This is a genomic window from Methylobacterium iners, assembly GCF_022179305.1.
GTDB lineage: Bacteria > Pseudomonadota > Alphaproteobacteria > Rhizobiales > Beijerinckiaceae > Methylobacterium > Methylobacterium iners.
Window position 1 is genome coordinate 1 of the sequence record NZ_BPQP01000041.1, and the last position, 55,173, is coordinate 55,173.

Genomic DNA, 55,173 nt, shown 5'->3' on the forward strand with positions numbered 1-55,173 from the left:
TCGCCTCCGTGTGGCGCGGTCCGAGGATCTATCATGGCGCGCGACCGGCATTCGCCAAGCGCCCTTCCCTCCTGAGCGCGATGGCGGGGAGCAATCCCGATCGGGCGGAGCCGATGACGCGTGCGGCGCTTCCCTCTTCCCGCGAGGGGGCGAGGAGTGCACGACCGCCTCGACCATCCGGAAAACCCCAGGGGAGGGCCCGCCGTGAGCCTGTCCATCCGCGACGCCGGCATCGACGACCTCGCCGCCATCGCCGAGATCTACCGCCCGCACGTGCTGCACGGCTCGGCGACCTTCGAGACGGTGCCGCCAAGCGCCGCCGAGATGGCGGCGCGGCGCGAGGCCATCCTCGCCGCGGGCCTGCCCTACCTCGTGGCCGAGCGCGACGGCAGGCTCCTCGGCTACGCCTATGCCGGCCCCTACCGGGCGCGGCCGGCCTACCGCCACACCGTCGAGAACTCGGTCTATGTCCGGGAGGGCTCGGGCCGCCAGGGCGCCGGCGGCGCGCTGCTCGCCGCCCTCGTCGCCCGCTGCGAGGCCGGCCCCTGGCGCCAGATGGTGGCGGTGATCGGCGACAGCGCCAACGCCGCCTCGATCGCCCTGCACGCCCGGCACGGCTTCCGGGTCGTCGGGACGCTGGAGGCGGTCGGCTTCAAGCACGGGCGCTGGGTCGACACCGTGCTGATGCAGCGGGCCTTAGGCGCGGGCGCCGGCGGGGATCCCCCGCCGCCCCGATCTTGAGCCGTCCGGTCCCAACGGCTACGTCTGAGCGCCGGGGGCCGTCGGCGGCCGGCGACGGCCGCGTGCCGCATCCGCGATCGAGAGTGCAACCGTGGCCTCACCCATCCCCACCGTCCCGGACCCGGAGCCCTCCGGCACGCGCCCGCGGGTCAGCACGCGCGGGCGCCTGCGGACCTACTTCCTCACCGGCATCATCGTGGCCGGCCCCCTCGCCATCACGATCTACATCACCTGGTGGTTCATCAGCCTGATCGACGGCTGGGTGAAGCCGCTGGTGCCGGCCTCCTACCTGCCGGACCATTACCTGCCCTTCTCGCTGCCGGGCCTAGGGCTCGTCATCGCCTTCCTGGCGGTGACGCTGCTCGGCTTCCTCACGGCGAACCTCGTCGGGCGCTCGGTCGTCGAGTTCGGGGAGGTGCTGCTCGCGCGCACCCCCGTGATCTCCGGGCTCTACCGGGGCCTGCGCCAGATCTTCGAGACGCTGTTCTCGGCCAACGGCACCTCGTTTCGCACGGTCGGCCTCGTCGAGTTCCCCGTGAAGGGCACCTGGTCGGTGGTCTTCGTCTCGGCCCCCGCGGGACCGGACGTGCAGGCGGCGCTCGGCGAGGGCGGCGACCATGTCGGCGTGTTCCTGCCCTGCGCGCCCAACCCCACCACGGGCTTCTTCTTCTACCTGCCGCGCACCGACATCATCGAGGTGCCGATCAGCATCGACGACGCGGCCAAGCTCGTGATGTCGGCCGGCGTGATCCAGCCCGAGGATCCGCAGGCGAGGCTTCAGGCGATGGCCGCGACGATGCGGGCGGCACAGGCGGGGGCGGAAGCGCCGGCCCCGTCGATCCCGCTTCCCCTCAAGCAGGATGCCTGAGGCGGGCTCCCGCCGGCTCAGGCCGAGAGCCGTTCCCCCTCGCCGTCGCTCGCGAGCAGGCGGCGGGCCTCGGCGACCGGAAGGGGATGGCTGAACAGGAAGCCCTGGACCTCGTCGCAGCCCTCGGCGCGCAGCCGCGCGAGCTGCGCCGGCGTCTTGACGCCCTCGGCCGTGGTGACGATGCCGAGGCTGGCGCCCAGGCCCGCCACCGCCCGGACGATGGCGGCGCAATGGGCGCTGGCGCCGAGTTCGCGCACGAAGGAGCGGTCGATCTTGATCTTGTCGAAGGGGAAGGAGCGCAGGTAGCTCAAGGACGAGTAGCCGGTCCCGAAATCGTCCATGGCGATGCGCACGCCGAGGCTCCGCAGCCGGTGGAGGATGGCGAGATGGGCCTCGTTCTCGGCGAGCAGCACCGTCTCGGTGATCTCGAGTGCGAGCCGGTCCGGCGCGAGTCCGGAATCGGCAAGCGCCCGGGCCACGGTCTCGACGAGCGCGCGGTTGCGGAACTGGGCGGGCGAGAGGTTGACGGCGATGCGGACCTGCGGCGCCCAGGTCGCGGCCTCGGCGCAGGCCGTGCGCAGCACCCATTCGCCGATCGGGCCGATCAGACCCGTCTCCTCGGCGAGCGGGACGAACTCGGCGGGCGGGACGAAGCCCCGCGCCGCGTGCTTCCAGCGCAGCAGCGCCTCGAAGCCGGTGATCCGGCCGGTGCCGGTGGCGATCAGCGGCTGGTAGAACACGGCGAGCCTGCCCGCGGCGAAGGCCTCGCGCAGGTCCTGTTCGAGCGCCCGGCGTGCCTGGATCTGGGCGTCCATCTCCGGCTCGAAGCAGCGATAGGTGCCCCGGCCCGCGCCCTTGGCGCGGTAGAGGGCGAGGTCGGCGTTGCGCAGGAGCAGGTCGGGGTCGTCGCCGTCCTGGGGCAGGCGGGCGAGCCCGAGGCTCGCCCCGACATGGACGTCCTGGCCGAGGATGCGGAAGGGCCGGCTGAGGTCGGCGATGATGCGGCGGGCGAGCACGCCCAGGGATCCGAGCGCTTCGGAGCCGCCGACCAGGATCGCGAACTCGTCGCCGCCGAGCCGGGCCACGACGTCCTCCTCGCGCAGGCAGGCGGCGAGGCGCACGGCGACGCCGCGCAGGAGCTCGTCCCCGGCCGGGTGGCCGAGCGTGTCGTTGACGGTCTTGAAGTGGTCGAGATCGAGGCAGAGCAGCAGCGCGCGCTCGCCCGTCCGCTTCTGCCGCGCGATCGCCTCGCCCAGCCGGTCGCGGAACAGCACGCGGTTCGGCAGGTCGGTCAGGGCGTCGTGGTGCGCCATATGCGCGATGCGGGCCTCGGCCCGGCGGCGCTCGGTGACGTCGATCACCGCACCGAGGATCGCGGGCCGCCCGTCGAACTCCATCGCGCGCTCGAACAGGTTGACCTCGATGTCGGCCCCATCGGCGCGACGGTGGCACCAGAGCGCCTCGGAGCCCATGCGGCAGGCCCGTGGTCCGGTATGGGCGGAGCCGTGCAGGTCGGGCAGGGCCATCGCCAGGAATTGGCCTCGCGAATAGCCGTAATGGCTCAGCGCCGCGTCGTTGACGGCGAGAAAGCGGGCATCCGCGGCATCGATGAGCCACATCGGCAGCGGGTTGTTCTCGAACAACAGGCGCACGGAAGCCTCGCGGGCCTTGAGGTCACCGATATCGGTCAGGGTGACGGCCACGAGGTCGCCGATGCAGCCGGCCTCGATCTTGACGTGAGCCTCGGACCCGTCCGAGCGCGAATAGCCGAGCTCGAACACGGTCCGGTCCGTCCTGCCCAGCACGCCGATCAGCCGCGAAAGGGCGTCGGTCTCCGCCAGGCGCGGCACCACCGCGGTCAGCCGCTGCCATTGCAGGAGCGGCATCGGGCGGCCGAACATCCGGGCCGCGCCCTCGTTGAGGGCGACGATCTTGAAGTCGACGGCCGCGCCGGTCCCGTCGCGGACGGTGCTGAGGGCGAGCATGCCCTGGTCGGTGGCGGAGAACATCGCCTTGACGAGGTCGTAGCGCGAGGGTTCGCCCTCGAGCCCGAGCAGGATCAGGGGTTCGCCGTGGCGGTTGGCCAGCGGCAGGCCGAGGAGCTCGGTGGTGACGACGATGCCCTCGATCACCCGGTCGCAGCGCGTCCGCGCCGGCTCTCCCGACAGGAGCGCCGCCGCGGCGACTTCGCGCAACGGCTGAAGGAGGTCGTCGGAGAGCTCCCTCACGTCGAGGGCGACGGCGTCGCGCTGCAGCCATTGCCCGAACTGCGCGCCGCACCAAAGGATGCGGGCGGGCAGCCCGCCCTCCGTCGCGATCAGGGCGACCCCGTCGGCGAAGCGTCCGAGATTGCCAAGCACCACGGCCTCGTAGGACGGCATGCCCTGACCGGAGCGCCGGGCAGTCAGCCATCGCTCCGCCAGCGTCGGCGAAGCCGACGCGGCTGGACCTGTCGTCATCAACGCATCCCCCGATGCCCGAACCCCAGGGGTTCCTAAGCCCCGACAGGTTGACGCCAAGTTCATGCGCCGGCTCACGAATTTCTGTAGGCTTGAGGAGCGCGAGGCTGGAACGATGCGTCAGCCCGCGCCGAGCAAGCGGATCGCGGCGTCCCGCTCGAACAGGTAGAGCAGGACGCGCAGGGCCCGCCCGCGCTCGCTGCGCAGGGCCGGATCGCGCTCCACGATCATCCGGGCGTCGTCCCGGGCGGCCTCCAGGAGGTCGCCGTCGCTGTCGAGCCTAGCGAGGCGGAAGGCGGCCAGCCCGGATTGGCGGGTGCCGAGCACCTCGCCCTCGCCGCGCAGGCGCAGGTCCTCCTCCGCGATGCGAAAGCCGTCCTCGGTCTCGCGCATCATCTCGAGCCTCGCGCGGGCGACCTGGCCGAGCGGCCCGCGATAGAGGAGCAGGCAGGAGGAGGCGCGGGAGCCTCGCCCGACCCGGCCACGCAGCTGGTGGAGCTGGGCGAGCCCGAAGCGCTCGGCGTGCTCGATCACCATGATGGTGGCCTCCGGCACGTCGACGCCGACCTCGACCACGGTGGTCGCCACGAGGATCCGGGTCTCGCCGGCGGCGAAGCGCTCCATGGCCGCGTCCTTGTCCGGCCCCGCCATGCGGCCGTGGACGAGACCGACCGCCTCGCCGAATTCCTGCCTGAGATCGGCGTAGCGGTCCTCCGCCGCGGCGAGGTCGACGAACTCGGATTCCGCCACCATCGGGCAGATCCAGTAGACCCGCTCGCCCGCCGCGATGGCCCGGCCGAGCGCCGCCACGACCTCGTCGAGGCGCTCGGTCGAGACGAGGCGGGTCGCGATCGGCCGGCGGCCGGCGGGCTTCTCGTCGAGGACCGAGACGTCCATGTCGCCGAAGAAGGTCAGCGCCAGGGTGCGCGGGATCGGGGTCGCGGTCATGACCAGGATGTCGACCGCCTCGCCCTTGGCGCCGAGCGCCAGGCGCTGGTGCACGCCGAAGCGGTGCTGCTCGTCGACCACCGCGAGGCCGAGGTCGCGGAAGGCGACGCTCTCCTGGAAGAGGGCGTGGGTGCCGACCACGATGTCGATCCCGCCCTCGGCGAGGTCGCCGAGCGTCGCCCGGCGCTCGGGCGCCCGGTCGCGCCCGGTCAGGAGGCGCAGGCGCAGGGGACCGGCCATCGCGCTGAGGCGCTCGTAGTGCTGTCTGGCGAGAATCTCGGTCGGCGCCATCAGGGCGGCCTGCCGGCCGGCCTCGACCGCCGAGGCCATGGCGAGGAGCGCGACGGCGGTCTTGCCCGAGCCGACATCGCCCTGGAGCAGCCGCAGCATGCGCCGGTCCGAGGCGAGGTCGTCGCGGATCTCCTCGACGGCGCGGGCCTGCGCGCCCGTCAGCGCGAAGGGCAGGGCGGCCTCGATCTGCGCCTTCAGCCTGCCGTCACCCGCATTGACGCGGCCCGGAGCCCGGCGGTTGCGGGCGCGCGTCAGGGCGAGCGCGAGCTGCGAGGCGAGGAGCTCGTCATAGGCGAGCCGGCGGCGGGCGGGGGTCTGCGGGGGCGGGCCTTCCGCTCCCTCCGGCCGGGGCGGGGGCGCATCCTCGGGCCGGTGCTCGGCGCCGAGCGCCTCGGCGAAGCTCGGCAGGGCGTTCTTCGCGAGCCAGGCCGGGTCCTGCCACTCGGGCAGGACGGGCAGGCGTTCGAGGGCCGCGTGGGCGAGCTTGCTGATCGCCCGGGAGGTCAGGCCTTCGGTCGCGCCGTAGATAGGCTCGACGGCCGGCAGCGCCGCGAGGCCGGCCTCGTCCACGATGCGCGAGGGATGCACCATCTGACGGTGCCCGTCCCAGAGCTCGATCCGGCCGGAGATGTAGCGATGGCTGCCGAGCGGCAGCATCTTCTCGACCCGGGCCGCCGGCATGCCGAAGAACACGAGGGTGATGTCGCCCGTCGAATCCTCGACGAGGACCCGGTGTGGACGCTTACCCATCCCGAACCCGGAGGGGCGGTGCGAGACCACGGTGACGCCGAGCGTCACGGGCTCGCCGGGCGGCGCCTCGCTGATCGAGCCGCGCAGCTGCCGGGCGACGCCGCCTTGCGGCAGGTGGAACAGCAGGTCGACGATCCGCGCCGGCCGCTCGGGGAGCCCCAGCAGCCGCTCGATCAGCGGCGCCATCTTCGGCCCAATCCCGGGCAGGGTGCGGGCAGGGGCGAAGAGGGGGTCGAGAAGGCTCGGGCGCAGGCCGGGACCCTGCTCGGCCGGGCGCCGGTCAGTTGCCGGCGCCACCTCCCTCTCGCCGTCCTGCCTTTGGTTTTCGGTCATCGCGCTCGGGCCAAGGGGCGGCGTTCGGCGGGATGATACCCGGCTTGGCCCTTCCGCTCTATCGGCGGACGAGGATCATCCGCATTCTCTTCCGCTCCGATCGCGCCGCCCTCACGCCGCCCGCACGGAGGCGAGGAACGCAGCGACCTCCTCGCTCATCCGCTCGGAATGGCGGGCGAGCTCGCGGGCCGCGTCGAGCACCCGGCCGGAGGCGGCCTCGGTCTCCTCGGCACCGTCCTTGACGGCGGCGATGCTCACCGTCACCGCCTGCGTGCCCTCGGCGGCCTGGCCGACGTTGCGGACGATCTCCTGGGTCGCCGCGCCCTGCTGGCTCATGGAGGCGGCGACGGTGTCGGCGATGGCGCTCATCTCGGCCACGGTCTGGCCGATCCCGCGGATGGCGGCCACCGCGCCCTGGGTCCCGTCCTGGATCAGGCCGATCTGCCGGGCGATGTCCTGGGTCGCCTGAGCCGTCTGCGAGGCGAGATCCTTGACCTCGGCGGCGACGACGGCGAAGCCCCGGCCGGCCGGCCCGGCGCGGGCCGCCTCGATGGTGGCGTTGAGCGCCAGCAGGTTGGTCTGCTCGGCGATGGCCGAGATCAGGGCGACCACGGTGCCGATCGACTCGGCTTCCGTGGCGAGCGCGCGGACCGCGCCGTCGGTCCGGTTCGCGTCCTCGACCGAGCGCGCCGCGATCCGCGACGAGCGCCCGACCTGCGCCTCGATCTCGGCGATCGAGGCGGACATCTCCTCGCTGGCGGCGGCGACCACCTGCACGTTGGTGGAGGTCGCCTCGGCGGCCGACGCGACCATGACCGATTGCTCGCTGGCGCGCCGCGCGGTCCGGCTCATGGAGCCCGCCGTCGTCTCCATCTGGACCGCTGCGGTGGAGAGGCCCCGCGTCAGCGCCGTGACGCTGGCCTCGAACCCGCGGGTCAGCCGGTCGAGGGCGTCGGCCCGGCGGGCCTTGGCGTCGGCCTCGACGAGGGCGGCGGCATCCGCCTCGCGCTTGGCGATGAGGGCTTCGCGGAAGACCTGGACCGATCTCGCCATGGCGCCGACCTCGTCCCGACGGTCCGCGCCCGCGACAGGGGCGTCGAGATCGCCGTTCGAGAGGCCCGCCATGCGGGTGGTGAGGACGCCGAGGGGGGCCGAGACCGTGCGCGCCAGAAGGAACGCGAGCGTTCCCAGGATCAGGGCGGCCACGCCGATCTTCCAGCCCAGCGTGATGAACTGCTCGCGCAGGATGGCGTCGACGTCGTCGACATAGATCCCCGCACCGACGAAGAACCGCCATTCCGGGATGTCCTGCACATAGGTGAGCTTGGGAAGCGGCTCGCTGCCCTCGGCCTTCGGCACTGCGTATTCGAGGAAGCCGGTCCCCGTCCGTGCGGCGGCGATGAGGTCGCGCACGATGAAGCGGCCGCTGAACTTGTCCTTCACCTCGATCCGGTTGGTGCCGATGTACGAGGTCTTCGCGTGGGTGACGACGACGCCGTCGTGATCGTAGGCAAAGACGTAGTTGGTGCCGTCGAAGCGCGCGGTCTGCATCGCCTGGACCGCGAGGCGCCGGGCCTCGGCCTCGCTCAGCTTTCCCGCCTTCGCCAGGGCTACGTAGCTCTTCACCTGCGAGGCGACGAGCTCCACGATGTGCTTCGTCTCGGCGCGCTTCTCGGCGAAGACCGTCTCGCGGGTGCTCGACAGCGACAGGAGCGCCGTGAGCACCGCCGTGCCGATGCCCAGCGCGGTGATGAGATAGAACCGCCTGGCAATCGTCAGAACGCGCAGACCTTGGAGAATCGAGAGCCGAGGCATGGGATGTCGGTCCGTCTTGGCTGCACGTCTAACCGCAGAGGTTGCAAATCGAGCAGCAGCGTGCACGCGAGACGTTAAAACGACGTTCAGGAGCCTGCGTCCCTCGATGGCCCGGCTGGTTGACGTCGATGGTCCGGACCCCAGATCGTCGCGAGGACCTTCTCGGCGGGGACGGGTTTCCGGGGGCGGCGCAAGCCTCGCGTGGGATCGTCCGGCCGACGAGAGCGCTCAGACCCCCGTTGTCCTTAGAATCCCGCGATCTCCGGATCACAGGAACCTTGTCTCACCGCATCACAGGACGAAGCCGATGTCCGGCACCACTCGCACCAGCGCCGATCTCGACCCGCGCCGTCGCCGCACGCTCTTTCGCGCCTGGCACCGGGGCATCCGCGAGATGGACCTGATCATGGGCCGCTTCGCCGATGCCGAGATCGGGAGCTTGAGCGAGGCGGAGCTGGCGCAGTTCGAGGCCCTGATCGAGGTGCCCGACCGCGACCTCTTCCGCTGGCTCACCGGCGAGGATGTCACGCCCGAGAATTACGACACGCCGGTGTACCAGCGGCTCAAGGCGTTCCATAAGCACGACGCGCCGATCCATAGCTGACCGGGCGACACGCCGAACTGCCATTCCTCTCGACGTCTGTCATTCCGGGGCGCCGCAGGCGAGCCCGGAACGCAGAACCGCCGACTGCGTCGACTGGACCACGACCTGAGGCTCTGGGTTCCGGGTTCCGCTTCGCGGCCCCGGAATGACAGACGTCGAGTGACCGGCCTGCGCCCACGACCTCGAGTGACCCCCGACCCGATGGCCAAGCCCCAGCCCAAACCGCCCGCACCCGCCCCGAAGCCGCAGGTCGCCCGCTTCGCGCTCCCCAAATCCGGGCCGCTCGCCCGCGCGCTCGAGGCCCTGAAGCGGGGCGCGAGCCCGATTCTCGCCAACGTGCCGGACGGGTTCGACGCGCTGGTCGTCGCCGACCTCGCCCGCGCCCTGAGCGCCGCCGCCGAGGGCCCGGCCGTGCTCGTGCACGTCGCCCGCGATTCCGGCCGCTCGAACGCCTTTCAGAACGCGCTGAGATTCGTGGCGCCGGAGATCGAGACGCTCAGCGTGCCGGCCTGGGATTGCCAGCCCTACGACCGCGTCTCGCCGAACTCGGCCATCGCCGCGCAGCGCATGACCGCGTTCTCGCGGCTCGTCCGCTCGCGCTCCTCGGAGGAGACCCCGCGCATCCTCTGCACGACCGTCAACGCCCTGGTGCAGCGGGTGCCGCCCCGGGGCAAGATCGCGGTCGAGACCTTCTCGGCGGCGATCGGCAACGTGGTGCCGATGGAGCGGGTCACCGATTGGGTCGAGGCCAACGGCTTCCAGCGCACCGGCACCGTGCGCGAGACCGGCGAGTACGCGCTGCGCGGCGGCATCCTCGACCTGTCGCCGCCCGGCCTGCCCAACCCGATCCGCCTCGACTTCTTCGGCGATACGCTGGAATCGATCCGCGCCTTCGATCCGGAGACCCAGCGCACGATCGGTCAGCTGCGCTCCCTCGACCTCGTTCCCATGAGCGAGGTCCAGCTCACCACCGAGACGATCCGGCGCTTCCGCCAGGGCTACGTCGCGAATTTTGGGGCGGCGACCCGGGACGACCGCCTCTACGAGACCGTGAGCGAGGGCCGCCGCTATGCCGGAATCGAGCATTGGCTGCCTCTGTTTCATGACGGCCTCGACACTCTGTTCGATTACGTCGCCGGCGTGCCGATGGTGTTCGAGCCCCGGGTCGAGGAGGCGGTGGCCGAGCGGCTCACCCTGATCCGCGACTATTACGAAGCCCGCGCCGAGGCGATGAAGGCGCCCCAACCCGGCGTCGCGCCCTACAAGCCGCTCAAGCCCGACGCCCTCTACCTGACTCCGAAGGAATGGTCGCAGCGGGTCGAGACGGCGGGCATCGTCCAGCTCCAGCCCTTCGACGTGCCCGAGGGCGGGGAGCGGATCGTGATCGATTGCGAGGCGAGGCCGGCGCGCAGCTTCGCATCCGAGCGGGCGGACGAATCCGCGAGCGTGTTCGACGCGGCGGTGGCGCATGTGCGCGAGCTCCAAGGCTCCGGTCATCACGTGATCCTTGGATCCTGGTCCGACGGCTCTCGCGACCGGCTCTGCGGCGTGCTCACCGACCACGGCCTCAAGAAGCCGATGGCCATCAACACGCTCGCGGCGGTGAACGCGCTCAAGCGCGGCAGCGACGTCGCGGTGGCGGTCTGGGGCCTGGAGGCCGGCTTCACGGTCGACCGCCTCGCCGTGATCTCGGAAGGCGACATCCTGGGCGACCGGCTCGTGCGCCAGAAGCGCAAGGTCAAGCGCCCGCAGGACGTCATCCTAGAGGTGCAGGCCCTGCAGCCAGGCGACCTCGTGGTCCATGCCGACCACGGCATCGGCCGCTTCGTGGGCCTGAAGACCATCGAGGCCGCGGGCGCGCCGCACGATTGCCTGGAGCTCCAATACACCGGCGGGCTGCTGCTCCTGCCGGTCGAGAACATCGAGCTCCTGACCCGTTACGGCTCCGAAGACGCCGAGGTGCCCCTCGATCGACTGGGCGGCGGGGCCTGGCAGGCCCGCAAGGCCCGGATGAAGAAACGCATCCTCGAGATGGCGGGCGCGCTGATCAAGGTCGCGGCCGAGCGCTTCGTGAAGCAGGCGCCCCGGCTCACCGCCCCGGAAGGGCTCTACGGCGAGTTCGCCGCCCGTTTCCCCTACGAGGAGACCGAGGACCAGGCCAACGCCATCGACGCGGTGCTCTCCGACCTCAACGAGGGCCGGCCAATGGACCGGCTCGTCTGCGGCGATGTCGGCTTCGGCAAGACCGAGGTGGCGCTCCGCGCCGCCTTCGCGACGGCGATCTCGGGCCGGCAGGTCGCGGTGGTGGTGCCGACGACGCTGCTCGCCCGCCAGCATTACCGGACCTTCGCTGAGCGCTTCAAAGGCCTGCCGGTCCAGGTGGCGCAGGCCTCGCGCTTCGTGCCGGCCGCCGAGATGAAGCGGGTGCGCGAGGGGCTCTCCGACGGCACCGTCGACATCGTGGTGGGCACCCACGCGCTCCTCGCCAAGGCGATCAGCTTCAAGGAGCTCGGCCTCATCATCGTCGACGAGGAGCAGCATTTCGGGGTCAGCCACAAGGAGCGGCTGAAGGCGCTCAAGAGCGAGGTCCACGTGCTGACCCTCTCGGCCACCCCAATCCCCCGCACCCTGCAGCTCGCTATGACCGGCGTGCGCGAGCTCTCGATCATCGCCACGCCCCCCGTGGACCGCCTGGCCGTGCGCACTTTCGTGACGCCCTTCGACCCGCTGCTGATCCGCGAGGCCCTGCTGCGCGAGCGCTACCGCGGCGGCCAGTCCTTCTACGTGGTGCCGCGGATCGAGGATCTGGCGGAGGTGAAGGCCTTCCTCGACCGGGAGATGCCCGAGACCAAGGTCACCGTCGCTCACGGCCAGATGGCGGCCGGTCAGCTCGAGGACGTGATGACCGCCTTCTACGAGGGCAAGTTCGACGTGCTGCTCTCGACGACCATCGTCGAATCGGGCCTCGACATCCCGACCGCCAACACGCTGATCGTGCACCGGGCCGACATGTTCGGTCTGGCTCAGCTCTACCAGCTCCGCGGCCGCGTCGGCCGCGCCAAGGCCCGGGCCTACGCGCTGTTCACGACGCCGGCCAACAAGCAGCTCACCGTGCAGGCCGAGAAGCGTCTCAAGGTGCTCCAGACCCTCGACACGCTCGGCGCCGGCTTCCAATTAGCTTCGCACGATCTCGATATCCGCGGCGCGGGCAACCTCCTCGGCGACGAGCAGTCCGGCCATATCAAGGAGGTCGGCTACGAGCTCTACCAGCAGATGCTGGAGGACGCCGTCACCGCGCTCAAGGCCGGCATCGAGGAGCCCGTCGAGGAGGCCTGGTCGCCGACCATCGCGCTCGGTGCCCCCGTGACGATTCCGGAGGATTACGTCGAGGACCTCACCGCCCGGCTCGGCCTCTACCGCCGCCTCTCGCAGCTCGAGAACGACGCCGAGATGGAGAGCTTCGGGGCCGAGTTAATCGACCGGTTCGGGCCGCTGCCTCCGGAGGTGGAGCAGCTCCTCAAGATCGTGACGATCAAGATCCTGTGCCGCGACACCAATGTCGAGAAGGTCGAAGCCGGGCCGAAGGGCGTCGTGGTCCACTTCCGCGACAAGGCCTTCGCCAACCCGACGGGTCTCGTGGCCTATGTCGCGGGACAGGCCTCCTTCGCGAAGGTGCGTCCCGACATGAGCGTCGTCTTCATCCGCGAGCTCGACTCGATCCCCGAGCGCCTGAGCGTGACGACGACGATCCTGCGTGAACTCGCCAGAATCGCCAGGGGCAAGAAGGCAGACCAGAACGAGAAAAGGCGAGCCTGACGGCTCGCCTCGCAGATCCTCGTTGCCTGAGAGCGCCTTAGCGGCGCAGCGTGAACCGGATTCTCAGAGATCCGGCTCGTTCAGAACGTAGGGTCCGATCCGGCTCTGGAGGTCGATCGCGGTCCCGGCTCGGCCGGCCATGACCTCGTCGATGACGATCACGGGAATACCCGCATCGCGCATCTGGCGGCGCAAGCGGGCGGCCTTGGCGGCGAAGGCCCGGTCGTTGCGGGAGGAGGCCTGGAGCACGATGGCGGCGGGCTTCGAGATCACCGCGAGAACGTCGTCGGCCGCCTCCCAGGAAGCGGTCACGCTTGCGTAGCCGAGCTCGGCCAAGTCGGCGGCGAGGGAATGGTCGATGGCCCGATGACCATCGTCGACGACCAGCACTTGTTGCAGCGCACCCATGAGAACCAGCGTTAGCCCATCCACCGTCCCCGCGAAAGGGACAACGTAGCAACAACCCGCACGGCCGCGGTTGGTTCGCCGGCCATGTTGTTGAAAACACCATGGGGTGGAACGGATGACCCTGCAATGAACCGCCGAGCTAGCACGTCGAGGCAGCTTCAAGCTGAGATTGAAAAATCGTCTTAAGCTATTGAAGTAACGAATAAAATGTAATGTCTTGATTGCAAGTCGAGGCGACTCGGTGCAATGCCTCTGAGGACTGCGCCGTTTTGATCTGAGCCGGCGCGGTAAACTTTTCGTGGCGCGGGCCTGCGGGGTTCAGGCGAGGGCAACGGCCGTCGCCAGGCCGTCGCGGACCTCGGTGCGGAAGCGGGTCAGGGTCCAGCCGTCGGCCGTGGTCTCGGCCTGCATGCCGCGGCGCAACGGGTGCGCCGCGCAAGCCTCGCCCCGAAGCGCCAGCCGTCCGTCCGGCTCGATGCGCATCGCCATCCGGATCGGCGGCAGCGCCGCCGAGTTCGGGTCGGCGAGGGTGCGGGCGACGTCGTCGGCCCCCCGGGCGCCGACGAGGATCGCGGTGGCATCGAGGTCGACGAGGTCGACGATGACCCGCTCGGCCGTGGGGTGCAGCAGGGCGGGGCCGAAGGCGGCCGGTGCCCGGTGCGCCAGGGTGACGGAGCGCAGCGTGCCGGGCAGGGCGATGCGGGCGAGGTTGGCCTCGAGCTGCGCCGGCAGGACGAGGTGGGTCGGAACCGGCCGGGCGAGGGCCACGGCGAAGGCGGCCGCCTCGAAGACCGGCAGGATCTCGAGACTGGCTCCCGCGAGGAGGGCAGTGCCGAGGCCCGCCACCAGGCTGCGCAGGTCGCCGCCGGGCAGGAGCATCAGGATGCGCTCGCCCGGGCCCACGCGGATGCGGGCCCGACAATGGGCGATGGCGGCCAGCAGAGAGGCGGCCGGCCGGTGCATCGGCCGGGCCGGATCGCCGGCCGCGAAGCTGACGAGGCCGCCGCCGGTCTGGGGCGCGAAGGGTCCGCCGCGCTCGTCGAGAACCATGCCGTCGAGGCTGATCACTCCGTCGGGCACGGCCGGCCCGAAGGCGGCGACGTAGCGCAGGCCGAAATAGCTGAGGGCGACCCGGCACAGGCGCTCGGCCGGCAGGCTCGCGCCGAAGCGCGCCTGGGTGAGGACGGCCGAGAGGCCGGCCGACTGGACGGCGGCGGCGAGGCGGGCCTCGTCCCAGGCGATGGGCAGGGGGCAGGGCACGTGGCCGGCCGCCTCGACGGCAAGATAGGCTATCAGGCCCTCGGCGCCGCCGTCGAGGCACAGGCCGATGCGGCTGCCGGGGGGCAGACGCCAGCCCCGGAGCCCGTTGGCAAGGCGGGCCACGATCTCGGCCGCCGCGGCGTAGGTCCAGGTGATCGCGCCCCGGCCCGTCCACTCGGCCTTGGCGGCGGGATCGACGAAGGCGATGCGGTGGGGATGGTGGTAGGCGATCTCGGCGAGGCGGGCGCAGAGGCCGGCGCGGCCCTCCGCAGGCTCGGCCGACATCTGAGGCTCGTGAGGGCCTTCGAGGGCCTGAGGGACGGGACGGGCCAGGGTCGCCAAGAGCTTCGATTCCCGCAGGATTTCCCATTCCCGGATGGTCGAGGATCGCGGCGCGTGACCCTGCGCCGGGCGGACGGACCGATGCGCCGCGCCCTGGCCGGGCGGCGGCCCGCGCCGCTGGGCCGCGACGGCGATCGCCGGGTCGCGCTCGGGCGGCAGGGCCAACTGCATTCCGGACGTGGTCCGCACCTGTCGCTCGACCCTTGCTTCCAGACCTCTTCATGCGTGCTTAAGGTTAAGCGGCCCTTAAAACTTTCCGGCTTTGGCCCGCGCCTCCCATTGCGGCCGGGCGCGAGCCGGGGCAGGAACGGCGCCGGTGTCATGTCTTCGCCGCATTCCCCGGGGAAGCAGGCCCTCCGTTCGGGTAGGGCCCGAGTGCGGCCAGGGTGTGCCGAGGGCGTCCATCCCGTGGGTCATTTCGGCGGATCGCCTTGGCGGAACGCTCGGCCCGAGGCCTCGCGCCAAACCCGCCCAACTCAAAAGTCCCGCCGTCCAACGAGCCGAATCCAAGGGGTCTGAGCTGATGTTCTTCGCCAACCGTCCCGCGCGTCCGCTGCGCGTCGCTGCCCTCCTCGTCTCGGCGGGCTTCTCCGCGGCGGCGCTGTCCGGTGCGGCCCTCGCCCAGGCTCAGCCTCAGCCCAAGCCGAAGCCCGGCGCGCCGGCGGCGCCCGCCCCGGCTCCGGCCCCCGCCCAGGCCCAGCCGACCCAACCCGCGCAGGGCGGCATGGCCCAGCAACAGCAGACCGGACCGCAGACCGTCAACGTCAAGTCGGAGCCCTCGCAGACCGAGTGGACCAAGGTCTGCGGCAAGGACCAGAACAGCGGCACCGACGTCTGCTACACGACCCGCGACTTCGTCTCGGAGAGCGGCCAGCCCGTCCTCGCGGTCGCCGTCTACGACATGAAGAACCCGCAGCAGGCTCAGCAGAGCGTGCGCGTGGTGCGCTACCTCCTGCCGCTCGGCCTCCTGCTCCAGCCCGGCATCCGCTTCACCGTTGACGGCCAGCAGGCGACGCCGGGCAAGTTCGCGGTCTGCTTCCCCAACGGCTGCTTCGCGGAAGCCGGCGGCGTCAGCAACGACCTCGTCAACGCGCTCAAGAAGGGCACGACGCTCAACGTCAGCGTCCAGAACCAGACCCAGCGCGAGGTCACTTTCGCCGTGCCGCTCGCCGGCTTCGGCAAGGCCTTCGACGGCCCGGCCATCGACCCGAAGGTGCTGGAAGAGCAGCAGAAGAAGCTCCAGTCGGAGCTCGAGAAGCGCTCGGACGACATGCGCAAGAAGCTCGAGCAGCAGAACGCTGGCGGCGCGCCGGCCACCCCCGGGGCGGCGCCGGCGGCCGCGCCCAAGCCCTGATCGTCGGACCATCCGCAAAAGAGAAAGGCCGGGCGCATCGCCCGGCCTTTCTTGTTGGTGCCAACCCCGGATTTCCGGCTCTCGCGAGCGACGTCAGTTCGCCACACGCTCCCGCATCCGGTAGCGGCCCTCCGCATCCTTCTGGAAAACCTCGGCGATGCCCGCGTGCCGCAGGGGCTCGCCGGAGGTGTCGGGAACGAGGTTCTGCTCCGACACGTAGGCGACGTACTCGCTCTCCGCGTTCTCGGCGAGCAGGTGGTAGAAGGGCTGGTCCTTGCGCGGCCGGACTTCTTCCGGAATCGCGAGCCACCATTCCTCGGTGTTGTCGAAGACCGGGTCGACGTCGAAGACGATGCCGCGAAACGGGTAGATGCGGTGGCGGACCACCGCGCCCAACCCGAACTTTGCGGTTCTCATCCTCGTCTCGGTCATGATCGTCTGGGTCATCGGTCTGAGATAGGCAGCCGTCCGGCCGCTGTCACCGGTCAGGACAGGCCATAGATCTTGGCGAGTTCCGGATCCTTGGCCGACACGAGGCGGGCGAGGTCGACGATCACCTTGGCCTGCTTCCAGGTGGCGTCGTCCTGCATCTTCCCGTCGAGCATGACGGCGCCGGTGCCGTCGGGCATCGCCTCGACGATGCGGACCGCGAAGGCGACCTCGGCCGGATCGGGCGCGAAGACGCGCTTGGCGATGGCGACCTGGTTCGGGTGCAGCGTCCAGGCGCCGGCGCAGCCCATCAGGAAGGCGTTGCGGAACTGGGCCTCGCAGGCCTCCCCGTCGGAGAAGTCGCCGAACGGCCCGTAGAAGGCCTTGAGGCCGTTGGCCATGCAGGCATCGACCATCTTGGCGATCGTGTAGTGCCAGAGGTCCTGCTGCGCGCTCGCCCGGGCGGCGCCGTCCGTGCTCGGATCGGCGATGACGCGATAATCCGGATGCCCACCGCCGACGCGGGTGGTCTTCATGCCCCGCGAGGCCGCGAGATCGGCGGGCCCGAGGCTCATCCCGTGCATGCGCGGCGAGGCGGAGGCGATGGCGTCGACGTTGGCGACGCCCTCCGCCGTCTCAAGGATGGCGTGGACGAGGATGGGCTTGCCGACCCCGTGGCGCGCCTCGAGCTGGGCGAGCAGCTGGTCGATGTAGTGGATGTCCCAAGGGCCCTCGACCTTGGGCACCATCACGACGTCGAGCTTGGTCCCCACCTCGCCGATGATCTCGAAGAGGTCGTCGAGAATCCAGGGGCTGTTCAGCGCGTTGATCCGGGTCCAGAGGCCGGTGCCGGTGGCGGCGAAGTCGGTCGCCCGCGCCATCGCCACGAAGCCCTTGCGGGCCGCCTCCTTCTGGTCGAGGGGCACCGCGTCCTCGAGGTTGCCGAGCACCACGTCGACGGTGGCCGCGAGCTCCGGCACCCGGGCGCGGACCTTCTCGTTGTGGGGGGGCACGAAGTGGATCATCCGCTCCAGCCGCACGGGCAGGTCGCGAAAGGGAGCCGGCGCGCCGGTGGCGAGGGGCTGGAAGAAGCGGCGCGGCAATTTCATGGGGCTGGCTCCGGCAGGTATCGCGGTCTTGCAGCGAGCGGTTAGTGCAAGGGCGGCCTCGCCGTAAAGTCGGCGCTCGCTCGACGCCCGTCATGTGCGGCGCGGCACCGCGCGGATCCCGGCAGGCGAAGCGCGGCTGGAACCCCTTCGCCCGCATCGTGTTCTTCCGCCGAGGCGGGCGCCGGGGAAGAGGACACGATCATGTCCGTACCGACCAAGTGGCAGACAATGCTGGGCACCAGCCTCGTCGTGGTCACCCTCGCCCTTCCGTCGCCAAGCCTCGCCGGACCTGTCGCCGAGCGTCAGAAATCCAGCGAACGGGTCCCGTTCACGGCCGGTGAGATGGCGGCCGCGAAGCCGGTGAGCCTTCGCCAGACCATGCGGATCGCGGGCGACGACCCGAAGGCCTTCCAGGCCCTCGTCGACGGCGCCTCGAAGGCCTCCGAGCCCTGGCTGGTGCTCTCGGGCGGCGGCGAGAACGGCGCCTTCGCCGCGGGCCTGCTCCAGGGCTGGACCGAGTCCGGCTCGCGCCCCGAATTCGGAATCGTCACCGGCGTCAGCACCGGCGCGATGATCGCCCCCTTCGCCTTCCTCGGGGCGAGCGGGGACGAGGCGATCGCCAAGGCCTATACCGAGGTCTCGGCGGCGGACGTGTTCGAGTTCGGCGCGACGAACGAGGCGCTGACCGACACCTGGCCGCTCAAGCGCCGCATCGAGCGCTCCGTGACGGCCAACCTCCTCAAGGCGGTGGCGGCCGAGCATGACAAGGGCCGTCGCCTCCTCGTCGCCACGACCGCGGTCGACGGCGAGCGTCCCGTCCTGTGGGACATGGGCGCCATCGCCAAGGCCGCGAACGACCCCAAGGATCGGCCCAAAGCCCTCGACCTGTTCCGATCGGTCGTCCTCGCCTCCTCGGCGGTGCCCGGCGTGTTCCCGCCGGTGATGATCGACGCGACCGGTCCCGACGGCAAGGCGTTCCAGGAGATGCACGCCGACGGCGGCACCATGGCGCCCTACTACCTTGCGCCCGAGGCCAGCCTGCTCGACGCGGATGGCGGAGGCCTGCGCCTGCCGACCCGGACGATCTACGTCGTCGTGAACAACAAGCTCACCCCCGATTTCCAAGTCGCCGCGCGCAGCACGCTGAGCATCCTCGGCCGCTCGATGTCGGCCGCCATCAAGGCGCAGACCCGGGCCGCGCTCGCCCTGTCGAAGAGCTTCGCGGAGCGCAGGGGCCTCGACCTTCGCGTGGCCCAGATCGACGGGCGCTTCACCAAGAGTTCCTCGGCGCCCTTCGACCAGGGCTACATGAAGGCCCTGTTCGCCCACGGTGCCAAGCTCGGCCGCGAGGGTACCGCCTTCGAGAGCGATGCCGTGGCGGGCGACGTCCCGACCGGCACGACGCGGAGCACCAAGGCGCCGCAGCGGCCCTACGACCTCGCCGGGCGCTAGCCCCCTCGCATCAGCTCCGGGGCGCCGAGCCGCGGCAGCACGCCCTCGCGCATCACGAGGCGGCGCAAGGGGCCGATCGTCGTCATGGCGAGGAGTCCGACGCCGCGCAGGGCGTCGACGGGCAGGAGGTCGCTCAGGAGGCTGCGGTTGAGCGTATCGACGGCCGCTGTCCGTAAGCGGGCGTCGAGGCGGCGCGAGCGGGCGAAACTGGAGAGCGCCTCGCGCGAGCCCAAATCGCGGCGATCGCGCGCAGCCATCAGGACCGCGTCGCGGAGCGCGGCGGCATCGCGCAGCCCCAGGTTCAGGCCCTGCGCTCCGATCGGCGGAAAGAGGTGGGCGGCCTCGCCGATGAGCGCGAGGCGCTCGGCGACCGGGCTCGCCACGGAGAGGCCGCGCATGGGGACGAGCCCGCGCGGGCCGTCGATCCGCATGGCTCCGAGCATCGCCCCGGCCTGATCCTTGACCGCCCGGGCCAGCGTCGCGTCGTCGAGGCCGGCGAGCCGGCGGGCCGTGCTCTCGCCCGTCACCCAGACCAGGCTGGAGCGATGGCCGCCGGGCAGCGGCACCAGGGTGAAGGGTCCCTGCCGGGTGTGGAACTCCGTCGAGACGTCGCGGTGCGGGCGAGTGTGGGCGAGGAGCGTCGTGATCGCTCCCTGCGGATAGGACCATTCCCGAACCCGAACGCCCGCGGCCGTGCGCACCTTCGAGCGGGCCCCGTCCGCGCCGACGACGAGGCGCGCGCAGACCTCGCCACCGCCCGCGAGGCTCACGACGGCCTCCGCTGCCCCGGCCGCGAACCCCTCTGCATCCTCCTCGACCAGGGTCAGGCCCGGCGTCGCCCGAGCCCGGGCACGCAGGGATTCGACGAGCCGCGCGCTCTCGACGTTCCAGCCGAAGGCCGGAAGTCCGATCTCTGCGGCGACGAAGCGGGCAGGGGGCGGACGGAACAGGCTGCCGGTGTCGTCGACGAGGTGCAACTCGGCGAGCGGCGCCGCAAAGGGCCCGATCTCCGCCCAGGCTCCCAGCGCCTCGAGGAAGCGCACCGATCCGTCGAGCAGCGCGACCGTGCGCCCGTCGGCGACGGGAGCGTGGCGGCCGACGAGCGCCGTTGCCGCGCCGTCGCGGGCGAGCGCCAGGGCGGCGGCGAGCCCAGCCGCGCCGGCGCCGACGACGGCCACGTCGAAGGTCGTGGAGGAGGGCGCCATCGGGCATCTCCTGAGGCTGCCGCGCTCGAAGCGGCCTGCGAAACGGGACGGGCAGGGCGCAAAGGACGCCCACCACGCCTAGAGAGGCCTAGGAACCCACCGGTCAAGACCGGACGCAACCTTGGCCGGCAGGGTTCGTTAGGCCTGCGACAAACCTATCCGCGGGAGCGCCGCTTGAGCCTCGCCATCGCGCTTCTCGCGCTCGGGTTCCTGATGCTGGTCGCCTATCGCGGCTTCAGCGTCATCCTGTTCGCGCCGCTGGCCGCCCTCGGGGCCGTGCTCCTCACCGATCCCTCCGCCGTGCTGCCGGTCTTCAGCGGGCTGTTCATGGAGAAGATGGTCGGTTTCGTGAAGCTCTACTTTCCCGTGTTCCTGCTCGGTGCGGTGTTCGGGAAGGTGATCGAGCTGTCCGGGTTCTCGCGGGCCATCGTCACGGCGGTGATCGGGCTCGTGGGCGCGCGCCGCGCCGTGCTCTCGATCGTGCTGGTCTGCAACCTGCTCACCTATGGCGGCGTGTCGCTCTTCGTCGTCGTCTTCGCGGTCTATCCCTTCGCGGCCGAGGCCTTCCGCCTCAGCGACATCCCCAAGCGGCTGATCCCGGGCACCATCGCGCTCGGCGCCTTCTCCTACACGATGGATGCCCTTCCCGGCACGCCGCAGATCCAGAACATCATCCCGACGACCTTCTTCGGCACCAACACCTGGGCGGCGCCCTGGCTCGGGCTGATCGGCGCCGCCTTCATCCTGATCCTCGGGGTCGCTTATCTCGACCGGCGCATCGCCGCGGCCAAGCGGGCGGGGGAGGGCTACGGCGAGGGCCATGCCAACGAGCCGGCCGAGGTGGCGGAGGAGAGGCTGGCCCATCCGCTCCTCGCGGTGCTGCCGCTCGTCGTCGTGGGCGTCGCCAACCTCGCCTTCACCGCGCTGATCCCGCGCCTCTACGGCGCCCGCGACGAGACGAGGCTCGCCGGCCTCGAGCAGCCGATCGTCACGCAGGTCTCGAGCCTCACGGCGATCTGGGCGGTGGAGCTGGCGCTGCTGGCCGGCATCCTCACGGTGTTCGCCTTCGCCTGGCGGCCGGTCTCTCAGGGCTTCGCCGAGGGCAGCAAGGCGGCGGTGGGCGGATCGCTGCTGGCTGCGATGAACACGGCCTCCGAATACGGGTTCGGCGCGGTGATCGCCGCCTTGCCCGGCTTCCTCGTCATCCGCGACGCGCTGTCGGCCATCCCGAACCCGCTGGTCAACGAAGCGGTGACGGTGACGGCGCTCGCCGGCATCACCGGTTCGGCCTCGGGCGGGCTGAGCATCGCGCTCGCGGCGATGTCGGGGCAGTTCATCGCGGCGGCGAACGCGGCGGGGATCCCGATGGAGGTGCTTCACCGCGTCGCCGCGATGGCGAGCGGGGGCATGGACACGCTGCCGCATAACGGTGCCGTCATCACCCTCCTCGCGGTCACCGGACTGACGCACCGGCAGGCCTATGCCGACATCTTCGCGATCACCGTCCTGAAGACCGCCGCGGTGTTCGTGGTGATCGGCGTGTACTACCTGACCGGCATCACCTGAGATCGGCCCTGCGTAGCCGTGCCGCGCGACGGGCGGGCGCCGCTGGGGCATCATCCGCGCCGAGAGGTGAGGGCGACATGACGACGGGCATCGCCGCAGATCCGGAACGCGGGGCCGCCGCGGGCAGGGCGGACATCCCGGACCCGCTGCGCATCGCCGCGATGGTCGCGATCCTCCTCGTCATGGTGGTGGGCGTCGACCCGTTCCACGACGGCACCGCGGCGGCGAACATCGAGTCGGGGGCGGGCGGCAACCGCCTCAACCAGATCCTGTTCCTCGCGGTCGGGGCAGGGGTCGGCATGCTGTTCCTGCACCGGGGCCTTGCGGTGCTGAGGCCGCTCGCCACGCTGCCGATCCTCCTGACGCTCGCCTGGTTCCTCGTCGTCACGGTGACCTCGACCGAGCCCGCGGTCTCGGGCCGGCGGCTGATCTCGCTCATGATCATGCTGGCCGCCGCCGCGGCGCTGCCGCTGCTCGCCCGCGACCTGCGACAGTTCGCGGGCGTCCTCGGCGGCACGGCGCTCGTGATCTTGATCGTCTGCTATCTCGGCCTCCTCGTCGTCCCCGACCTGTCGATGCACACGGTCCTCGATCTGCGCGAGCCCGAGCATGCCGGGAGCTGGCGGGGCCTGTTCGCGCACAAGAACGGCGCCGGCGTCATCATGGCCGCCCTGCTGTTCATCGGCCTGTTCTGCGCGCAGGCCGGGCACGGCGCGCTGGGCGCCGTCGTCGCGGTGCTGGCAGTGCTGTTCCTCGCCTTCACCAATGCCCGCACCTCGATGGTGCTGGCACCCGTGACCCTCATCCTGTCCTGGCTGTGCCTCGCGGCCCGCGTGGGCTGGTGGCGACGCCTCGTCCTGCTCGGGCCGCTCGCCGCCCTCCTCACCGTCACGGTGGGCGCGGTGCTGGTGGCGCCGGTCGGCGAGCTCGTCGGGCGCCTCACCGGGGATGCGAGCTTCACCGGGCGCACCGATATCTGGGCCTTCGCGGCCGAGAACATCGCCCGGCGGCCGCTCACCGGGTTCGGCTACGGCGCCTTCTGGGAGAACGTGTTCTACGGCGGCGGGGCCGACGCCCTGACCTGGGTCAACAAGGCCACCGACGCCCATAACGGCTACCTCAACACCACCCTTGAGACCGGCCTGCCCGGCCTCCTCCTCACCCTGTGGTGGTTCGTCTGGCGTCCCGTCTCCGACCTGCGGGGCCGCAACGGAGACGGGCGGATCGATGCGACCGCGCTCCTGTTCCTGCGGATCTGGCTGTTCGGGCTGCTCGCGGCCGTGTTCGAGACCATCCTCTACCACGCCACCAACGGCCTGTTCTTCCTCATGGCGATGTCGGTCTTCGGCCTGCGCTACCTGACCTGCGCCAGGCTGGTGCGCGGCTCCTGACGCGCACTCAAGCCGCGATCCGCAGGTCGCGCTGGCCCGCCTCGATGCGACGGGCGTGGAGGGCGAGGACGGGGTCGTCCGGCCGCTCGGCGTGGAGGCTGAGCAGCGCCTCGGCGCCCGCCTCCTCGCCCTCCTGCAGGCGGGCCAAGGCGGCGCCGTAGCGGGCATCGAAGGCGGCCTCCGTCGGCCGGCTCGGGGCGAAGACGGGCACGCCCAGCGCCTTGCCGCGCAGCATCAGGGTGCCGATCGGCCGGAAGGCGAGACCTTCGCAACCCGCGACAGTGCTGCCGGCGATGCAGATGCGGGTGCCCAACGTCTTGTTGGCGGCCTCGAGCCGGGCGGCCGTGTTGATGGCGTCGCCGTGGGCCGTGTAGTCGAAGCGCCGGGCGCCGCCGAAATTCCCGACGACCGCCGGCCCGGTGTTGACCCCGATGCGGGTCACGCCGAAGGGCACGCCCTCCGCCCGGCGCTCGGCTGCGAAACGGGTGGCGAAGTCGTCCATCGCCAGGGCGCATTCGACCGCCCGGCGGGCGTGGTCCGGCTGGTCGAGGGGCGCGTTGAACATGACGTGGACCGCGTCGCCCACGATCTTGTCGACGGTGCCGCCATGGGCCATCGCGACGCCGCACAACCCGTCGAGATAGCCGTTGAGCAGGCTGACCAGGGCCTCCGCGCCCCGGGTCTCGGTGAGGCTCGTGAAGCCTTCGAGGTCGGTGAACAGGAAGGTCATGGCCCGGGTCTCGCCGCCGAGCTTGAGCCGGCCGGGGTCGGAGGCCAGCGCCTTCACGAGATCGGGCGAGAGGTAGTGCGCGAAGGCCTGGCGCAGGTGGGCCGCGTCGCGCTCCGTCAGGAGGTGGCGGGCGAGGCTCGCGGCCGCGAAGCCGCCGAGGATGGCGAGCAGGGCGAAGCTCGCATCGACGAGGAGCCCGGCGCGGGTGAAGGCGAGCCAGTCGGCAAGGCCGGTCGCGCCGACGAGCCCGAGGGCGGTGGCCGCGGCGAGGCGCGAGCCCGCCCGGGCGGCGGCGAGGATCGCCGCGAGCGCCAGCAGGAGGCTCGCCAGGACCTCGGCGCCGGGGGCCCAGGCCGGCCGGGCGAGGTGATGGCCCGACAGGATCTGCTCCAGCGCCTCGGCATGGATGGCGATGCCGGGCTCGAAGGCGTTGAGCGGCGTCGGGCGCAGATCGCCGAGCCCGACCGCGCTGGTGCCGACGAGAACGATCTTTCCGGCGACCGCATCCCCGAGCTCGGAGCCCGGCTCCGCCTCCAGGAAGCGCCAGGCCGGGAGCGAGCGCTGGGCGACGCTGCCGCTGTGGTGCAGCCGGAACGCACCCTCCGCATCAAGGGGAAGCTCGATGCCGCCGATGCTCACGGTGTAGCCGGTGACGGCACCCTCCGCCCCCGCGCCCTGCTCGGCCCGGATGCGGATCGTGTCCTCGCCCTGCGCCACCCGCAGCGCTTCGAGGGCGAGGGAGGGAACGAGGCCGCCGCGCAGGCTCGCGAGGAGGGGAAGGCGCCGGACGATCTCGTCCTGCCCGGCCGCGATGGTGAAGCTGCCATGGCCCGCGGCGGCCTCTTCGAGGACGGGGATGTTGGGGATCACGCCGGAAAAGCCGGGTAGCCGCGGCGCCGGATCGGGGCCGAGGCTGGCAAAGCCGGGCTTCTTCGGCGTGCGGCCGCCATTGTCGGCGGCGAGCAGGCCGTAACCGGCGACGACGCGGCCGCGCGCGAGGATCTGCGCGAGGGTCGCGTCGTGGTCGGGCAGGGCGGTATCTGTCGGTGCCCCCCAGCCGTAGTCCCTCCGCCAACCCTCGGCGAGCCGCGCCGGCGAGGTCCGGTCGGGCTCCGCGAAGACGATGTCGAGGGCGATCGCCGCCGCACCGAGATCCTGCAGCCGGCCGACGAGGCGCGCCACGACGTCGCGGGACCAGGGCCACTGGCCGTGGCGGGCGAGGCTGGCATCGTCGATGTCGACGACCCGGACGGGCAGGTCGTCGGCGGCGGGGCGAGGTGCTGCCCGCTGCAGAAGATCGAAGCCGGCAAGCCGCAGCCGCTCGAAGGGGTCGGGAAGCCCTGCGCGAAGGCCGAGCAGCGCCGCGAGGAGGCCGAGGCCCGCGAGCACGGGCGAGACGCGTCGGGCGAGACGGAGCATCGGGACTGGGCCTCTTCTCGTGGCATCCGACGGATCGGAGGCGGCCCTGTGGGACCTGCACGGGACGGAACCTGCGCACGATCGCGTGAAGATTCGGACAAGACTGTCTTCGTGCGATGCCGGGCCGTTTTGCACCGACGACCGGGCAGGGTTGCTTAAGCATTCTCTGCCAGCGTCCGGCCCGTACCAGAGCTTCGCGAGACCCCGACGCGCCGATGTCAGATGCCTACGCCCGGGTGATCCTGCCTGCCGGCTCTCCCCTGTTCGAAGAGGGGGAGGCGGGCCGCGCGGCCTATCTCATCGTCGAGGGCGGGATCGAGATCTTCCTGCGCCGCGAGGGCGGCGAGGTCCGGCTGGCCACGCGCGGCGCCGGCGAGATCGTCGGCGAGATGGCGCTCCTCGATGCGGGCCCGCGCTCGGCCTCCGCCCGGGCCGCCTCCGATTGCAGCCTGATCCCGATCACCGAGGATCAGATCCGCTACCGGACGAGCCAGCTCGATCCGATCCTGCGGATGTTCCTCGGCGTGGTGCTCGCCCGCTACCGCGACCTGATGCCGTTGCTGAACCGATCCGGCCCCGGCTCGGACCTGGCGGCGGGGACGGCTCCGGTGGGGTCGAATGCCGCGATCGCGCGCCTGATGATGGAGCGCGACCTGCGCCGGGGCCTGGAGGCCGGCGAGCTCGAATTGTTCTTCCAGCCGATCGTGCGCCTCGCCAGCGGCTCGATCGCCGGCTTCGAGGCCCTGATGCGCTGGCGTCATCCGGAGCGCGGCCTCGTCCCGCCCATCGAATTCATCCCGGTGGCGGAGGAGAGCGGCCTCATCGTCGAGATCACGCAATGGGCGCTCTCCGAGGTCGGCCGCGTGCTGCCCGAGATCATGCGGGCCGCGCTCCATAACGTCGCCGAGCTCGAAGGCCCGCCCTTCATGAGCGTCAACGTCTCCGGCCACGACCTCGCCCTCGTCGGGTTCCCCGCGACCATCGCCGACATGCTGGCGCGCACGGGGCTCGCCCCCGAGAGCCTCAAGATCGAGATCACCGAGAGCATCCTGATGCACGACCCCGCCAAGGCGGCGCAGGCGCTCGAGCTCTGCCGGGAGAGCGGCATGGGCATCGCCATCGACGATTTCGGGACCGGCTATTCCTCGCTCAGCTACCTGACCAACCTGCCGATCACGACGCTCAAGGTCGACCGGGCCTTCGTCCAGGCGATGATGCGCGAGCCGCGAAGCCGCAAGGTGGTGCAGACCATCCTGCGGCTCGCCGACGAGCTCGGCATCCCCGTGGTCGCCGAGGGCATCGAGGCCGAAGCCGAGGCCGAGGCTCTCGTCGCCATGGGCTGCGCCTTCGGCCAGGGCTACCTGTTTGGCCGCCCGACGCCGCTCCCCGAGACCCTGACGCTGACCCGGGCCTGGCGGCGCGACCGCAGGCTCGGCCCAGCCTTCCCTTCCGCAGCGCGGGCCTGAGGCCCGCTTCCCCTTCGACGAGACCGGACGACCCCGCCATGCCCCTGTCCCTTGCCTTCCCCCCAATCCGTCGCGGCCTCGCGACCGTCGCCACGCTGGGCCTCCTCGTCGGCGCGCTGACGGAACCGGCGGGGGCCGCGAACCTCGTCGGCCGGGTCGACAAGGTGGAGCGCCAGGCCGTCGCCGTGCTCGGCGGCGAGGCCCGCGACATGGCGCTGAGCGGGCCGGTCTACTTCCGGGACATGATCCGGACGGGCGGGGCCTCGCGCCTCGAATCCAAGCTCGCGGACGGGACCGTGCTCACGCTCGGCGAGCACGCCAAGATCACGGTCGACGAGTTCGTCTATCGGCCCGACCGGCAGGGCGGCAAGCTCGGGCTGACCGTGGTGCGCGGGGCCTTCCTGTTCGTCGGCGGCAAGATCGAAGGGCCGACGGGTGGCAACGTCGCGATCAAGACGGCGGTCGGCACGCTCGGCGTGCGCGGCACCACGGTCTGGGGCGGCCCCATCGACGGCGGCTTCGGTGTGCTCGTCCTCGATGGCCTCGTGACCCTCCGCACGGCGCGCGGGAGCGTCACCATGCGCAAGGGGCAGGGGACCATGGTCTATCCCGGCCGTGCGCCTCAGGTCGCCGCGCCCTGGCCGGAGGACCGGACCAAGCGCGCGGTGGCGACGATCAGCTTCACGCCGCGGCGCTAGGTCGTGGCACGCGGCCGGGCCTCGAGACCCGGCCGCGCCAGTCGTTCAAGCCTCCAAGGCGTTCAGCCCTGGACGGGACCCATCATCGCCTGCATCCGCGAGAGCGCCGCGATGTGCTGCCGGATCAAGGGCAGGGAACTGCGCGCGATGCGGCGCAGACCCGGATCCTCGCCGCTCTCGGCATAGGCGCCGTGGATCTGCAGGGCCTCCTGGTGGCCCATCAGCGAGGCGTTCACGAAGGTGGCGTCGTATTGCGGGCCGGGCTGGAGGCTCGTGAGCTGCGAGAGCATCGCCGCCTTCTGCTCGTCGGACGTCATCCGGCCGCCCGGAACGCCGAGCACGCCGCCCACGACCCCGGCCGTGGCGCCGGCGACACCACCGGCCACGGCGAGCGGGGCGGCCACGAGACCGCCGACCAAGCCGCCGGGCCCGGGCGCGGCGCCACCGTCAGGGCCGATGCGACCGGTATAGGCGTCGATCTTGTTGGCGAGATTGACCTGCTCTATGATCTCGGCGCGGGTGAACTTGCGCAGGGCCGGGTTGTTCGTCTTGCCGTTGGCGTCGCGGGCCGTGTTCTCGAGGAACAGGCCACCCTTGGTCGCCATGTTCAGGTAGGCGCCCGTCGGCATCGCGCCGGCCGGCGTTCCCTGTGCGAGCGCCGTGCGGGTGACGGCCAGCGCCGCGGTGGCGGAGGCAAGGCTGATGAGAAGATCGCGGCGATGCATCGATCGGCTCCATGTGTGAGGATCTGGCGCCGGACCCGATGGGACGGGTCCGAGTAATCTTCCCGCAACCTCCCCTGCTGCCGGGTTGTTCCCACGCCGTGCCTGAACCGGTGGTCGTACCTCGCCGGGGCGGCTTTTCCCAAGATCGCTCGCGTTTTCAATCGCTTACGGTCAAGGTCGCCGCGTCGCCCATCATCGTCCACGGCCGCGGATCGGCGGAATGTTCAGTCGGCGCCGATCGCCTGCGCACCCGGAGCCTCGACCGTGTAGACAGCGTCGCCCAGGCGGCGGAGCGGGCCACCAGGGCCTGAGCGCTTCCACAGCCGGGTGTTGAGCGCCGCCACGGGATCGATGCCGGGAAGCGTGAAGCCCTGGGCCGTCAGGCGATCGAGGATGTCGCGCGCGTGGAGCGGCTGATGGGCCTGCGTCAGGATCGCCATGACGGCAGCGATCAGGGCACGGCCGCGCTGCCGGGCGCCGTCGGGTTCGAGCTCACCCTCCCGTGGCGGAGAAGGACCGGGGCTGGGAGCGGGAGCCTCATCGATGGCGGATGGAACGGCAGGGCCTCGTTCGACGGAGGTCCGATCCCCGAGATCGGTTCCGACCGCGGCAGGCAGACGTCGCCCGAGCTCAAGGTAGAGAAGATGATCGGCGATCAGGCGATCGAGCGCATCGCGCCGATTGCGGAGATCCGCCAACCTGGCCTCGGCCTCGGCTTCGGAGAGGAACATGATGCGTTCCGACTTTCCATTCCGTTCCTAGAACGCACATTCTAAGGGAAGTTGATGGAATGGGAAGAGAGAACACAAGATCGGAACGGAAGATGAGGTTTGCCGACCGCGCTACGCGGCGGTCGCCTTTGCCGTGCGCTTCAGGGGGCGTGGCGGGACGAGGAGCAGCGCCGGATCGGCGGGCTGGAGCAGCATGCCGTTATCGTCGAGCGCGATGGGCAGCTTGGGAAAGACCTCGCGGAGATGGGCGAGGTCGGTCTTGAAGGCCTGTTTGAAGCTGCGGATGCTGGCGTTGTCGGCGCCGAACTGCCGGTGCAGGTTACCCCAGGTCAGGCGTAGCGGACGCTGCAGGACGCGCAGGCGGTAGCCGACCCAGAACAGGAGGTCGAGCTTGCGCGCGGATCCCGAGAAGGCCCGGGCCGCCCGGATGTCGACGGGGAGGGCGTGCCGGATGAGGTTGTCGTAGAAATCCTGATGGAACTGGACGGTCTTGGAGCGGGCAAGTCCGTCCGTCGCGCCCTGCGGCAGCCAGAGGTCGAGCTGACGGAAGGGCGGGACGTTGAGGGTGCTCGCGGTGTCGCTGCCGTCCCACAGCCCGATCTGCATGGTGCAGGCGGCCAGCCGGTTGAGCTGCTCCTTGAACTGCCGGATGGTGCCGCGCTCGCCCCCGGTCACGGCAAAACCCATCTCCTTCATGAAGCCCGACAGGCTCTGGGCCACCGCGACGGTGGGGCTGCGCTGGCGCACGGCCTCGGTGCAGAGGTGGAGCAGCACCAAGCGGGCCTTGGGTCCGTAGGGGAGGCCCTGCGGCTCCATTTCGCCGTTGGCGGGGTTCTTCAGGCGTCCCGCCAGCAGGCTGAGGGAGTTGCGGCCGTATTCCCGGAAGAATTCCCGGGCGTCACCCGGATCGCGGTAGGGCAGGCCGCAGAGCGCCAGCACGGAGTGGATGTGCTGGAGGTTCTCAGGCGCCGTTGGCTCGTTCTCGATGACCTCGCGGACGACGTCGCGGCGCCGGGCGTCCCGCGGCATCTCCTGACGTCGCGCGAGGCGGGAGCCTTCGGCGAGCCGGGCAGCGTCGCGTTCGCGCTGCCGGTGCAGGATGTGCTCGAGGATCGTTCCAAACAGGAAGCTGCCGCGCGCCGCCTCGACCTCGGCGAGGAGATCGGCATCGTGCACGCCGGCGATCTTGTCTTCGATGCCCCCCACCTGGTCCTCGCGCCGCGACCCGCTGCAGGGCCTCTCCCGACCAAGGTCGATAAGCGGCTGCGGTTCAACCGTGTCGGGCAAAGGCAGGCGCACTTATCCAGAGAATCCACGCTGTGGGCGGCTATCGCCAGGAATCGGCCGTCGGATCACGAGGGGCAGTTGTAGCTCCTCGCAGGCACCATACCCACTCTTCACAGGGAAAGCCCGATATCCCGCGCCGAGTCGAATACGCCCCCACGCAGAGTTCGATGCATGCGACGTCCGAGCCCGCGCAGAGTTCGATACGGATGCACGCAGAGCCCGATACGCCGACGCGCAGAGTCCGATACGCAAACCGCAGGCAAGTCGCTGACGGACATGAGCTTATGGCCCCCGCATATAACTTCTCACAATGACTCTCTGAGAATCGCAGACGAATAGCTTTTCTACTCGCGAGGAGCCTGCCGCAGAGACAGTCCACGCCCATCATTGATGTTTTCTATCGGAATATTCCCTGTTTTTACTGCGCCTATCCACATCCCGACCTCGTCTTTTCCCCCGCCGAAGGTATTTCGTCCCTCATGTCAGCATCCGACACAGCCGAGCCCGCTTCAGGGATCCTTAAGCTCTTTCGCCTGATGGCCGATCTGCGCGATCCCGAACGTGGCTGCGCCTGGGATCGCGCCCAAACTTTCTCCACCATCGCCCCCTACACGATCGAGGAGGCGTACGAGGTCGCCGATGCGATCACACGCGGCGATCACCTCGACCTGCAGCAGGAACTCGGCGACCTCCTGCTCCAAGTCGTCTTCCACGCCCGCATCGCCGAAGAGGCCGGGCTGTTCCGTTTCGAGGACGTCGTCGAGGCCGTTGTCGGCAAGCTGATCCGGCGCCACCCCCATGTCTTCGATGCCGACGGCAGGCTTCTGGCTGAACAGGCGCCGCAGGATGAGGAGACCGTTGGGAAGATCTGGGAGCAGGCGAAAGCCCGCGAGCAGGAAGGGCAGGGTGACCCAAGCGGCAACCCGCTCTCTGGCATTGCACGCAGCCTTCCCGCCCTGATGCGGGCCGAGAAACTCTCGCGAAAAGCCGCCGGCTACGGCTTCGACTGGCCCGAGCCGCGGGAGGTTCTCGCCAAGGTGCGCGAGGAACTCGACGAGATCGAGGAAGCCATGGGGATGGGCGATCCCGCGAAGATCGACGAGGAGATTGGCGATCTCCTGTTCTCGGTCGCCAATCTCGGCCGCCACTTTGGAATAAAAACGGAATATTCTTTATCGAAAGGGAATGACAAGTTCGAGCGCCGCTTCCTCGCCATGGCTGACAAGCTCAGGGCGGAGGGTCGTCCCCTGGAGGAGGCAGACCTCGCGGCCATGGAGGCCGCCTGGCAGACGGTGAAGCGGGACGAAGCGACGTGATGGCGTCTCCCCTGGTCCGGCCTACTCAGCGCGGTGGATCGGCCTTGGCGGCCCCGAAGGGCCAGTCGGTCAGGTGGACCGCGTAGAGGGCGAACCAGACCAGCACCGGCTGCAGCGCGAGACGTGGCCCGTGATACCACCAGGAATCGGGTAGTCCCTCGACGGGGATTGCCTCCCAGGCATGCTTCATGTTGGCGGGAAAGACGCAGATCGCATAGGCGGCGAGCAGGCCTCCGGCGAGGCGCAGCCAGCGCGGCAGCAGGAGGGCGACCGCGCCGGCGAGCTCGCAGAGGCCCGTCGCGATGAGGGTGAGACGGGGCGCCGGCACCCATTCGGGCACGATCGGCAGGATCCTGTCGGTGGCAACCAGATGGGCGAGGCCGACGCCGCCGTAGAGGACAACGAGGAGCCAGCGCATCCAGGCGCGATCCCGGGGCGGCTCTCCCTGCGCCCGGGCGCCAAGTCCTCGTCTCACGCCAAGGTCTCTGGCGGAACGTTGCATTCCGCGGCGAGCGCGGTCCTCAGAGCGCCGACGATCCGCTCCAAAACCGCGTTCCCGAGGCTGGCGACGGGCGTCGTGCCGAGAAGCGGCACCGGGGCGGCGAGCCGCAGGGAGTTCGTCACGAAGAGCGCGTCGGCCCCTTCCAGCTCGGCGAGGGCGAGCGAGCGCTCCGCGGAGGTCAGCCCCAGCTCCGGGCCGATCCGGCGGAGGATTTCGGCACGGATGATACCGTCGAGCACGCCGTCGCCGAGCGGCGGCGTCACGAGCGTTCCGCCGAACACCGCGAAGATGTTGCCCGTGCCGGCGCAGGCGACCATGTCGCTCGTGTTCAGGAACAGGGCCTCGTCGAAGCCCTGGCGGCGCGCCTCGTCGGCGGCGAGGATCGCATCGAGGTAGCCGAGCGTCTTCAGCCGGGCCGTGAGCGAAGTCTGGTTGCGGCGCGCGGCCGCCATCGTCAGGCGCAGCGGCGCGAAGGCGAGGTCCGGGTTCCAGGGCGCGGCGCTCGCCCAGAGGACGGGCGCGGGCTCGGCCGGGGGCGCGAGCCCGCGCGGGCCCGATCCGCGGGTCAGGTTCGTCCGGATCGCCGCCCGCGGCACCGCCCCGGCGAGCGATCGCATGGCGAGCCTGATCCGATCCGAGGGTGCCGCGAAGCCGAGGCTGCGGGCGGCGGCCGACAGGCGCTCGGCATGGGCCGTCTCGAAGGCGACCCGTCCGTTGAGCGCCAGCGCGGTGTCGAACACGCCGTCGCCCAGCAAAAGGCCGCGATCGCCCAGGTCGAAGGGGAGGATGGACCCTGCCTGGAGGGTGCCGTCAAACCAGAGCATCGCGGGTCCCGCGCGAAAGCGCCCCGCCGCTCTCCCGCCACTGGCCGGCGAGATCGAGGAAGTTGCGGAACAGCGCGTGCCCGCCTTCCGTCAGCACGGATTCCGGATGGAACTGGATGCCCCAGGTCGGATGGCGGCGGTGGGACAGGGCCATAACCTCGCCTTCGCTTGAGACCGCATCGACGCTCAGATGCGCGTCCATCTCCGCGCCCGGCGCCACGATGAGGGAATGGTAGCGCCCGACCTGCATCGGCGCGGGCAGGCCCGCGAACAGGCCGTCGCCGGAATGCAGCACCGGCGTCGCCTGGCCGTGGAGAGGGCGTTGCGCCCGCTCGACCCGGCCCCCGAAGGCGTCGCCGATCGCCTGGTGGCCGAGGCAGACCCCGAGGATCGGGACCTCGCCCGTGAGGTCCCGGATGGCGGACAGCGAGATTCCCGCCTCCTGCGGGCTGCAGGGACCGGGCGAGATCACCAGGGAATCGGGCGCGAGCGACCGAATGCCGGCGACGTCGATGGCGTCGTTGCGCACGACGCGCACATTCCCGCCCAGCTCCTCGAGGTAGCGCACCACGTTGAAGACGAAGGAATCGTAATTGTCGACGACGAGGATCATGATCCTAGCCCCCGAAGGCCTGGAAGACCCGGGCCGCCTTGGTCAGGGTCTCGTCGTATTCGCGTCCCGGCTCGGAGAGCAGCGTGACGCCGCCGCCGGCCTGGAGCACGGCGGTCTTCTCGTTCATGAAGACGGTCCGGATCGCGATCGAGGTGTCGAGCGAGCCGTCGAAGCCGATCGCGCCGATCGCCCCGCAATAGAGCTCGCGCGCGACGCCTTCGATCTCGGTGATGATGTCCATGGCCCTGAGCTTCGGTGCTCCGGTGATCGAGCCGCCCGGAAAGGTCGCGCCCAGGAGGTCGAGGGCGTCGAGCCCCGCCCGGAGCGTGCCGGTGACGACGGAGACGAGATGGTGAACCGAGGCGTAGGATTCGAGCCCGCAGAGCACGGGCACCTTCACGCTGTGCGGCTCGCAGATCCGCGAGAGATCGTTGCGCAGGAGGTCGACGATCATGATGTTCTCGGCCCGCTCCTTCGGATCGGCCTGGAGCGCCTCGGCGAGACGACGATCCTCTGCCAAGTCCGTCACGCGCCGGACCGTCCCCTTGATCGGGCGGGTCTCGACCGCGCGGCCCGCGAGCTTGAGGAACCGCTCCGGGCTGCTCGAGGCGACGGTCAGCCCCTCGAAGACGAGGTAGGCGCCGAAGGTCGCGGGATTGGCCGCGCGCAGGCGCTGGTAGCAGGCGAAGGCATCGAAGCCCGGCGGCAGCGCGGCCCTGAAGCGCTGGGCGATATTGGCCTGGTAGATGTCGCCCGCGCGGATGTAGTCGCGCACGGTTTCGACGGCCTGCTCATAGGCTTGACGAGAAAAGTTCGAGTGCCATACGAGCGGCTCCGAGGGCGGGACCGGCGTCTCGGTCCGTGGGGCCGCCTCGAGCAGGGCCGCGAAGGCGTCGAGCCGGGCCTCCGCTCGAGCCGCGCGGGCGGCGGGCGCCGTCTCCGGAAAGCCCGTGGCGATCAGCCGGCAGGACCCCGTGGCATGGTCGATGGCCAGCAGCGTGTCGTAGAGGTTGAGGGCGATGTCGTCGCACAGGCCCGCCCGCCGCGGCGGGATCGCGGTGCGCTCCAGCGCCTGCCCGAAATCATAGGCGACGTAGCCGATCGCCCCGCCAGGGAAGGCGGGCAGGTCGGGAACCGGGTCGATCCGGTAGGGCGCGAGGCAGGCCCGCAGGGCGACCAGCGGCGCTCCGTCGAGCGCCCGCCCGTCGAGGCTCGCCCGACCGTCGCGGCAGCGGAAGCGGCCGAATGGATCGGCGGCCAGGACCGAGACCTGGCCCAGCGTGTCGTGGGTCATGGCGCTGTCGAGGAAGGCGAGGCCGGGCAGGCGCAACAGCGCCGCCGCCGCCGCGACGGGCTCGATGGACGGGATCTCGCGGGTCCAGATCATGGGGCCGGTGTCGGAGCTTCGGTGGTCGGTCGGGCGTCGGGCGCGCCGCCCTTATGCACGTTCGCACGCGCCGTGCCGCCGCGAAATCCCGACGCGGTGCCGTGCACCCGGTACATGACGCCACGGGCGCAAAGCCCTGCCAGGCCTGCGTGGCTCGCAAGACGGCGCCGATCTGGCTATAGGCTGTGCGTTCCTCACGTCCCGCATCCCCACGGCCCGTCGGTTCCGACCCGGGTCCGAGCCGAACCGCATGCCCCTTCCTGTCAACGCCGACCGAGCCGCCCCGAAAATCTCCTTCGTCTCGCTGGGCTGCCCCAAGGCGCTCGTCGATTCCGAGCGCATCCTCACGCACCTGCGCGCCGAGGGCTACGAGCTTGCGCGCCGGCACGACGGGGCGGATGTCGTCATCGTCAACACCTGCGGCTTCCTCGATTCGGCCAAGGCGGAATCGCTCTCCGCCATCGGCGAGGCGATGGCCGAGAACGGCCGCGTCATCGTCACCGGCTGCATGGGCGCCCAGCCCGAGGAGATCCGCGCGAAGTACCCGAACCTGCTCGCGGTGACCGGGCCGCAGGCCTACGAATCCGTGGTCGCCGCGGTGCACGAGGCGGTGCCGCCGGTCCACGACCCCTTCCTCGACCTCGTGCCGCCGCAGGGGGTGAAGCTTACGCCGCGGCACTACGCGTATCTCAAGATTTCAGAGGGTTGCAACAATCGCTGCACCTTCTGCATCATCCCGTCGCTCCGTGGCGACCTCGTCAGCCGGCCGGCGGGCGACGTGCTGAGCGAGGCTGAGAAGCTCGTGAAGGCCGGCGTCAAGGAGCTTCTGGTGGTCTCCCAGGATACCAGCGCCTACGGCGTCGATATCCGCTACGCCGCGAGCCCCTGGGGAGACCGCGAAGTACGGGCGAAATTCGCGGATCTCGCCCGCGAACTCGGCAGCCTCGGCGCCTGGGTCCGACTCCACTACGTCTACCCTTATCCGCATGTCGACGAGGTGATTCCCCTCATGGCCGAGGGCCGGGTGCTTCCCTACCTCGACATGCCGCTCCAGCATGCCTCACCCTCGGTGCTCAAGCGCATGCGCCGCCCCGGCAATCAGGAGCGCCAGCTCGAGCGTATCCGGCGCTGGCGCGAGATCTGCCCCGACCTCGCGATCCGCTCGACCTTCATCGTCGGCTTCCCCGGCGAGACCGAGGCCGAGTTCGAGGAGCTGCTCGCCTGGATCCGGGAGGCCAGACTTGAGCGGGTCGGCTGCTTCGAATACGAGCCCGTCGCGGGTGCCACCGCCAACAGCCTCGGCGATCCTGTCGCGCCCGAGGTCAAGGCCGAGCGCAAGCGGCGCTTCATGGAGGCGCAGCAGGGGGTCTCGCTGCGGCTGCAGAAGGCCAGGATCGGCAAGCGGCTGCCCGTCATCATCGACGAGGCGAGCGGCACTGTCGCGAAGGGCCGCTCGAAGTACGACGCGCCCGAGATCGACGGCAGCGTGCACGTGACGTCGCGGCGCCCGCTACGGGTCGGCGACATCGTCACCGTCAAGGTCGAGCGCGCCGACGCCTACGACCTGTTCGGCAGCGCGGTCTGATACGGTTTCGGGCTGATTGGATCAGGACTTTGCGGCTGACCTCCCTCTTGGGAAGAGAGGGCTATACGGATGGGTCTCCATCGACCGGACGCGGCTCTTCCCGTGTCATTCCGGGGCGCCGCAGGCGAGCCCGGAACCCATAGCCGCTGACATAGCAAGCTGAGGAACTGTCAGCGTTTCTGGGTCCCGGGTTCCGCTTCGCGGCCCCGGGATGACAAGCGTGAGGGCTCGGTCCCGGCATCATTGCCTCTGCACGAACGCCCACGGAGCCCGGTCGCTTCGCGGCTTCCTTCGTATGACGACTTCGCGTCGCGAGAGTCAGGCGTTCTTGCGGGGCCGGTGGTTCGGGTCGATCCCGCCTTCCCGGGTGGTCTCGTTGTCAACGTCGCCCTCGAAGGTGGATTCGCCCTCGAGGTCCAGCGGGTCGCGGCCCGTCATCCCCTTCGAGGTTCCGATTCCGGGATTGCCCTTCAGGTCCGCGTCGGTCGGGACGTCGGTCTTCATATGCTTCGTCGACATGCGCGCTCCATCCTGGTTGAGATCCCTCTGAAACGCGCTCGCTCTCGGCCAAGTTACGCCGGCGTGCGCCCCTGACGCGGGCCAGGAGGCTCTGGGGTCAGCCGTTGATCCGATCGCTCGTCGTTCGCTCCACCCCGGCGCGGACCATGCGGTCCCAGGCCTGTCCGAGCGAACCATCGTGGTCGATCGCCCGGCAGGCATCCTCGACGACGAGCGCCTCGAACCCCGCCTCGCGCGCGTCCGTGGCGCTCCAGGCGACGCAGTAATCGGTGGCGAGCCCGCACAGGACGAGGCGGGTGAAGCCGCGCTCGCGCAGGTAGCCGGCGAGCCCGGTCGGGGTGCGGCGGTCGGCCTCCAGGAAGGCCGAGTAGCTGTCGACCTCGCGCCCATGACCTTTACGGATCACGAGCTCGGCCCGGTCGACCGCGAGGCCGGGTACGAAAGCCGCCCCCGGCGTGCCCTGGACGCAATGGTCCGGCCACAGGACCTGGGGTCCGTAGGCGAGGTCCACGGTCTCGAAGGCGGCCTTCCCGGGATGGCGCGTGGCGAAGGAGGCGTGCCCCGGCGGGTGCCAGTCCTGGGTCAGCACCACGTGACGGAACCGGGCGGCGAGCGCGTTGACCGGACCGATCACGCTATCGCCGTCCGGAACGGCCAGCGCGCCGCCCGGCAGGAAATCCACCTGCACGTCGATGACGACGAGAACGTCGCGCTCACCCGGCTTCATCGCGCTCCTCGGGTCCCATGATCTCGCGATTCCATGATCCTGCGGTCCCGTGATCACGGCGTCCCAGGATCACCCAATCATGGGAGCATCACCGTTGCGCCCGTAGTCTGACGGCCGGCGAGGTCGCGATGCACCTGCTGCACGTCCGCGAGCCTCGCTTTCGCATGGACGGGGATCTTCACGGCACCGCTCGCCACCACGGAAAAGAGATTCTCGGCCATGGATTCGAGGGTGGCGCGGTTGCCCGCGTGGGCGAAGAGGGAAGGCCGCGTCGCGAAGAGCGACCCCTTCTGGCCGAGCAGCCCCAGGCTGAAATTGTCGACCGGGCCGGAGGCCGCGCCGAAGCTCACGAACATCCCGAGCGGGCTGAGGCAATCGAGGGAGGCGGGGAAGGTGTCCTTGCCCACCCCGTCATAGACCACCGGCACGCCCCTGCCCCCGGTGATCTCGCGGACGCGGGCGGCGAAATCCTCGTCGCGGTAGAGGATGACGTGGTCGCAGCCATGCGCCCGGGCGAGCTCGGCCTTCTCGGCCGAGCCGACAGTGCCGATCACCGTGGCGCCGAGGTGCTTGGCCCATTGCGAAAGGATCAGCCCGACGCCGCCGGCCGCGGCGTGGAAGAGGATCGTGTCGCCGGGCTTCACCTTGTAGGTCCGGTGCAGCAGGTACTCGGCAGTCAGGCCCTTCAGCATCATCGCGGCGGCGGTGGCGTCGTCGACGCCTTCCGGCACGTGGACCACGTCCTTGGCCGGGATGATCACCTCTTCCGCGTAGGTGCCTTCGCCCGCGGCATAGGCGACGCGGTCGCCGATCTGGAAGCCGGTCACGCCCTCGCCGAGCGCCGCGATCTCGCCCGCGCCCTCCTTGCCCGGCGTGAAGGGCAGGGACGCCGGCTTGTAGGCGCCGGTGCGAAAGTAGATGTCGATGAAGTTGACGCCGATCGCCGTCTGACGGACCCGGACCCGTCCGGGCCCGGGCTCGACCGTGGCGACGTCCTCGTAGGCCATCACCTCGGGCCCGCCATGCTCGTACACCCGAATCGCCTTCGGCATCGTCATCGCTCCTTGTTTCGATGGAAGCGAGATATGCGGTCTGCGCCCGCGGGCAATGGCCCGACGGTGCGGTTACAGGCTGAGGAAGGCGGTCACCAGACCGAGATCGGTCAGGGCGTGCAGGAGCTGATCGAAGCCGAGCAGCCACCAGAAGCCGGCCTGCGCCGGAACCAGGCGCGTCCGCTGGGCGACCAGCGCCTTGCCGCGGTCGACCGCGAAATGGATCATGAAATCGACGAGCGCCAGCCACCACAGGCGCGGGACGAGGAGGAGGGCGATCGCCAGCGTGAACGCGGCGTGGCAGGCGGCGTGGGCGCAAAGAGGCCCGAGCCAGTGCTCCGATCGCTCCTTGCCCCGGGCCATCCATTCCGTCTGCAGCACGAAATCGGCGAGGTAGTGCTTGGCCGCCATGAGCCCGGCCAAGGCCGTGACCGTCCAGACCGGGACGAGGTTCATCGGCGTGGCGTCCCGATCGTTGAGCGATGTTCTGATATTCGCCTAAGTTAAAGACGTGTGTTTTGAATTAAAAGCGACGACCGAGGTCTCACCATTGACTGCGCGGAACGGACTGCCCCGTCAGCGCCTCGACGATCGCCTCGCGCTCGGCGCGGCTGGCGCGCAGCCGGGAACGCGCCGCAGCCAACACCGCTGGATCAACGGCTTCCGGCGTTCCCGCCTTGAAGGGCGGAGCGGGCGCATATTCGAGGGCGAGCTGCGCGGCCTGGGCCGCGGGCTGGCCCGCAAGCTCCGCGTAAAGTGTGAGCGCGAAGTCGATCCCGGCCGTGACGCCGCCTCCGGTCAGGAAGCGTCCATCGCGGACCACCCGCTCGGCAATCGGAAGCGCGCCGAAGGCGGCGAGAAGGTCGTGGGCGGCCCAGTGCGTGGTCGCGCGCACGCCCCGCAGCAACCCCGCCGCGCCGAGGACCAGGGCGCCGGTACAGACCGAGGTGACGTAGCGCGCGGTCTCGGCCAGGGACCGCAGGAAGGCCAGCCACGCTTCGTCCCGCATCAGCGCGTTCACCCCGACCCCGCCGGGGACGCAGACCACGTCGAGGGCCGGGCAATCCGCCCGCCGCGTCGTCGGCATCAGGATGAGGCCGGTCGCGCTCCGGACGGGGTCGAGCTCCTCGGCCACGATGTGCACCGTCGCGTCGGGCAGGGAGGCGAAGACCTCATAGGGCGCCGTGAGGTCGAGCTGCTGGACGCCGGGAAAGGCGAGGAGACCGATCTGGAGGGGCATGGCGTCATCTCCGTGGGCACCGGCCATACCTAACGCCTGATGCCGCGCGAAAGCATCCCGGCCCTGGCCTGGATTTGACTTTCAGGGCCGCATCCTCGAAGGGAGCGCCCGTCGCGGCATCGTCCGAAGCTCTTGCGCCGGCTGCCGGCCTGGAGCCGCTCATGACCGCCTTCACGAGCTCGCCTCGTCCATGACCAGCCTCCGCGCCGACGCTTCCACGCGGGGCGACGCCGTCGCGTTCCTCGAAGGCGTTCCCGGCCTTGCGGCCCGCAGCCACGCCTGGGCCTGCGCGAGCCTCCTTGCCCTCTGCCTCCTCTGCTTCCTGCCGGGCCTGTCGTCGCTCCAGCCCATGGATCGGGACGAGCCGCGCTTCGCCCAGGCCTCGAAGCAGATGCTGGAGACGGGCGACTTCGTCGACATCCGCTTCCAGGCCGAGGCCCGCCACAAGAAGCCGGTCGGGATCTACTGGGCGCAGAGCGCGACCGTCGCGGCCGCCGAGGCGATGGGCCTGGAGCACGTCCGAACCACCATCGCCCTCTACCGGATTCCGTCGCTGCTCGGGGCGATCGTGGCCGTGCTGCTGACCTACTGGGCGGGGCTCGCCTTCCTGCCGCGGCGCGGGGCGTGGCTCGCCGCCGCCCTGTTCGGGGCCTGCCTGATGCTCGCGGCCGAGGCGCGTCTGGCCAAGACCGACGCCGTGCTCACCGCCTGCGCGGTGGCGGCGATGGGGGCGCTGGCGCGGACTTGGCTCGGACGCGCGGAGCGCAGGCCCGATATGGGCATCGTTCTGGTGTTCTGGCTCGCGCTTGCCATCGGCATCCTCGTGAAGGGGCCGATGGTGCCGCTCTTCGCGGGCCTTGCCGCCCTCGTGCTCTCGATCCGCGAACGCTCCGGCGCCTGGCTCTTGGGTCTCAGGCCGTTGCTCGGGCTCGGACTCGTCCTCGTCCTGGTCGCGCCGTGGTTCATCGCGATCACCTGGAAGAGCGGCGGCGCCTTCTACGAAGCCTCGGTCGGCGAGGACATGCTCGCCAAGGTCGCCTCGGGCCGGGACAAGCACTGGGCTCCGCCGGGCAGCTATGCGCTCGCCTTCTTCGCGACCTTCTGGCCCGGCGCCGCCTTCGCGGCGCTGGCCATCCCGTTCGCCTGGGCCAACCGGCGCTCGGACAATGTGGCCTTTCTCCTCGCCTGGATCGTGCCGGCCTGGCTGGTGTTCGAGGCGGTGCCGACGAAGCTGCCGCATTACCTGCTGCCGGTGATGCCCGCGGTGACGATCCTCACCGTGCTGGCGCTTCTGAACGGCGCACTGACCGCAAAACGGCCCGGCGCGCGCTGGGTCGCCGCCCTGGTGGTGCTGATCCCCGTCGGCGTCACGGCCATCCTCCTCGCGGCGGCCTGGAGCTTCGACCGGACCATCCCCGTGGCCGGCCTGCCCCTGCTCCTCGCCTCCTGCGTCATGGCGGGGCTCGCCTGGCTTCTCTTCACCCGCGATCGGCCGGAATCGGCGCTGGGCCTCGCGATCCTCGCCTCCGCGCTGCTCGCACCCGCGGTGTTCGGCCTGACCCAGCCGGTGCTCGCCGCGCTGAAGGTTTCGCCGCGGCTCGCCGCGATCCGCGACGGTCTCGCCTGTCCGGATCCGCGCGTGGCGAGCCTCGGCTACCGCGAGCCCAGCCTCGTCTTCCTCGTCGGCACCAACCTCGTCATGCTGGATTCCGCGGCGCAGGCCGCAGATTTCCTCAAGGCCGGCGGCTGCCGGCTCGTCTTCGTCGAGAGCCGCTTCGCCGCCGATTTCGCGTCGGCGTCCGACGCGGTTCCGGCGGCCAGGGTCGCGGGGTTCAACATCAACTCGGGCCGGCGGGTCGAGCTCTCGGCCTACGCGGTGGTCCCGTGAACGGCCAAGGCTTTGATGCGCCCATGCGGCTCTCGATCGTCATCCCGGTGAAGAACGAAGTCGGCAACGTCGCCGGACTCGTCGAGGAGATCGAGCGGGCCTGCGCGACGCTCGCGCCCTTCGAGGTGGTGTTCGTCGACGACGGCTCCACCGACGGCACCGCCGAGGCGCTCGCCGAAGCCCGCATCGGCCGGCCCTGGCTGCGCGTGCTGCGCCATGCCCGCAACGCCGGCAAGGCCGCCGCCATGCACAACGGCGTCGCCGCCGCTCAGAGTGCGGTCATCGCGATGATCGACGGCGACGGCCAGAACGATCCGGCCTTCATCCCCGTCCTCCTCGCGGCCTTGGAGGAGGGGGGGCCCGGGGTCGGCCTGGCACAGGGGCAGCGCGTCGGCCGCAAGGACGGCCGCTTCAAGACCTTGCAGTCGCGCATCGCCAACGGCGTGCGCGTGCGCCTCCTGCGCGACGACACCCGCGACACCGGCTGCGGCATGAAGATCTTCCGCCGCGAGGCCTATGCGACGCTGCCGGCCTTCGACGGGCTGCACCGCTTCATGCCGGCCCTGCTGGCGAGCCAGGGCTTCGCCGTGGTCCATCGCGACGTGGTCGACCGGCCCCGCTTCAGCGGCCGCTCGAATTACGGCCTGTTCGACCGGCTCTGGGTCGGGCTCCTCGACCTGGCCGGGGTCTGGTGGCTGATTCGGCGCAAGCGCCCGGCACCGGCCGCGAGCGAGGTGCCGCCGTGCTGATCCAGCTTTCTGAGGATCTGCGGGGCTACGTCTACGACGTGTTCGTGACGCGGTTCGACTTCTGGCTGGTGTTCGGGCTCGCCGCGCAGCTCGTGTTCGGCTCGCGCTTCCTGCTGCAATGGATCGCCAGCGAGCGGGCGGGGCGCAGCGTGATGCCGCTCTCGTTCTGGTTCCTCTCCATCGCCGGCGGGATGATGACGCTGGTCTACGGGTTCGTCCGGCGCGAGCCCGTGATCATCTTCGGCCAGGCCCTCTCCACGATCATCTACCTGCGCAATCTCATGCTGATTTTGCGCGAACGGCGCGGAAAGCGGTGACACCGCTCCCGGCCTTTCACGACGACCTCGAGGCCTGTCGTGCGGAGGCTTGGCGGCTCTTGCGGGAGGGCGCCCGGCGCAACCGCGCGGGTTTCCACACGCCGGCCCTGGCCACGATCGACGGGCAGGGCCGGCCGCGGGTCCGGACGGTGGTGCTGCGCGAGGCTGATCCCGTGGCGGGCACCCTGCGCTTTCACTGCGATCGCCGCTCGGGCAAAGCGGCCGAGATCGCCGCCAGCGGTTTTGCCGCCCTGCACGGCTACGATCCCGCGAGCAAGGTCCAGATCCGGGCGGGCGGGCCGGCGCGGCTCCATACGGACGATGCCCTGGCGGACGCCGCCTGGGAGGGTTCGCTGGCGATGAGCCGGGTCTGCTACGGCACCGTTCCGGCACCCGGCTCGGTCGTCCCGACGGGCGGCGGCTACAGCTTGCCAGAGGACGCCGCCGCCATCGCCGCGGGCCGCGCGAACTTCGCGGCCGTGATCGTCACGGTCGAGACCCTCGAATTCCTCTATCTCGACCGGCGCGGCCACCGTCGCGCAGGCTGGACGCGTGAGGGGGCGGACTGGGCGGGCGCTTGGCTGGTGCCGTGACTTGCTACCGCGCCGCCCGCAGCCGGGCGAAGCCCGCATCGAGGTCGGCCTTGAGGTCGTCGAGGTCTTCGAGCCCGATGTGGAAGCGCAGCCCCGGGCCTCCGGGCTCCCAGCTTGTGGCGGTGCGGTAGGCCTTGCAGTCGAAGGGGATGACGAGGCTCTCGAAGCCGCCCCAGGAAAAACCCATCCCGAAGAGCTCGAGGCCATCGAGCATCGCGGCCACGGCCCCGGCTGAGGCCGGCTTCAGGATGACGCCGAACAGCCCCGAGGCGCCCGAGAAATCGCGCTTCCAGATGGCGTGGCCGGGGTCGTCCGGTAGGGCGGGATGAAGGACGCGCAGCACCTCGGGACGCGCCTGCAGCCACTCCGCCATCGCGAGGGCCTGCTGGCCGTGCTCGCGCAGGCGCAGCGCCATGGTGCGCAGGCCCCTCAATCCCAGAAAAACATCCTCCGGCCCGGCGCACATGGCGAAGTGGTCGAAGGTCCGGCGGAGCGCCGGCCAGTGCTTCGCGTTGGCCGTGGTCAGCCCGAGCAGCAGGTCCGAGCCGCCGCTGAGATACTTGGTGCCGGCCTCGATCACGAGGTCGACGCCGCGCGCATGAGCGGGAAACAGGAGCGGCGTCGCCCAGGTGTTGTCCATGATCACGCTGCCGCCGCGCGCGTGCACGGCCTCGGCGATGGCCGGCACGTCCTGCATCTCGAAGCTCTGCGAACCTGGCGCCTCGACGAGGACGGCCCGGGTGTTCGCCCGCAGCGACGCGACGATGCCGGCGCCGATCAGGGGATCGTAGTACTCGATCTCGACGCCGAAGCGGGCGAGCACCCCGTCGCAGAACTGCCGCGTCGGACGGTAGGCGGAATCGGTGACGAGCAGGTGGTCGCCCGCATTCACCACGGACATCAGGGCGACGGTCACCGCCGCGAGGCCCGAGGGCGTGAGCACGGTGCCTGCCGCCCCCGACAGCTCCGTCCAGGCCTGCGCCAGTGCCTCGATCGTCGGCGAACCGGCCGTGCCGTAGGTGAAGCGGGCGCGCCGATGCTGGAGGTCGTCGTAGGTCGGGAACAGCACCGTCGAGCCGCGATAGATGGGCGTGTTGACGAAGCCGTGCTGGGCCGAAGGGTCGCGCCCAGCATGGACGAGGCGGGTGCTTGGCCCGAACCGGGCTGGATCGCGGGGCGGGGTATTGGCCATCGGTACCCTGGGGGAGGGATGCTGCGCCGCAATCACGCCCGCTTGGTCCTCCGGCGTCAACCCGGCCCTTGACCGCGCCGGCGGGTTTGAGGGCAATGCGGGCGCCGAGAAAGCAGGCGAATCCGATGCGAGGGCCGATCCCATTCCCCTGAAGGACGCAATACCCGCCGGCTCTTCCTTCGGGCGAAGGGCGGGCTCGCGCCCCGTTCGATGGGGGATCGGAATCCTGGCGGCGGCGCTCCTCCTCGCCCCTCCCGCCCAGGCCCAGGGCATCCTCGCGCAGGTGAAGGCGCGCGGCCACCTCGTCTGCGGCGTCAGCCAGGGTGTGGCGGGCTTCAGCATGCCCGACAGCCAGGGGCAGTGGCGCGGGCTCGACGTCGAGTTCTGCCGGGCGATGGCCGCAGCGATCTTCGACGATCCCGACAAGGTCCGCTTCATCCCGCTCGCCTCGCCCGCCCGCTTCACCGCCGTGCAATCGGGCGAGGTCGACGTCCTCGCCCGCAACACCACCTGGACGCTCGCCCGCGACACCGCGGCGATGAATTTCGGCGCGGTCAATTTCTACGACGGCCAGGGCTTCCTGGTGCGCAAGGACCGCAACATCGCAGAGGTCCGCCAGCTCGACCGCGCCACGATCTGCCTGCAGCAGGGCACCACCACGGAGCTCAACCTCGCCGACTGGTTCCGGGCCCATGGCCTGACCCAATCGGTCGTCACCTTCGCCAACAGCGAGCAGACGCTCAGCGGCTACGAATCTGGGCGCTGCGACGCCCTCTCCACCGACAAGTCCTCGCTGTTCGGCGAGCGCCTCAAGACGGCCGATCCGGAGGCGCACGTGATCCTCGACGAGCTCATCTCGAAGGAGCCCTTCGCCCCCGCCCTCCGCCAGGGCGACGACCAGTGGCGGGACATCGTCACCTGGACCCACTATGCCATGCTGAACGCGGAGGAGGCGGGCCTGACGCGCGAGAACGTCGAGGCGACGCGCAAGGCGCCGGCGAGCCCCAATGTCCGCCGCATCCTGGGGCTGGAGGGCCGGTACGGCCAGGATCTCGGCCTGACCAACGACTGGGCCTTCCGGATCATCCGGCACGTCGGCAATTACGGCGAGGTCTTCTCGCGCAATGTCGGGGAGGGCTCAGCCCTCAAGGTGCCGCGCGGGTTGAACGCCCTCTGGACCCAGGGCGGCCTCCAGTACGGGCCGCCGATCCGGTGAGGGGCTCGGCTTCACGGATCGCACGACGGAGCCTGAACGGATCGCAGGCAAGGCTCGGGTCCCCTCTCCCATTGGGAGAGGGACAGGGTGAGGGGCGTGCCCCCTCCGGAGAATGCGCTCCCCTCACCCCAACCCTCTCCCCCTGGGAGAGGGAGCTCGTCGCGGGTCCCGCGACCGTCGAGCGGGCGTCGCATGGCTGATTCCGCTCTCGCCCCCAAGCTCCGCCTCGCGGTCCAGGCCGGCCTGCTCCTCGCGGTGGCGGCGCTCGCCTACGGCGCGACCACCAACGCCGCGGACAAGCTCGCCCGACAGGGCATCGTCGCGGGCTTCGGCTTCCTCCGGCGGGCGGCCGGGTTCGACATCTCCCAGACCTTGATCCCCTACGCCGCCGCGACGGCGACCTACGGCGAGGCGATCCTTGTCGGGCTCCTCAACACGCTGCTCGTGGCGAGCCTCGGAATCGTGCTGGCGACGATCCTCGGCTTCGTCGTCGGCATCGCGCGCCGCTCCCCCAACGCCCTCGCCCGGGGACTGGCCGCGACCTACGTCGAGACCCTGCGCAACCTGCCGCTCCTCCTGCAATTGCTGGTCTGGTACGTGGCGGTGCGGGTGGTGCTGCCGCCGGCCCTGGAGCCCGCGGTCTTCGCGGAGGGCGCCTTCCTGACCCAGCGGGGGCTGTTCCTGCCCCGACCGGACTTCTCCGGAACGGGCTGGCTCGTGCCCGCGGCCTTCCTCCTCGGGATCGGCGCGACGCTCATCCTCGCGCGCCTGTCGCGCCGCCGGATCGAGGCCGGCCGGACGCCGCTGCCGGTGCTCGCCGCCGGGAGCGGCCTGATCCTCGGGCTTCCGGCCCTGGCCTGGATCGGCCTCGCGCTCGCGGGCCGGGTCATCCCCATCGCCTTTCCGGCGCGCGGGCCCTACGACATCGAGGGCGGGCTCGCCGTGCAGCCGGAATTCGCCGCCCTCCTCATCGGGCTCTCCACCTATTCGGCCGCCTTCATCGCCGAGATCGTGCGCGCTGGCCTCGACAGCGTCGCCCGCGGGCAGGAGGAGGCGGCCCAGGCGCTCGGCCTCAACCGTGCCCAGCGGCTGCGCCTCGTGGTGGTGCCGCAGGCGATGCGGGTGATCGTGCCGCCGCTGACGAGCCAGTATCTCAGCCTGACGAAAAACTCCTCGCTCGGCGTGCTGATCGGCTATCCCGACCTCGTCCACGTCACGATGGGCACCGTGCTCAACCAGACCAACCAGGCGGTGGAGGCGGTGGCGATCACCATGGGCATCTACCTCGCGCTCAGCCTCGTCACCTCGGTCGCGATGAACCTCTACAATCGCCGCGTCGCCCTGGTGGAGCGATGAGCGAGACTTTTCTCCGCACGGCCGAGGTGCCGCCCCGGGCGCCGCCCGCGGCTGTCGGCGGGCCGTTCGCCTGGGTCCGACGAAACCTGTTCTCGAGCCTCGGCAACGCGGCGACCACCCTCGTGGTGCTCGCGCTCCTCGCCCTCGTCCTGCCGCCGCTCTTCCGCTTCCTCGTCCTCGACGCGGTCTGGACGGGCGGGTCCGGCGAGGCCTGCCGCCCGGAGGCGGCCGGCCGGCCGGTCGGCGCCTGCTGGGCCTTCATCCACGAAAAACTCGGCTACCTCGTCTACGGCTCCTACCCCTTAGCCGAGCGCTGGCGCCCCGACGCGGTCTTCGCGCTGATGCTGCTCGGCGGCGGCTGGATGCTGTGGCTCGACGCGCCGCGGCGGGGCTTGGGCGCCCTGTTCTTCTTCGGCGTCTTTCCGGTCGCCGCCTATCTGCTGCTCGCCGGCGCGCCGGCCCTCGGCCTGAAGCCCGTCCCGACCGGCCTGTGGGGCGGCATGATCGTGACCTTCGTGGTCTCCCTCGTCGGGATCGTGGTGTCGCTGCCGCTCGGCATCCTGCTGGCGCTGGGGCGGCGCTCCGACCTGCCCGTGATCCGCCTCGCCTGCACGCTCTTCATCGAGTTCTGGCGCGGCGTGCCCCTGATCACGGTGCTGTTCATGGCCAACGTCATGCTGCCGCTGTTCCTGCCCGGCGACATCACCATCGACCGGCTGCTGCGGCCGCTCGTCGGCGTCGCGCTGTTCGCCTCCGCCTACATGGCCGAGGTGGTGCGCGGCGGCTTGCAGGCGGTCCCGCCCGGTCAGGCCCAGGCCGCCCGGGCGCTGGGCCTGACGGAGCTGCAGATCCTGCGCTTCGTGGTCCTGCCCCAGGCGATCAAGATCGTGGTGCCCGGCATCGTCAACACCTTCATCGGCCTGTTCAAGGACACGACGCTGGTCTCGATCGTCGGCATCGCCGACTTCATCCGGGTGCTGGAATCGGCCCGCATCGACCCGCGCTGGGCGGCCCCCAGCGTGCCGGTGACGGCCTACGCCTTCGCGGCCCTGTTCTACTTCGCCTTCTGCTTTGGCATGGCCCGCTACGCCGCCTTCATCGAGCGGCGGCTGGCGGCCGGGGAGGGGGCGCGGTGACGGGGGGGAAGGAGCCGCCCGCCGTCGCGATCACCGGGTTGAACAAGTGGTTCGGGTCCCACCACGTCCTGCGCGACGTCGACCTCACGGTGAGGCGGTCCGAGCGGCTCGTGATCTGCGGGCCCTCGGGCTCCGGCAAGTCGACCTTGATCCGCTGCATCAACGGCCTGGAGCCCTACCAGGGCGGCCGCATCGCGCTCGCGGGCACGCGCCTCGATGGGCACCGAGAGGCCGAGATGGCGCGGCTCAGGACCGGCATGGTCTTCCAGAGCTTCAACCTGTTTGCGCACCTCACCGTGCTCGAGAACTGCACGCTCGCCCCGATCCACGTGCGGCGGATGGGACGGCATCGGGCGGAGGATCTCGCCATGGACCACCTTACGCGCGTGCGCATCCCGGAGCAGGCCCGGAAATATCCGGGCCAGCTCTCGGGCGGCCAGCGCCAGCGGGCCGCAATCGCCCGGGCGCTGTGCATGGCGCCGGAAATCATGCTCTTCGACGAGCCGACCTCCGCGCTGGACCCGGAGATGGTCGAGGAGGTGCTCGGCACCATGGTCGATCTCGCCCAATCCGGCATGACCATGCTCTGCGTTACCCACGAGATGGGCTTCGCCCGCCGGGTCGCGGACCGGGTCGTGTTCATGGACGAGGGCCAGATCATCGAGATCGCGCCGACCGACGCCTTCTTCCGGACGCCCCGCCATGAGCGGACCCGGGCCTTCCTCGGGCAAATCCTGCGTTAGAATAGTTTCCGTGATCCCCGGATCATGGAAACTATTCTGTCTTCTTGTTGCCACGCATTTTTCCGCCGAACCGGTCGCCGCTTCGGCGGACAATGCTCTCGAGCCCTAGCTCTGCTGGCCGGAGCCTCCGTCGCCCGGCCCGTCGCTCGCCTCCTCGTAGGCCTGCATCCAGGCGGCGCGCTCCTCCGAGCCTTCGGGATAGGGGCATTGCGCCAGGCTCTTGCCGTAGAGCCGCGCGTTGCGCCCCTGGATGAACGGGCTGTCGCTCGCCGTCGCCTCGTGGTCCATGTCGTCCGGCCTCCTCAAGGGGTGTGATGGGTTCCCCTTCGTTAACGGCCTCGCGCTAATCCTGTTTCGACAGTTGCGTTTCCGGGACGATCCCCTTGCCCACCCTGCGCCTCCTTGCCGCCGGCAGCGTCCTCGGCCTCAGCGTCGCGACGATCGGCCTCGTCTGCACCGATCGCCTCGATCATCCGGCTCCGGACCCGGTCCCCGTGATGGCGCGCTTCCCCGCGCTCGACCCCGCGACCACGGGCGCGGTCGCGCCGGCGGTGCCGGCGGTCAAGCCCGCGCCGGCCAAGCCTCCGGCGCCCCTGATGACGAACGGCTTCGACACCGAGCGCCTGAACGCCCTGATGCGCGGCGACCCCATCTCGGGACCGGCCCGGCGGAACTGACCTGAACCCCGGGCCCGGCCCCGCGTTCGCGCAAGGCGCAAGGCGTGGAGGGAATCGTGGGCCTCATCTACGCGCTCGGCGCCTATCTGAGCTGGGGCCTCGTCGTCCCGATCCACTTCAAGCTGCTCGATTCGGTGCCGGCCGGCACGGTGCTCGCCCATCGCATCGTCTGGTCGAGCCTGTTCGTCGGCGCGCTCCTCGTCGCCCTGCGCCGATCCCTGCGCAGCCCGTTCCCGCTGAGACCCCGCCACGGGCTGCTCGCGGCCTCGGCCGGTCTCATCGCCGTGAACTGGCTGCTCTACCTCTGGGCGGTGAATGCCGGCCGGATGCTCGACGCGAGCCTCGGCTACTTCATCAACCCGCTGGTGAGCGTGGCGCTCGGCGCCGTGGTGCTGGGCGAGCGCCTGCGGCCGGTCCAGGGCGCCGCCGTCGGCCTGGCGGCGCTCGCCGTCATCGTCGCGGTGGTCACCGCCGGCAGCCTTCCGCTCGTCTCGCTGGCGCTCGCCACGAGCTTCGCGCTCTACGGGCTCGTCCGCAAGGTCGTGGGCATCGATCCGATGATCGGCTTCTGCGCCGAGACCCTGATCCTCCTGCCCTTCGCGCTGTTCCATCTCGCCTTCACGTCCGCGCCGGCCGTTGAGGGCGATACCCTTCGCCTGAGCCTCCTTCTGCTCACCGGCGTGACCACGGCGCTTCCGCTGATCTGGTTCGCGGCCGCCGCTCAGCGGCTCACCCTCGCGACGCTCGGGCTGATGCAATATCTCGCCCCGAGCTGCCTCCTCATCCTCAGCGTCCTCGTCTACGGCGAGCGGGCCGAGCCGCAGCGGTGGCTGCTGTTCGCCCTGATCTGGCTGGCGCTGGCGATCTACGCCGCCGACGCCCTGCGCGCCGCTCGGGGTCCGCGCCCGGTTCCTTGAGGTGCCGGGCTTTCTTGAGGTGGTAGGCCCGGCCGTGTAGGCCAGCCGCGGCAACCCGCGACCGTGAGGCGGCCCGATGCGCATCCTCGTCACCGGCAGCGCCGGCTTCATCGGCTTCCACCTCGCGCGGCGGCTCCTCTCCGAGGGCCACGCCGTCACCGGCTTCGACGGGTTTTCGGACTATTACGACGTCGGCCTGAAGCGGGCCCGGCACGCCATCCTCGCCACGATGCCGGGCTTCGCGGCGGTCGAGGCGCGTCTCGAGACGCCCGGCACCCTTCCCGAGGCGATGGCCCGGGCCGAGCCCGAGATCGTGGTCCACCTCGCCGCCCAGGCCGGGGTCCGCCACAGCCTCGAGAACCCGGGCGCCTATGTCGAGGCGAACCTCGTCGGCATGGGGAACCTGCTCGAGGCCGTGCGCGCGCATCCGGTGCGCCACCTGCTCTTCGCCTCGACGAGCTCGGCCTATGGCGGCGACGCCCGCGTGCCGTTCCGCGAGACGGACCGGGCGGTCTCGCCGCTGACCCTCTACGCCGCCTCGAAGCTCGCGGGCGAGGCGATGGCCCACGCCTACAGCCACCTCTTCGGGATCCCGACCACGGCCTTCCGCTTCTTCACCGTCTACTGTCCCTGGGGGCGGCCGGACATGGCCCTGTTCCTGTTCACGAAGAAGATCCTCGCCGGCGAGCCGATCGAGGTCTTCGCCGGCGGCGCGGCGGAGCGCGACTTCACCTATGTCGACGACCTCGTCGAGGCGATCCGCCGCCTCGCCGACCGGCCCCCGATCGATGCGTCCGTGGGCGAGGCCGACACCCTGAGCCCGGTCGCGCCCTATCGCCTCGTCAATATCGGCGGCGGCCGGCCGGTGCGGCTCGACGCGATGATCGACGCGCTGGAGGGCGCGCTCGGGCGCCGGGCCGAACGCCTCCTGAAGCCCCTGCCGCCCGGCGACGTCGCCCGCACCCACGCGAGCACCGAGCTTCTGCGCGCCCTGATCGGAGGGGCGCCGGAGACGCCGCTGGAGACCGGCATCCCGGCCTTCGTGGCCTGGTACAGGGATTATTACAGGACTTGAGTCTTTCGCGTCGGAGCCGTCGCACTCCCGCGACCTGAGACCGATCGGACGCCCAGAGTTCAGCCCCGCCTCACCTGAGTTCTTCCCGCACAAGGCGGAGTCGATCTCCTTGAGAAGCGCCGCCTTCCGCAGAGATCTCGCCGATCAGGCGAATTGAATTCTTCATGCAAGAACCGGTCGAACTGCATTCGATTTGCGAATTCCTCGATAGAGGCGCGTTGCGGGAGTTTTCTTAAGGGATCAATCAGAAAGATGCCGCTAAGGTTCATCACGACTTCTCGATTTCAGGCGTGATCATGAGCAAGTGGGTTCCCGGCGTTGCTCTTCTCGGCCTCGTCAGTCTGATGGTCATCCCCGCACCCGGCGTGCTGGGCCTGATCATCGGCGGGACTTGCACAGCCGTCATCATCATCAGCGGCATTCTTCTCATCCTCGACCTCGCCGCAAACCGCGTCGCCCTCGCCTGGGAGCGGATGAAGTCGCGCAGCCGCAACAAGACTCGGCGTGCCGTCCATGCTGGCTCGGGCATTGCTCGCAAGGTCTAGCCGGCGAGCGTAATAGGTCCATTGTCTTATACTTTAAGTCCTAGGTAAATAGACATAGGCTTTATGTCTTGCGGTGCCGAGAGCGAGGCCGAGAGCGAGGGAGGGTTCGTTTGGAGAGGTTCGAAGTGGGGCGATCCGCTCGCGACGATGCCGCACCGCTCGATTCCGGATCGATTTTGCAGGACACGTACCTTGCTCGCGCCCGCCCTTGATCTATCTTGCCGGCGATGAACCCAATCATCGTCGTCGCCCTCATCTGCGCCTCCACGGTCCAGGCTCCGGATTGCACGCGCGAGACCGCCCTCGACGTGATCACGGCGCCGGCGCATACCCTGCAGGAATGCCTGATCCAGGGGCCCGTCCTGGCCGCGAGCGCCGGGCACGGCATCGACAAGGACAGCTACGTGAAGACCCGCTGCGAACCCCGGCGCTGATGAGCGAGGACGACGTCAGCCCTGAGCGCGCGGTCATGATCCGTCTGCGCGCTCGCCTTGCCGTGGTCGAGCGCGCCGCCTGGGCCGGATTCGCCGAAGCTATGCGCACGCGGCCCGCCGAGACCGAGGCCTATATCGAGGCGGAGCGCGCCAAATGCGCCGACGGCTTCGGCCGCCGCGGCTGGGCCGCGGACCTTACCGACGCGGAGCGCCGGATGCTCGGTGCGGAGGTCGATTCAGGCCTGGCCGCGCTCGTCGCGGACGCCAAGGCCGGCTGATCGGGGCGTCGGCACACACGGACAGCGGACGTGTCATGCCGTATTTGCAGGGCTCAGCACCGGAATCCGGTGCGTTCCCGCCCGTCTGCGCAGTGGTCCTTGTTTGCCGAGTCAAGAACCCCAGATATAACAATATCATGACGCCATCGCTGCCGATTCGAGCGGCGCCCGGCCTCGTCCGACGGTGCCGTTCCGGTCACGGAATGCGCCGGTCGGATGAGCGGCTTTCGACATCATCGATTCTGCTGGGCCTGCGCCCGCAATTCCAACTCTCGTGAGTCACATCTTCATGAACCAACTCGTTCGCATGTCCCAGATCGGCGAGGCCGACGCGATTGCCGAGCCATCGGCCGCCCTGCGGGTGCCGTTCGCGCAATCGGGCGCCTTCGTCTGCAAGTTCATCATCGGCGAGCCCAATGATCAGGCCATCTGCTGCGGCGCCCCCGTGCCGGACGGCAAGAGCTGGTGCGCCTTTCACCGTCGTGTGGTGTTCGAGCCGGCCCGGCCTGGCCGAATTCGCTGATCCTTCAGCCATCCTGAGCGACGTGATTCCACAGCCCTGCCGGCGAAAGGCGGGGCTGTTCGCGTTCGAACGATTACCCTCTCGGTCAACGGCGCGCACCCTGCGCGGTAATCACTCGTCTTCGTCTTCCCCCTCGTAGGGAACGTAGGTCCGCAGCCGCCGCCCGTCCGGAAACTCCACGCTGCGCGAGCGCACCACGAGGAACCCTGCCGCCTCGGCCTGCCGGATGCGGCGCAGGCGCTCGTCCTCGTGGAAGCCGGAATCCGCCCCCATCGCCACGGCGGCCGGTGCGTAGTGGTATCGCACCGTGACTGGCGCACGCCCCCGCGGCGCTTCACGCTCCCGGGGAGCCTGGGCGACTCGCCGGCTCATGCGCGGCTCGGTGGCCCGGCGGCGCTCCGCGACTTTCGCCCGCGCGGGACGGGCGTCCTTCCGGGTGGCGACCGCAGCGGCACGCTTCGTTTCGCGGGTATCCTCGACCCGCTTCTGCGGAGCCTCCGCCTTGTCAGGATTCGGTGCGGGATCGGACGCGGCAGGCGTGCTGCGGGCCGGCGGATCCGTCCAGGATCGACCGCCGGTCGCCGGCCGGTCCGCCTGTGCCGTCGCGCTGCCAAGGCCGAGCGCGGCGCTCAGAACCAGGGCCGCACTCAGGCGGCGGGGGATCGTGACGGGCATTGAGGCTCTCCCGACTGTGATGCGCGGGCCCGCAGCACCATGAATTCTTAACAAAATCTTTGGATTGCGTCCACGAAAGCGCAATGGTTCCTGCGCTCTTTGGGCCTGCGATGAGCCGGCCGCCGCATAAATCTTTACCGGGCCCGCGACAGGCCTCGTCGAGGCCGTTGCGCTTTGCCGAAGGTGCGGGTTTGGTCCGGTCTGAACGGCTCGCGCGGTTGCCGCGGCAGCACGCCCGCCACACATGGCAGCCTCCGATCGATCCGAGCCGAGATAGAGAGCGACGCGATGCGATGGTTCCTGCCCGCCCTGGCCCTCGCCGTAACCTTCGGTTCCGCTCACGCCCAGACCGCACCGGCCGCCCCGCAGAGCTTCGAGGGCAACGTGGCGAACAATCGGAGCGAGACGATCGGCCAGATCACCATCCGCGACGGCGCCACGGCCCTCGTGATGCGGCTGACGATCGCGCCGGGCGGATTGCCGCCGGGCTGGCACGGCATGCATTTCCACGCGGTCGGCGATTGCTCGGACGCGGACAAGTTCGAGCGGTCGAAGGCGCATGTGAACCACGACCAGAGCAAGCACGGCCTGCTCAATCCCGACGGTCCCGACGAGGGCGACCTGCCCAACGTCTATGCCAATGCCGACGGCTCCGTGAACGCGGAGGTCTCGAGCGAGACGCCCCTGACCGGGGAAGGCGGCCTCAAGGACGGGAACGGCTCGGCGCTGATCATCCACGCCAACGAGGACGATCACATGAGCCAGCCGATCGGCGGGGCCGGCGCCCGCATCGCCTGCGCCGTGATCAAGTAGGACCGGGCGCAGGCGCCCGATCTAGCGCTGCCGGCTCTTCACCGAGACGACGTTCGACCCCGGCTTCCGTTCGGGCAATGTGGT

General features: G+C 70.5%; 53 protein-coding genes. 29 read left to right on the forward strand and 24 right to left on the reverse strand.

Annotated features, from left to right (window positions below):
* Nucleotides 1-204 precede the first annotated feature (204 nt).
* Nucleotides 205-741 (forward strand): GNAT family N-acetyltransferase, encoded by a 537-nt coding sequence (locus MFF55_RS14060; protein ID WP_238244731.1) that lies wholly within the window; start codon nt 205-207, stop codon nt 739-741.
* A gap of 91 nt (nt 742-832) precedes the next feature.
* Nucleotides 833-1,609 (forward strand): DUF502 domain-containing protein, encoded by a 777-nt coding sequence (locus MFF55_RS14065; protein ID WP_238244732.1) that lies wholly within the window; start codon nt 833-835, stop codon nt 1,607-1,609.
* 17 nt (nt 1,610-1,626) lie between these two features.
* Here MFF55_RS14065 and MFF55_RS14070 read toward each other — a convergent pair whose 3' ends face one another.
* The 3 genes from MFF55_RS14070 to MFF55_RS14080 form a co-directional block, all read right to left on the reverse strand.
* Nucleotides 1,627-4,068 carry a putative bifunctional diguanylate cyclase/phosphodiesterase gene (locus tag MFF55_RS14070; protein WP_373874806.1) on the reverse strand — a complete coding sequence of 814 codons (2,442 nt, stop codon included), beginning with the start codon at nt 4,066-4,068 and terminating at the stop codon, nt 1,627-1,629.
* Between the two features lie 120 nt (nt 4,069-4,188).
* Nucleotides 4,189-6,390, reverse strand: a complete 2,202-nt coding sequence (gene recG, locus MFF55_RS14075; RefSeq protein ID WP_238244733.1) for an ATP-dependent DNA helicase RecG — start codon at nt 6,388-6,390, stop codon at nt 4,189-4,191.
* A gap of 111 nt (nt 6,391-6,501) precedes the next feature.
* Nucleotides 6,502-8,205, reverse strand: coding sequence for a methyl-accepting chemotaxis protein (locus MFF55_RS14080; protein WP_238244734.1), 1,704 nt, complete (start codon nt 8,203-8,205; stop codon nt 6,502-6,504).
* A 307-nt stretch (nt 8,206-8,512) separates the two neighbouring features.
* On the opposite strand from MFF55_RS14080, the gene MFF55_RS14085 reads away from it, so the two are divergent.
* Entirely contained in the window at nt 8,513-8,809 is a 297-nt protein-coding gene (locus MFF55_RS14085) for an FAD assembly factor SdhE (protein WP_238244735.1), read from the forward strand.
* Between the two features lie 201 nt (nt 8,810-9,010).
* Nucleotides 9,011-12,625, forward strand: a complete 3,615-nt coding sequence (gene mfd / locus MFF55_RS14090; protein WP_238244780.1) for a transcription-repair coupling factor — start codon at nt 9,011-9,013, stop codon at nt 12,623-12,625.
* 63 nt (nt 12,626-12,688) lie between these two features.
* Here mfd and MFF55_RS14095 read toward each other — a convergent pair whose 3' ends face one another.
* Nucleotides 12,689-13,033 carry a hypothetical protein gene (locus MFF55_RS14095; protein WP_238244736.1) on the reverse strand — a complete coding sequence of 115 codons (345 nt, stop codon included), beginning with the start codon at nt 13,031-13,033 and terminating at the stop codon, nt 12,689-12,691.
* A 318-nt stretch (nt 13,034-13,351) separates the two neighbouring features.
* Nucleotides 13,352-14,806, reverse strand: coding sequence for an AMP-binding protein (locus MFF55_RS14100; RefSeq protein WP_238244737.1), 1,455 nt, complete (start codon nt 14,804-14,806; stop codon nt 13,352-13,354).
* Between the two features lie 352 nt (nt 14,807-15,158).
* On the opposite strand from MFF55_RS14100, the gene MFF55_RS14105 reads away from it, so the two are divergent.
* The gene (locus MFF55_RS14105) at nt 15,159-15,989 is read left to right on the forward strand and encodes an invasion associated locus B family protein (RefSeq protein ID WP_238244738.1); all 831 of its coding nucleotides are present in this window, start codon (nt 15,159-15,161) and stop codon (nt 15,987-15,989) included.
* A 93-nt stretch (nt 15,990-16,082) separates the two neighbouring features.
* Here MFF55_RS14105 and hspQ read toward each other — a convergent pair whose 3' ends face one another.
* Both hspQ and MFF55_RS14115 read right to left on the reverse strand, forming a co-directional pair.
* Complete coding sequence (gene hspQ, locus MFF55_RS14110; protein WP_238244739.1) at nt 16,083-16,421, reverse strand: heat shock protein HspQ; 339 nt, start codon at nt 16,419-16,421, stop codon at nt 16,083-16,085.
* A gap of 53 nt (nt 16,422-16,474) precedes the next feature.
* Nucleotides 16,475-17,527 carry an HpcH/HpaI aldolase/citrate lyase family protein gene (locus tag MFF55_RS14115; protein ID WP_238244740.1) on the reverse strand — a complete coding sequence of 351 codons (1,053 nt, stop codon included), beginning with the start codon at nt 17,525-17,527 and terminating at the stop codon, nt 16,475-16,477.
* A gap of 201 nt (nt 17,528-17,728) precedes the next feature.
* Here MFF55_RS14115 and MFF55_RS14120 point away from each other — a divergent pair, with 201 nt between their 5' ends.
* On the forward strand, nt 17,729-18,979 hold the full coding sequence (locus tag MFF55_RS14120) for a patatin-like phospholipase family protein (protein ID WP_238244741.1): 1,251 nt from the start codon (nt 17,729-17,731) through the stop codon (nt 18,977-18,979).
* Here MFF55_RS14120 and MFF55_RS14125 read toward each other — a convergent pair.
* Nucleotides 18,976-20,184, reverse strand: coding sequence for an FAD-dependent monooxygenase (locus MFF55_RS14125; RefSeq protein ID WP_238244742.1), 1,209 nt, complete (start codon nt 20,182-20,184; stop codon nt 18,976-18,978). The genes MFF55_RS14120 and MFF55_RS14125 overlap by 4 nt on opposite strands.
* 174 nt (nt 20,185-20,358) lie before the next feature.
* Here MFF55_RS14125 and MFF55_RS14130 point away from each other — a divergent pair, with 174 nt between their 5' ends.
* Both MFF55_RS14130 and MFF55_RS14135 read left to right on the forward strand, forming a co-directional pair.
* Nucleotides 20,359-21,750, forward strand: coding sequence for a GntP family permease (locus MFF55_RS14130; RefSeq protein WP_238244743.1), 1,392 nt, complete (start codon nt 20,359-20,361; stop codon nt 21,748-21,750).
* Between the two features lie 77 nt (nt 21,751-21,827).
* Nucleotides 21,828-23,141 (forward strand): O-antigen ligase family protein, encoded by a 1,314-nt coding sequence (locus MFF55_RS14135; RefSeq protein ID WP_238244744.1) that lies wholly within the window; start codon nt 21,828-21,830, stop codon nt 23,139-23,141.
* 7 nt (nt 23,142-23,148) lie between these two features.
* On the opposite strand, the gene MFF55_RS14140 is transcribed toward MFF55_RS14135, so the two are convergent.
* Nucleotides 23,149-25,290 (reverse strand): CHASE2 domain-containing protein, encoded by a 2,142-nt coding sequence (locus MFF55_RS14140; RefSeq protein ID WP_238244745.1) that lies wholly within the window; start codon nt 25,288-25,290, stop codon nt 23,149-23,151.
* A 215-nt stretch (nt 25,291-25,505) separates the two neighbouring features.
* On the opposite strand from MFF55_RS14140, the gene MFF55_RS14145 reads away from it, so the two are divergent.
* Nucleotides 25,506-26,756: an EAL domain-containing protein gene (locus tag MFF55_RS14145; RefSeq protein WP_238244746.1), complete on the forward strand. Its 1,251-nt coding sequence runs from the start codon at nt 25,506-25,508 to the stop codon at nt 26,754-26,756.
* 38 nt (nt 26,757-26,794) lie between these two features.
* Nucleotides 26,795-27,454 carry a FecR family protein gene (locus MFF55_RS14150; RefSeq protein ID WP_238244747.1) on the forward strand — a complete coding sequence of 220 codons (660 nt, stop codon included), beginning with the start codon at nt 26,795-26,797 and terminating at the stop codon, nt 27,452-27,454.
* A gap of 62 nt (nt 27,455-27,516) precedes the next feature.
* Here the strand turns inward: MFF55_RS14150 and MFF55_RS14155 are convergent, their stop codons facing one another.
* The gene (locus tag MFF55_RS14155) at nt 27,517-28,179 is read right to left on the reverse strand and encodes a DUF4142 domain-containing protein (protein ID WP_238244748.1); all 663 of its coding nucleotides are present in this window, start codon (nt 28,177-28,179) and stop codon (nt 27,517-27,519) included.
* Between the two features lie 224 nt (nt 28,180-28,403).
* Nucleotides 28,404-28,619 carry a hypothetical protein gene (locus tag MFF55_RS26995; protein ID WP_306421429.1) on the reverse strand — a complete coding sequence of 72 codons (216 nt, stop codon included), beginning with the start codon at nt 28,617-28,619 and terminating at the stop codon, nt 28,404-28,406.
* Here MFF55_RS26995 and MFF55_RS27000 point away from each other — a divergent pair.
* Nucleotides 28,596-28,955: a hypothetical protein gene (locus tag MFF55_RS27000; protein WP_306421430.1), complete on the forward strand. Its 360-nt coding sequence runs from the start codon at nt 28,596-28,598 to the stop codon at nt 28,953-28,955. The two genes, MFF55_RS26995 and MFF55_RS27000, sit on opposite strands and share 24 nt — an antisense overlap.
* A gap of 66 nt (nt 28,956-29,021) precedes the next feature.
* Here MFF55_RS27000 and MFF55_RS14165 read toward each other — a convergent pair whose 3' ends face one another.
* Nucleotides 29,022-30,116, reverse strand: coding sequence for a replication protein RepA (locus MFF55_RS14165; protein WP_238244750.1), 1,095 nt, complete (start codon nt 30,114-30,116; stop codon nt 29,022-29,024).
* Nucleotides 30,117-30,676: 560 nt separating this feature from the next.
* On the opposite strand from MFF55_RS14165, the gene mazG reads away from it, so the two are divergent.
* Nucleotides 30,677-31,513 carry a nucleoside triphosphate pyrophosphohydrolase gene (gene mazG, locus MFF55_RS14170; RefSeq protein WP_238244751.1) on the forward strand — a complete coding sequence of 279 codons (837 nt, stop codon included), beginning with the start codon at nt 30,677-30,679 and terminating at the stop codon, nt 31,511-31,513.
* Between the two features lie 25 nt (nt 31,514-31,538).
* On the opposite strand, the gene MFF55_RS14175 is transcribed toward mazG, so the two are convergent.
* The 4 genes from MFF55_RS14175 to pabB are packed head-to-tail and all read right to left on the reverse strand — an operon-like array spanning nt 31,539 to nt 34,839.
* A complete protein-coding gene (locus MFF55_RS14175) occupies nt 31,539-31,931 on the reverse strand; it encodes a DoxX family protein (RefSeq protein ID WP_238244781.1) in 393 nt (130 codons plus the stop codon).
* A 53-nt stretch (nt 31,932-31,984) separates the two neighbouring features.
* Nucleotides 31,985-32,839, reverse strand: a complete 855-nt coding sequence (locus MFF55_RS14180) for an aminotransferase class IV (RefSeq protein WP_238244752.1) — start codon at nt 32,837-32,839, stop codon at nt 31,985-31,987.
* The gene (locus MFF55_RS14185; RefSeq protein ID WP_238244753.1) at nt 32,826-33,452 is read right to left on the reverse strand and encodes an anthranilate synthase component II; all 627 of its coding nucleotides are present in this window, start codon (nt 33,450-33,452) and stop codon (nt 32,826-32,828) included. Before MFF55_RS14185 ends, MFF55_RS14180 begins: the two co-directional genes overlap by 14 nt.
* 4 nt (nt 33,453-33,456) lie before the next feature.
* Nucleotides 33,457-34,839: an aminodeoxychorismate synthase component I gene (pabB, locus tag MFF55_RS14190; protein ID WP_238244754.1), complete on the reverse strand. Its 1,383-nt coding sequence runs from the start codon at nt 34,837-34,839 to the stop codon at nt 33,457-33,459.
* 250 nt (nt 34,840-35,089) lie between these two features.
* Between pabB and rimO the strand changes: the two genes are divergently transcribed.
* Nucleotides 35,090-36,424, forward strand: coding sequence for a 30S ribosomal protein S12 methylthiotransferase RimO (gene rimO / locus MFF55_RS14195; protein WP_238244755.1), 1,335 nt, complete (start codon nt 35,090-35,092; stop codon nt 36,422-36,424).
* A 318-nt stretch (nt 36,425-36,742) separates the two neighbouring features.
* Here the strand turns inward: rimO and MFF55_RS14200 are convergent, their stop codons facing one another.
* The 5 genes from MFF55_RS14200 to MFF55_RS14220 form a co-directional block, all read right to left on the reverse strand.
* Nucleotides 36,743-36,943, reverse strand: coding sequence for a hypothetical protein (locus MFF55_RS14200; RefSeq protein WP_238244756.1), 201 nt, complete (start codon nt 36,941-36,943; stop codon nt 36,743-36,745).
* Between the two features lie 97 nt (nt 36,944-37,040).
* A complete protein-coding gene (pncA, locus tag MFF55_RS14205; RefSeq protein WP_238244757.1) occupies nt 37,041-37,670 on the reverse strand; it encodes a bifunctional nicotinamidase/pyrazinamidase in 630 nt (209 codons plus the stop codon).
* Between the two features lie 77 nt (nt 37,671-37,747).
* Nucleotides 37,748-38,722, reverse strand: a complete 975-nt coding sequence (locus MFF55_RS14210; RefSeq protein ID WP_238244758.1) for a quinone oxidoreductase family protein — start codon at nt 38,720-38,722, stop codon at nt 37,748-37,750.
* A 72-nt stretch (nt 38,723-38,794) separates the two neighbouring features.
* The gene (locus MFF55_RS14215) at nt 38,795-39,178 is read right to left on the reverse strand and encodes a DUF3307 domain-containing protein (RefSeq protein ID WP_238244759.1); all 384 of its coding nucleotides are present in this window, start codon (nt 39,176-39,178) and stop codon (nt 38,795-38,797) included.
* 88 nt (nt 39,179-39,266) lie between these two features.
* On the reverse strand, nt 39,267-39,962 hold the full coding sequence (locus tag MFF55_RS14220) for a DJ-1/PfpI family protein (RefSeq protein WP_238244760.1): 696 nt from the start codon (nt 39,960-39,962) through the stop codon (nt 39,267-39,269).
* A gap of 190 nt (nt 39,963-40,152) precedes the next feature.
* Between MFF55_RS14220 and MFF55_RS14225 the strand changes: the two genes are divergently transcribed.
* The 4 genes from MFF55_RS14225 to MFF55_RS14240 are packed head-to-tail and all read left to right on the forward strand — an operon-like array spanning nt 40,153 to nt 43,509.
* Entirely contained in the window at nt 40,153-41,850 is a 1,698-nt protein-coding gene (locus MFF55_RS14225) for an ArnT family glycosyltransferase (protein ID WP_238244761.1), read from the forward strand.
* A 23-nt stretch (nt 41,851-41,873) separates the two neighbouring features.
* Entirely contained in the window at nt 41,874-42,599 is a 726-nt protein-coding gene (locus MFF55_RS14230; RefSeq protein ID WP_238244762.1) for a glycosyltransferase family 2 protein, read from the forward strand.
* Complete coding sequence (locus MFF55_RS14235; RefSeq protein ID WP_238244763.1) at nt 42,593-42,916, forward strand: lipid-A-disaccharide synthase N-terminal domain-containing protein; 324 nt, start codon at nt 42,593-42,595, stop codon at nt 42,914-42,916. The genes MFF55_RS14230 and MFF55_RS14235 overlap by 7 nt, the downstream gene beginning before the upstream one ends.
* Entirely contained in the window at nt 42,913-43,509 is a 597-nt protein-coding gene (locus tag MFF55_RS14240; RefSeq protein ID WP_238244764.1) for a pyridoxamine 5'-phosphate oxidase family protein, read from the forward strand. Before MFF55_RS14235 ends, MFF55_RS14240 begins: the two co-directional genes overlap by 4 nt.
* A gap of 4 nt (nt 43,510-43,513) precedes the next feature.
* Here MFF55_RS14240 and metC read toward each other — a convergent pair whose 3' ends face one another.
* The gene (gene metC / locus MFF55_RS14245) at nt 43,514-44,701 is read right to left on the reverse strand and encodes a cystathionine beta-lyase (RefSeq protein ID WP_238244765.1); all 1,188 of its coding nucleotides are present in this window, start codon (nt 44,699-44,701) and stop codon (nt 43,514-43,516) included.
* A 217-nt stretch (nt 44,702-44,918) separates the two neighbouring features.
* Between metC and MFF55_RS14250 the strand changes: the two genes are divergently transcribed.
* From MFF55_RS14250 to MFF55_RS14265, 4 genes are all read left to right on the forward strand, one after another.
* A complete protein-coding gene (locus MFF55_RS14250) occupies nt 44,919-45,917 on the forward strand; it encodes an amino acid ABC transporter substrate-binding protein (RefSeq protein WP_238244782.1) in 999 nt (332 codons plus the stop codon).
* 192 nt (nt 45,918-46,109) lie between these two features.
* Nucleotides 46,110-47,273 (forward strand): amino acid ABC transporter permease, encoded by a 1,164-nt coding sequence (locus MFF55_RS14255; RefSeq protein ID WP_238244766.1) that lies wholly within the window; start codon nt 46,110-46,112, stop codon nt 47,271-47,273.
* Nucleotides 47,270-48,409: an amino acid ABC transporter permease gene (locus MFF55_RS14260; RefSeq protein ID WP_238244767.1), complete on the forward strand. Its 1,140-nt coding sequence runs from the start codon at nt 47,270-47,272 to the stop codon at nt 48,407-48,409. Before MFF55_RS14255 ends, MFF55_RS14260 begins: the two co-directional genes overlap by 4 nt.
* A complete protein-coding gene (locus MFF55_RS14265; RefSeq protein WP_238244768.1) occupies nt 48,406-49,152 on the forward strand; it encodes an amino acid ABC transporter ATP-binding protein in 747 nt (248 codons plus the stop codon). Before MFF55_RS14260 ends, MFF55_RS14265 begins: the two co-directional genes overlap by 4 nt.
* 105 nt (nt 49,153-49,257) lie before the next feature.
* On the opposite strand, the gene MFF55_RS14270 is transcribed toward MFF55_RS14265, so the two are convergent.
* Entirely contained in the window at nt 49,258-49,440 is a 183-nt protein-coding gene (locus tag MFF55_RS14270; RefSeq protein WP_238244769.1) for a ribosome modulation factor, read from the reverse strand.
* A 95-nt stretch (nt 49,441-49,535) separates the two neighbouring features.
* On the opposite strand from MFF55_RS14270, the gene MFF55_RS14275 reads away from it, so the two are divergent.
* The 7 genes from MFF55_RS14275 (at nt 49,536) to MFF55_RS14305 (ending at nt 53,601) form a co-directional block, all read left to right on the forward strand.
* Nucleotides 49,536-49,829 (forward strand): hypothetical protein, encoded by a 294-nt coding sequence (locus MFF55_RS14275; RefSeq protein ID WP_238244770.1) that lies wholly within the window; start codon nt 49,536-49,538, stop codon nt 49,827-49,829.
* A 56-nt stretch (nt 49,830-49,885) separates the two neighbouring features.
* Nucleotides 49,886-50,746 carry an EamA family transporter RarD gene (rarD, locus tag MFF55_RS14280; protein ID WP_238244771.1) on the forward strand — a complete coding sequence of 287 codons (861 nt, stop codon included), beginning with the start codon at nt 49,886-49,888 and terminating at the stop codon, nt 50,744-50,746.
* 76 nt (nt 50,747-50,822) lie between these two features.
* Entirely contained in the window at nt 50,823-51,821 is a 999-nt protein-coding gene (locus MFF55_RS14285) for an NAD-dependent epimerase/dehydratase family protein (protein ID WP_238244772.1), read from the forward strand.
* A 296-nt stretch (nt 51,822-52,117) separates the two neighbouring features.
* Entirely contained in the window at nt 52,118-52,366 is a 249-nt protein-coding gene (locus MFF55_RS14290) for a hypothetical protein (protein ID WP_238244773.1), read from the forward strand.
* A 227-nt stretch (nt 52,367-52,593) separates the two neighbouring features.
* Nucleotides 52,594-52,800 (forward strand): hypothetical protein, encoded by a 207-nt coding sequence (locus MFF55_RS14295; protein ID WP_238244774.1) that lies wholly within the window; start codon nt 52,594-52,596, stop codon nt 52,798-52,800.
* Nucleotides 52,800-53,078, forward strand: a complete 279-nt coding sequence (locus MFF55_RS14300; protein ID WP_238244775.1) for a hypothetical protein — start codon at nt 52,800-52,802, stop codon at nt 53,076-53,078. Before MFF55_RS14295 ends, MFF55_RS14300 begins: the two co-directional genes overlap by 1 nt.
* A gap of 289 nt (nt 53,079-53,367) precedes the next feature.
* Nucleotides 53,368-53,601, forward strand: a complete 234-nt coding sequence (locus MFF55_RS14305; protein WP_238244776.1) for a GcrA family cell cycle regulator — start codon at nt 53,368-53,370, stop codon at nt 53,599-53,601.
* 111 nt (nt 53,602-53,712) lie between these two features.
* On the opposite strand, the gene MFF55_RS14310 is transcribed toward MFF55_RS14305, so the two are convergent.
* The gene (locus MFF55_RS14310) at nt 53,713-54,276 is read right to left on the reverse strand and encodes a hypothetical protein (protein WP_238244777.1); all 564 of its coding nucleotides are present in this window, start codon (nt 54,274-54,276) and stop codon (nt 53,713-53,715) included.
* Nucleotides 54,277-54,564: 288 nt separating this feature from the next.
* On the opposite strand from MFF55_RS14310, the gene MFF55_RS14315 reads away from it, so the two are divergent.
* On the forward strand, nt 54,565-55,089 hold the full coding sequence (locus MFF55_RS14315; RefSeq protein ID WP_238244778.1) for a superoxide dismutase family protein: 525 nt from the start codon (nt 54,565-54,567) through the stop codon (nt 55,087-55,089).
* Nucleotides 55,090-55,173 lie beyond the last annotated feature (84 nt).

Excerpts from the sequence above, each read along its gene's own strand:
- MFF55_RS14070 (WP_373874806.1), bottom strand. The coding sequence starts at position 4,068 with ATGACGACAGGTCCAGCCGCGTCGGCTTCGCCGACGCTGGCGGAGCGA.
- recG (WP_238244733.1), bottom strand. The coding sequence starts at position 6,390 with ATGACCGAAAACCAAAGGCAGGACGGCGAGAGGGAGGTGGCGCCGGCA.
- MFF55_RS14080 (WP_238244734.1), bottom strand. The coding sequence starts at position 8,205 with ATGCCTCGGCTCTCGATTCTCCAAGGTCTGCGCGTTCTGACGATTGCC.
- MFF55_RS14085 (WP_238244735.1), top strand. The coding sequence starts at position 8,513 with ATGTCCGGCACCACTCGCACCAGCGCCGATCTCGACCCGCGCCGTCGC.
- mfd (WP_238244780.1), top strand. The coding sequence starts at position 9,011 with ATGGCCAAGCCCCAGCCCAAACCGCCCGCACCCGCCCCGAAGCCGCAG.
- MFF55_RS14095 (WP_238244736.1), bottom strand. The coding sequence starts at position 13,033 with ATGGGTGCGCTGCAACAAGTGCTGGTCGTCGACGATGGTCATCGGGCC.
- MFF55_RS14100 (WP_238244737.1), bottom strand. The coding sequence starts at position 14,806 with ATGCAGTTGGCCCTGCCGCCCGAGCGCGACCCGGCGATCGCCGTCGCG.
- MFF55_RS14105 (WP_238244738.1), top strand. The coding sequence starts at position 15,159 with ATGTTCTTCGCCAACCGTCCCGCGCGTCCGCTGCGCGTCGCTGCCCTC.
- hspQ (WP_238244739.1), bottom strand. The coding sequence starts at position 16,421 with ATGACCGAGACGAGGATGAGAACCGCAAAGTTCGGGTTGGGCGCGGTG.
- MFF55_RS14115 (WP_238244740.1), bottom strand. The coding sequence starts at position 17,527 with ATGAAATTGCCGCGCCGCTTCTTCCAGCCCCTCGCCACCGGCGCGCCG.
- MFF55_RS14120 (WP_238244741.1), top strand. The coding sequence starts at position 17,729 with ATGTCCGTACCGACCAAGTGGCAGACAATGCTGGGCACCAGCCTCGTC.
- MFF55_RS14125 (WP_238244742.1), bottom strand. The coding sequence starts at position 20,184 with ATGGCGCCCTCCTCCACGACCTTCGACGTGGCCGTCGTCGGCGCCGGC.
- MFF55_RS14135 (WP_238244744.1), top strand. The coding sequence starts at position 21,828 with ATGACGACGGGCATCGCCGCAGATCCGGAACGCGGGGCCGCCGCGGGC.
- MFF55_RS14140 (WP_238244745.1), bottom strand. The coding sequence starts at position 25,290 with ATGCTCCGTCTCGCCCGACGCGTCTCGCCCGTGCTCGCGGGCCTCGGC.
- MFF55_RS14145 (WP_238244746.1), top strand. The coding sequence starts at position 25,506 with ATGTCAGATGCCTACGCCCGGGTGATCCTGCCTGCCGGCTCTCCCCTG.
- MFF55_RS14150 (WP_238244747.1), top strand. The coding sequence starts at position 26,795 with ATGCCCCTGTCCCTTGCCTTCCCCCCAATCCGTCGCGGCCTCGCGACC.
- MFF55_RS14155 (WP_238244748.1), bottom strand. The coding sequence starts at position 28,179 with ATGCATCGCCGCGATCTTCTCATCAGCCTTGCCTCCGCCACCGCGGCG.
- MFF55_RS27000 (WP_306421430.1), top strand. The coding sequence starts at position 28,596 with ATGGGCCTGCGTCAGGATCGCCATGACGGCAGCGATCAGGGCACGGCC.
- MFF55_RS26995 (WP_306421429.1), bottom strand. The coding sequence starts at position 28,619 with ATGGCGATCCTGACGCAGGCCCATCAGCCGCTCCACGCGCGCGACATC.
- mazG (WP_238244751.1), top strand. The coding sequence starts at position 30,677 with ATGTCAGCATCCGACACAGCCGAGCCCGCTTCAGGGATCCTTAAGCTC.
- MFF55_RS14175 (WP_238244781.1), bottom strand. The coding sequence starts at position 31,931 with ATGCGCTGGCTCCTCGTTGTCCTCTACGGCGGCGTCGGCCTCGCCCAT.
- MFF55_RS14180 (WP_238244752.1), bottom strand. The coding sequence starts at position 32,839 with ATGCTCTGGTTTGACGGCACCCTCCAGGCAGGGTCCATCCTCCCCTTC.
- MFF55_RS14185 (WP_238244753.1), bottom strand. The coding sequence starts at position 33,452 with ATGATCCTCGTCGTCGACAATTACGATTCCTTCGTCTTCAACGTGGTG.
- pabB (WP_238244754.1), bottom strand. The coding sequence starts at position 34,839 with ATGATCTGGACCCGCGAGATCCCGTCCATCGAGCCCGTCGCGGCGGCG.
- rimO (WP_238244755.1), top strand. The coding sequence starts at position 35,090 with ATGCCCCTTCCTGTCAACGCCGACCGAGCCGCCCCGAAAATCTCCTTC.
- MFF55_RS14200 (WP_238244756.1), bottom strand. The coding sequence starts at position 36,943 with ATGTCGACGAAGCATATGAAGACCGACGTCCCGACCGACGCGGACCTG.
- pncA (WP_238244757.1), bottom strand. The coding sequence starts at position 37,670 with ATGAAGCCGGGTGAGCGCGACGTTCTCGTCGTCATCGACGTGCAGGTG.
- MFF55_RS14210 (WP_238244758.1), bottom strand. The coding sequence starts at position 38,722 with ATGCCGAAGGCGATTCGGGTGTACGAGCATGGCGGGCCCGAGGTGATG.
- MFF55_RS14215 (WP_238244759.1), bottom strand. The coding sequence starts at position 39,178 with ATGAACCTCGTCCCGGTCTGGACGGTCACGGCCTTGGCCGGGCTCATG.
- MFF55_RS14220 (WP_238244760.1), bottom strand. The coding sequence starts at position 39,962 with ATGCCCCTCCAGATCGGTCTCCTCGCCTTTCCCGGCGTCCAGCAGCTC.
- MFF55_RS14225 (WP_238244761.1), top strand. The coding sequence starts at position 40,153 with ATGACCAGCCTCCGCGCCGACGCTTCCACGCGGGGCGACGCCGTCGCG.
- MFF55_RS14230 (WP_238244762.1), top strand. The coding sequence starts at position 41,874 with ATGCGGCTCTCGATCGTCATCCCGGTGAAGAACGAAGTCGGCAACGTC.
- metC (WP_238244765.1), bottom strand. The coding sequence starts at position 44,701 with ATGGCCAATACCCCGCCCCGCGATCCAGCCCGGTTCGGGCCAAGCACC.
- MFF55_RS14255 (WP_238244766.1), top strand. The coding sequence starts at position 46,110 with ATGGCTGATTCCGCTCTCGCCCCCAAGCTCCGCCTCGCGGTCCAGGCC.
- MFF55_RS14260 (WP_238244767.1), top strand. The coding sequence starts at position 47,270 with ATGAGCGAGACTTTTCTCCGCACGGCCGAGGTGCCGCCCCGGGCGCCG.
- MFF55_RS14270 (WP_238244769.1), bottom strand. The coding sequence starts at position 49,440 with ATGGACCACGAGGCGACGGCGAGCGACAGCCCGTTCATCCAGGGGCGC.
- MFF55_RS14285 (WP_238244772.1), top strand. The coding sequence starts at position 50,823 with ATGCGCATCCTCGTCACCGGCAGCGCCGGCTTCATCGGCTTCCACCTC.
- MFF55_RS14290 (WP_238244773.1), top strand. The coding sequence starts at position 52,118 with ATGAGCAAGTGGGTTCCCGGCGTTGCTCTTCTCGGCCTCGTCAGTCTG.
- MFF55_RS14295 (WP_238244774.1), top strand. The coding sequence starts at position 52,594 with ATGAACCCAATCATCGTCGTCGCCCTCATCTGCGCCTCCACGGTCCAG.
- MFF55_RS14300 (WP_238244775.1), top strand. The coding sequence starts at position 52,800 with ATGAGCGAGGACGACGTCAGCCCTGAGCGCGCGGTCATGATCCGTCTG.
- MFF55_RS14305 (WP_238244776.1), top strand. The coding sequence starts at position 53,368 with ATGAACCAACTCGTTCGCATGTCCCAGATCGGCGAGGCCGACGCGATT.
- MFF55_RS14310 (WP_238244777.1), bottom strand. The coding sequence starts at position 54,276 with ATGCCCGTCACGATCCCCCGCCGCCTGAGTGCGGCCCTGGTTCTGAGC.
- MFF55_RS14315 (WP_238244778.1), top strand. The coding sequence starts at position 54,565 with ATGCGATGGTTCCTGCCCGCCCTGGCCCTCGCCGTAACCTTCGGTTCC.